63 protein-coding genes and 1 riboswitch (1 of these 64 cut by a window edge) are annotated in these 53,845 nt (G+C 65.3%); of the genes, 27 read left to right on the top strand and 36 right to left on the bottom strand.

Features of this window, described 5'->3' with window-relative positions:
- The 8 genes from G8O24_RS32170 to G8O24_RS32135 form a co-directional block, all read right to left on the bottom strand.
- Window positions 1-27, bottom strand: partial view of a hypothetical protein gene (locus tag G8O24_RS32170; RefSeq protein WP_188106398.1) — the beginning only. Its footprint begins 600 nt before the window's first position; the window shows 27 of its 627 coding nt (coding positions 1-27); its start codon is at window positions 25-27; its stop codon lies beyond the left edge, outside the window.
- 54 nt (window positions 28-81) lie between these two features.
- Window positions 82-915, bottom strand: coding sequence for a shikimate dehydrogenase (locus G8O24_RS32165; protein ID WP_188106396.1), 834 nt, complete (start codon window positions 913-915; stop codon window positions 82-84).
- A 60-nt stretch (window positions 916-975) separates the two neighbouring features.
- The gene (locus G8O24_RS32160) at window positions 976-1,620 is read right to left on the bottom strand and encodes a YoaK family protein (protein WP_188106393.1); all 645 of its coding nucleotides are present in this window, start codon (window positions 1,618-1,620) and stop codon (window positions 976-978) included.
- A gap of 69 nt (window positions 1,621-1,689) precedes the next feature.
- On the bottom strand, window positions 1,690-3,450 hold the full coding sequence (locus G8O24_RS32155) for a SulP family inorganic anion transporter (RefSeq protein ID WP_188106391.1): 1,761 nt from the start codon (window positions 3,448-3,450) through the stop codon (window positions 1,690-1,692).
- A gap of 106 nt (window positions 3,451-3,556) precedes the next feature.
- Window positions 3,557-3,829 (bottom strand): helix-turn-helix domain-containing protein, encoded by a 273-nt coding sequence (locus G8O24_RS32150; protein WP_188106389.1) that lies wholly within the window; start codon window positions 3,827-3,829, stop codon window positions 3,557-3,559.
- A 303-nt stretch (window positions 3,830-4,132) separates the two neighbouring features.
- The gene (locus tag G8O24_RS32145; protein WP_188106387.1) at window positions 4,133-6,181 is read right to left on the bottom strand and encodes an elongation factor G; all 2,049 of its coding nucleotides are present in this window, start codon (window positions 6,179-6,181) and stop codon (window positions 4,133-4,135) included.
- Window positions 6,182-6,395: 214 nt separating this feature from the next.
- A complete protein-coding gene (locus tag G8O24_RS32140; protein WP_188106384.1) occupies window positions 6,396-6,878 on the bottom strand; it encodes a DUF992 domain-containing protein in 483 nt (160 codons plus the stop codon).
- A 314-nt stretch (window positions 6,879-7,192) separates the two neighbouring features.
- Complete coding sequence (locus tag G8O24_RS32135) at window positions 7,193-8,395, bottom strand: pyridoxal phosphate-dependent aminotransferase (RefSeq protein WP_188106382.1); 1,203 nt, start codon at window positions 8,393-8,395, stop codon at window positions 7,193-7,195.
- Window positions 8,396-8,995: 600 nt separating this feature from the next.
- Here G8O24_RS32135 and G8O24_RS32130 point away from each other — a divergent pair.
- From G8O24_RS32130 to G8O24_RS32105, 6 genes are all read left to right on the top strand, one after another.
- Window positions 8,996-9,646 carry a glutathione S-transferase family protein gene (locus G8O24_RS32130; RefSeq protein WP_188106380.1) on the top strand — a complete coding sequence of 217 codons (651 nt, stop codon included), beginning with the start codon at window positions 8,996-8,998 and terminating at the stop codon, window positions 9,644-9,646.
- Between the two features lie 155 nt (window positions 9,647-9,801).
- Window positions 9,802-9,978: a hypothetical protein gene (locus tag G8O24_RS32125; protein ID WP_188106378.1), complete on the top strand. Its 177-nt coding sequence runs from the start codon at window positions 9,802-9,804 to the stop codon at window positions 9,976-9,978.
- Between the two features lie 74 nt (window positions 9,979-10,052).
- Window positions 10,053-10,211, top strand: a complete 159-nt coding sequence (locus tag G8O24_RS32120; protein ID WP_188106376.1) for a hypothetical protein — start codon at window positions 10,053-10,055, stop codon at window positions 10,209-10,211.
- Window positions 10,212-10,340: 129 nt separating this feature from the next.
- Window positions 10,341-11,153: a PAS-domain containing protein gene (locus G8O24_RS32115; RefSeq protein ID WP_188106374.1), complete on the top strand. Its 813-nt coding sequence runs from the start codon at window positions 10,341-10,343 to the stop codon at window positions 11,151-11,153.
- 70 nt (window positions 11,154-11,223) lie between these two features.
- Window positions 11,224-11,679, top strand: coding sequence for a GNAT family N-acetyltransferase (locus G8O24_RS32110; protein WP_188106372.1), 456 nt, complete (start codon window positions 11,224-11,226; stop codon window positions 11,677-11,679).
- Window positions 11,680-11,938: 259 nt separating this feature from the next.
- The gene (locus tag G8O24_RS32105) at window positions 11,939-12,880 is read left to right on the top strand and encodes an aldo/keto reductase (protein WP_188106369.1); all 942 of its coding nucleotides are present in this window, start codon (window positions 11,939-11,941) and stop codon (window positions 12,878-12,880) included.
- Between the two features lie 16 nt (window positions 12,881-12,896).
- On the opposite strand, the gene hmuQ is transcribed toward G8O24_RS32105, so the two are convergent.
- The 3 genes from hmuQ to G8O24_RS32090 form a co-directional block, all read right to left on the bottom strand.
- On the bottom strand, window positions 12,897-13,220 hold the full coding sequence (gene hmuQ, locus G8O24_RS32100; RefSeq protein ID WP_188106367.1) for a heme-degrading protein HmuQ: 324 nt from the start codon (window positions 13,218-13,220) through the stop codon (window positions 12,897-12,899).
- Window positions 13,221-13,369: 149 nt separating this feature from the next.
- Complete coding sequence (locus tag G8O24_RS32095) at window positions 13,370-14,587, bottom strand: DUF1501 domain-containing protein (protein WP_188106366.1); 1,218 nt, start codon at window positions 14,585-14,587, stop codon at window positions 13,370-13,372.
- Between the two features lie 4 nt (window positions 14,588-14,591).
- A complete protein-coding gene (locus G8O24_RS32090) occupies window positions 14,592-16,160 on the bottom strand; it encodes a DUF1800 domain-containing protein (RefSeq protein ID WP_188106364.1) in 1,569 nt (522 codons plus the stop codon).
- Window positions 16,161-16,274: 114 nt separating this feature from the next.
- On the opposite strand from G8O24_RS32090, the gene G8O24_RS44540 reads away from it, so the two are divergent.
- Window positions 16,275-16,472 carry a cysteine-rich CWC family protein gene (locus G8O24_RS44540; protein ID WP_244646104.1) on the top strand — a complete coding sequence of 66 codons (198 nt, stop codon included), beginning with the start codon at window positions 16,275-16,277 and terminating at the stop codon, window positions 16,470-16,472.
- 160 nt (window positions 16,473-16,632) lie between these two features.
- Here the strand turns inward: G8O24_RS44540 and G8O24_RS32085 are convergent, their stop codons facing one another.
- From G8O24_RS32085 to G8O24_RS32075, 3 genes are all read right to left on the bottom strand, one after another.
- A complete protein-coding gene (locus G8O24_RS32085; protein WP_188106362.1) occupies window positions 16,633-17,331 on the bottom strand; it encodes a glutathione S-transferase family protein in 699 nt (232 codons plus the stop codon).
- Between the two features lie 127 nt (window positions 17,332-17,458).
- Entirely contained in the window at window positions 17,459-17,689 is a 231-nt protein-coding gene (locus G8O24_RS32080; protein WP_188106361.1) for a hypothetical protein, read from the bottom strand.
- A complete protein-coding gene (locus G8O24_RS32075; RefSeq protein ID WP_188106359.1) occupies window positions 17,686-18,465 on the bottom strand; it encodes a TSUP family transporter in 780 nt (259 codons plus the stop codon). Before G8O24_RS32075 ends, G8O24_RS32080 begins: the two co-directional genes overlap by 4 nt.
- A 310-nt stretch (window positions 18,466-18,775) precedes the next feature.
- On the opposite strand from G8O24_RS32075, the gene G8O24_RS32070 reads away from it, so the two are divergent.
- From G8O24_RS32070 to uvrB, 4 genes are all read left to right on the top strand, one after another.
- Window positions 18,776-19,690: a LysR substrate-binding domain-containing protein gene (locus tag G8O24_RS32070; RefSeq protein WP_188106357.1), complete on the top strand. Its 915-nt coding sequence runs from the start codon at window positions 18,776-18,778 to the stop codon at window positions 19,688-19,690.
- A gap of 174 nt (window positions 19,691-19,864) precedes the next feature.
- Window positions 19,865-20,092: a hypothetical protein gene (locus tag G8O24_RS32065; protein WP_128968334.1), complete on the top strand. Its 228-nt coding sequence runs from the start codon at window positions 19,865-19,867 to the stop codon at window positions 20,090-20,092.
- A 45-nt stretch (window positions 20,093-20,137) separates the two neighbouring features.
- Window positions 20,138-20,368: a hypothetical protein gene (locus G8O24_RS32060; protein WP_188106355.1), complete on the top strand. Its 231-nt coding sequence runs from the start codon at window positions 20,138-20,140 to the stop codon at window positions 20,366-20,368.
- A 92-nt stretch (window positions 20,369-20,460) separates the two neighbouring features.
- Window positions 20,461-23,427: an excinuclease ABC subunit UvrB gene (gene uvrB, locus G8O24_RS32055; protein ID WP_188106353.1), complete on the top strand. Its 2,967-nt coding sequence runs from the start codon at window positions 20,461-20,463 to the stop codon at window positions 23,425-23,427.
- A gap of 117 nt (window positions 23,428-23,544) precedes the next feature.
- On the opposite strand, the gene G8O24_RS32050 is transcribed toward uvrB, so the two are convergent.
- Both G8O24_RS32050 and G8O24_RS32045 read right to left on the bottom strand, forming a co-directional pair.
- Window positions 23,545-23,724, bottom strand: a complete 180-nt coding sequence (locus G8O24_RS32050) for a hypothetical protein (RefSeq protein WP_188106351.1) — start codon at window positions 23,722-23,724, stop codon at window positions 23,545-23,547.
- A 96-nt stretch (window positions 23,725-23,820) separates the two neighbouring features.
- Entirely contained in the window at window positions 23,821-24,069 is a 249-nt protein-coding gene (locus tag G8O24_RS32045) for a hypothetical protein (protein ID WP_188106350.1), read from the bottom strand.
- Window positions 24,070-24,308: 239 nt separating this feature from the next.
- On the opposite strand from G8O24_RS32045, the gene G8O24_RS32040 reads away from it, so the two are divergent.
- The 5 genes from G8O24_RS32040 (at window position 24,309) to G8O24_RS32020 (ending at window position 27,652) form a co-directional block, all read left to right on the top strand.
- Window positions 24,309-24,761, top strand: a complete 453-nt coding sequence (locus tag G8O24_RS32040) for a nuclear transport factor 2 family protein (protein WP_188106348.1) — start codon at window positions 24,309-24,311, stop codon at window positions 24,759-24,761.
- A gap of 246 nt (window positions 24,762-25,007) precedes the next feature.
- Window positions 25,008-25,448, top strand: a complete 441-nt coding sequence (locus G8O24_RS32035; protein WP_188106346.1) for a nuclear transport factor 2 family protein — start codon at window positions 25,008-25,010, stop codon at window positions 25,446-25,448.
- Between the two features lie 227 nt (window positions 25,449-25,675).
- Window positions 25,676-26,599 (top strand): hypothetical protein, encoded by a 924-nt coding sequence (locus G8O24_RS32030; protein WP_188106344.1) that lies wholly within the window; start codon window positions 25,676-25,678, stop codon window positions 26,597-26,599.
- A 171-nt stretch (window positions 26,600-26,770) separates the two neighbouring features.
- On the top strand, window positions 26,771-27,193 hold the full coding sequence (locus G8O24_RS32025; protein ID WP_188106343.1) for a hypothetical protein: 423 nt from the start codon (window positions 26,771-26,773) through the stop codon (window positions 27,191-27,193).
- Window positions 27,194-27,514: 321 nt separating this feature from the next.
- Entirely contained in the window at window positions 27,515-27,652 is a 138-nt protein-coding gene (locus tag G8O24_RS32020) for a hypothetical protein (protein WP_188106341.1), read from the top strand.
- 60 nt (window positions 27,653-27,712) lie between these two features.
- Here the strand turns inward: G8O24_RS32020 and G8O24_RS32015 are convergent, their stop codons facing one another.
- The 3 genes from G8O24_RS32015 to G8O24_RS32005 all read right to left on the bottom strand — a co-directional run bounded on the left by G8O24_RS32015 (window position 27,713) and on the right by G8O24_RS32005 (window position 28,992).
- Complete coding sequence (locus tag G8O24_RS32015; protein WP_188106339.1) at window positions 27,713-27,859, bottom strand: hypothetical protein; 147 nt, start codon at window positions 27,857-27,859, stop codon at window positions 27,713-27,715.
- 201 nt (window positions 27,860-28,060) lie between these two features.
- Window positions 28,061-28,540: a MaoC family dehydratase gene (locus G8O24_RS32010; protein WP_188106337.1), complete on the bottom strand. Its 480-nt coding sequence runs from the start codon at window positions 28,538-28,540 to the stop codon at window positions 28,061-28,063.
- Complete coding sequence (locus tag G8O24_RS32005) at window positions 28,540-28,992, bottom strand: MaoC family dehydratase (RefSeq protein WP_188106335.1); 453 nt, start codon at window positions 28,990-28,992, stop codon at window positions 28,540-28,542. Before G8O24_RS32005 ends, G8O24_RS32010 begins: the two co-directional genes overlap by 1 nt.
- Window positions 28,993-29,151: 159 nt before the next feature.
- On the opposite strand from G8O24_RS32005, the gene G8O24_RS32000 reads away from it, so the two are divergent.
- On the top strand, window positions 29,152-29,448 hold the full coding sequence (locus G8O24_RS32000) for a DUF4282 domain-containing protein (RefSeq protein WP_188106333.1): 297 nt from the start codon (window positions 29,152-29,154) through the stop codon (window positions 29,446-29,448).
- A 123-nt stretch (window positions 29,449-29,571) separates the two neighbouring features.
- Here the strand turns inward: G8O24_RS32000 and ychF are convergent, their stop codons facing one another.
- The 4 genes from ychF to G8O24_RS31980 form a co-directional block, all read right to left on the bottom strand.
- The gene (gene ychF, locus G8O24_RS31995; RefSeq protein ID WP_188106331.1) at window positions 29,572-30,669 is read right to left on the bottom strand and encodes a redox-regulated ATPase YchF; all 1,098 of its coding nucleotides are present in this window, start codon (window positions 30,667-30,669) and stop codon (window positions 29,572-29,574) included.
- Window positions 30,670-30,674: 5 nt separating this feature from the next.
- A complete protein-coding gene (gene pth / locus G8O24_RS31990) occupies window positions 30,675-31,280 on the bottom strand; it encodes an aminoacyl-tRNA hydrolase (protein WP_188106329.1) in 606 nt (201 codons plus the stop codon).
- Window positions 31,281-31,341: 61 nt separating this feature from the next.
- On the bottom strand, window positions 31,342-32,067 hold the full coding sequence (locus G8O24_RS31985; protein WP_188106327.1) for a 50S ribosomal protein L25/general stress protein Ctc: 726 nt from the start codon (window positions 32,065-32,067) through the stop codon (window positions 31,342-31,344).
- 183 nt (window positions 32,068-32,250) lie between these two features.
- The gene (locus G8O24_RS31980; RefSeq protein WP_057741966.1) at window positions 32,251-32,502 is read right to left on the bottom strand and encodes an accessory factor UbiK family protein; all 252 of its coding nucleotides are present in this window, start codon (window positions 32,500-32,502) and stop codon (window positions 32,251-32,253) included.
- Between the two features lie 184 nt (window positions 32,503-32,686).
- On the opposite strand from G8O24_RS31980, the gene G8O24_RS31975 reads away from it, so the two are divergent.
- From G8O24_RS31975 to G8O24_RS31950, 6 genes are all read left to right on the top strand, one after another.
- Window positions 32,687-33,418, top strand: coding sequence for a dienelactone hydrolase family protein (locus G8O24_RS31975; protein ID WP_188106326.1), 732 nt, complete (start codon window positions 32,687-32,689; stop codon window positions 33,416-33,418).
- Window positions 33,419-33,432: 14 nt separating this feature from the next.
- Window positions 33,433-34,278, top strand: coding sequence for a prolipoprotein diacylglyceryl transferase (lgt, locus tag G8O24_RS31970; RefSeq protein ID WP_188106324.1), 846 nt, complete (start codon window positions 33,433-33,435; stop codon window positions 34,276-34,278).
- A 21-nt stretch (window positions 34,279-34,299) separates the two neighbouring features.
- Window positions 34,300-35,421 (top strand): class I SAM-dependent methyltransferase, encoded by a 1,122-nt coding sequence (locus G8O24_RS31965; RefSeq protein WP_188106322.1) that lies wholly within the window; start codon window positions 34,300-34,302, stop codon window positions 35,419-35,421.
- Window positions 35,418-36,185 carry a peptidoglycan editing factor PgeF gene (gene pgeF / locus G8O24_RS31960; protein WP_188106320.1) on the top strand — a complete coding sequence of 256 codons (768 nt, stop codon included), beginning with the start codon at window positions 35,418-35,420 and terminating at the stop codon, window positions 36,183-36,185. The genes G8O24_RS31965 and pgeF overlap by 4 nt, the downstream gene beginning before the upstream one ends.
- A 119-nt stretch (window positions 36,186-36,304) precedes the next feature.
- The gene (locus G8O24_RS31955; RefSeq protein WP_188106319.1) at window positions 36,305-36,922 is read left to right on the top strand and encodes a hypothetical protein; all 618 of its coding nucleotides are present in this window, start codon (window positions 36,305-36,307) and stop codon (window positions 36,920-36,922) included.
- 194 nt (window positions 36,923-37,116) lie between these two features.
- Window positions 37,117-38,070 carry a ribose-phosphate pyrophosphokinase gene (locus G8O24_RS31950; protein ID WP_188106317.1) on the top strand — a complete coding sequence of 318 codons (954 nt, stop codon included), beginning with the start codon at window positions 37,117-37,119 and terminating at the stop codon, window positions 38,068-38,070.
- A gap of 82 nt (window positions 38,071-38,152) precedes the next feature.
- Here G8O24_RS31950 and G8O24_RS31945 read toward each other — a convergent pair whose 3' ends face one another.
- Window positions 38,153-39,265, bottom strand: a complete 1,113-nt coding sequence (locus tag G8O24_RS31945) for a serine hydrolase domain-containing protein (protein WP_188106315.1) — start codon at window positions 39,263-39,265, stop codon at window positions 38,153-38,155.
- Window positions 39,266-39,361: 96 nt separating this feature from the next.
- Between G8O24_RS31945 and G8O24_RS31940 the strand changes: the two genes are divergently transcribed.
- The gene (locus G8O24_RS31940; protein WP_188106313.1) at window positions 39,362-39,691 is read left to right on the top strand and encodes a PadR family transcriptional regulator; all 330 of its coding nucleotides are present in this window, start codon (window positions 39,362-39,364) and stop codon (window positions 39,689-39,691) included.
- Window positions 39,688-40,260, top strand: a complete 573-nt coding sequence (locus G8O24_RS31935; protein WP_188106311.1) for a DUF1700 domain-containing protein — start codon at window positions 39,688-39,690, stop codon at window positions 40,258-40,260. Before G8O24_RS31940 ends, G8O24_RS31935 begins: the two co-directional genes overlap by 4 nt.
- A 3-nt stretch (window positions 40,261-40,263) precedes the next feature.
- Here G8O24_RS31935 and G8O24_RS31930 read toward each other — a convergent pair whose 3' ends face one another.
- The 9 genes from G8O24_RS31930 to G8O24_RS31890 form a co-directional block, all read right to left on the bottom strand.
- Window positions 40,264-40,722, bottom strand: coding sequence for an SRPBCC family protein (locus G8O24_RS31930; protein WP_188106310.1), 459 nt, complete (start codon window positions 40,720-40,722; stop codon window positions 40,264-40,266).
- Window positions 40,723-40,731: 9 nt separating this feature from the next.
- Window positions 40,732-41,571: an XdhC family protein gene (locus tag G8O24_RS31925; RefSeq protein ID WP_188106308.1), complete on the bottom strand. Its 840-nt coding sequence runs from the start codon at window positions 41,569-41,571 to the stop codon at window positions 40,732-40,734.
- Window positions 41,572-41,582: 11 nt separating this feature from the next.
- A complete protein-coding gene (locus tag G8O24_RS31920) occupies window positions 41,583-42,791 on the bottom strand; it encodes a vWA domain-containing protein (protein WP_188106307.1) in 1,209 nt (402 codons plus the stop codon).
- A complete protein-coding gene (locus tag G8O24_RS31915) occupies window positions 42,788-43,654 on the bottom strand; it encodes an AAA family ATPase (RefSeq protein ID WP_188106305.1) in 867 nt (288 codons plus the stop codon). Before G8O24_RS31915 ends, G8O24_RS31920 begins: the two co-directional genes overlap by 4 nt.
- 111 nt (window positions 43,655-43,765) lie before the next feature.
- Window positions 43,766-46,186, bottom strand: coding sequence for an aerobic carbon-monoxide dehydrogenase large subunit (locus G8O24_RS31910; RefSeq protein ID WP_188106303.1), 2,421 nt, complete (start codon window positions 46,184-46,186; stop codon window positions 43,766-43,768).
- Entirely contained in the window at window positions 46,183-46,683 is a 501-nt protein-coding gene (locus tag G8O24_RS31905) for a (2Fe-2S)-binding protein (RefSeq protein WP_188106301.1), read from the bottom strand. The genes G8O24_RS31910 and G8O24_RS31905 overlap by 4 nt, the downstream gene beginning before the upstream one ends.
- A gap of 12 nt (window positions 46,684-46,695) precedes the next feature.
- Entirely contained in the window at window positions 46,696-47,559 is an 864-nt protein-coding gene (locus G8O24_RS31900) for an FAD binding domain-containing protein (RefSeq protein WP_188106299.1), read from the bottom strand.
- Window positions 47,560-47,728: 169 nt separating this feature from the next.
- Window positions 47,729-48,916: an MHYT domain-containing protein gene (locus G8O24_RS31895; protein ID WP_188106408.1), complete on the bottom strand. Its 1,188-nt coding sequence runs from the start codon at window positions 48,914-48,916 to the stop codon at window positions 47,729-47,731.
- 100 nt (window positions 48,917-49,016) lie between these two features.
- Window positions 49,017-49,565: a 6,7-dimethyl-8-ribityllumazine synthase gene (locus tag G8O24_RS31890; protein ID WP_188106297.1), complete on the bottom strand. Its 549-nt coding sequence runs from the start codon at window positions 49,563-49,565 to the stop codon at window positions 49,017-49,019.
- A gap of 74 nt (window positions 49,566-49,639) precedes the next feature.
- Window positions 49,640-49,811, bottom strand: a riboswitch (FMN riboswitch).
- 420 nt (window positions 49,812-50,231) lie between these two features.
- On the opposite strand from G8O24_RS31890, the gene G8O24_RS31885 reads away from it, so the two are divergent.
- The gene (locus G8O24_RS31885) at window positions 50,232-50,732 is read left to right on the top strand and encodes a type III secretion system chaperone family protein (RefSeq protein ID WP_188106295.1); all 501 of its coding nucleotides are present in this window, start codon (window positions 50,232-50,234) and stop codon (window positions 50,730-50,732) included.
- 185 nt (window positions 50,733-50,917) lie between these two features.
- Window positions 50,918-51,742 (top strand): pyrroline-5-carboxylate reductase, encoded by an 825-nt coding sequence (proC, locus tag G8O24_RS31880; protein WP_188106293.1) that lies wholly within the window; start codon window positions 50,918-50,920, stop codon window positions 51,740-51,742.
- 16 nt (window positions 51,743-51,758) lie between these two features.
- Here proC and G8O24_RS31875 read toward each other — a convergent pair whose 3' ends face one another.
- The 3 genes from G8O24_RS31875 to G8O24_RS31865 all read right to left on the bottom strand — a co-directional run.
- Complete coding sequence (locus G8O24_RS31875) at window positions 51,759-52,151, bottom strand: thioesterase family protein (protein ID WP_188106291.1); 393 nt, start codon at window positions 52,149-52,151, stop codon at window positions 51,759-51,761.
- Between the two features lie 199 nt (window positions 52,152-52,350).
- On the bottom strand, window positions 52,351-52,554 hold the full coding sequence (locus tag G8O24_RS31870) for a tautomerase family protein (protein ID WP_008144861.1): 204 nt from the start codon (window positions 52,552-52,554) through the stop codon (window positions 52,351-52,353).
- Window positions 52,555-52,669: 115 nt separating this feature from the next.
- Window positions 52,670-53,845, bottom strand: a 1,176-nt coding sequence (locus G8O24_RS31865; RefSeq protein ID WP_188106289.1) for a histidine--tRNA ligase, incomplete at its 5' end; no start/stop codon positions are given.

Raw genomic sequence — 53,845 nt, 5'->3', positions numbered from 1 at the left:
CGTGAAACTGGCACGTTGAATCGTCATTGATGTCTCCGATTGTCCCACAGGGTAGAACGCCGGAGACGGCGCACTATTCTCTCAAGTCTTTGTGAGATCGGCCTCGACGACCGCGCGCAGCTCGGCGGTCACCTCGGGCCGCCGGCCGAACCATAGCTCGAAGCCGCGGACCGCCTGGTGCAACAGCATGCCGAGGCCATCGGCGGTCTTCAATCCGCGAGCCGTCGCGGCGGCGAGCAGCTTCGTCACCAGGGGAACATAGACGAGGTCGGCAACGACCGCGTCTTGCGGCAGGCGCGCCACATCGATCTCGAGCGCGCCCTGGCCGTGCATGCCGAGCGACGTCGTGTTCACGAGAAGTTTTGCCCGCGGCAGCACCGCGTTGATCCCGTCCCAGGCGAGCGGACGCACGTTCGGCCCGAACTCCGCCGCGAGCGCCTCGGCCCGCGCCACGGTCCGGTTGGCAAGATGGACAGTGGCGAAGCCGCGCTCGAGCAGGCCGAACACCACCGCGCGCGAGGAGCCGCCGGCTCCCAGGACCAGCGCCTCGTCGGCCTTGTCCCATCCGGGCGCGCTGGCGTCGAGATTGCCCAGAAAGCCCTCGACGTCGGTATTGGTCGAACGCAGCTCGCCGTCTTCAAACCACAGCGTGTTGGCCGCGCCTACGGCCTTGGCGCGCGCATCGGGCGTGGACAACTCCAGCACGCCGACCTTGTGCGGAATGGTGACATTGGCGCCGACAAAGCCGCGCAGCGACAGCCGCAGCACGAAGTCTCGCAAATCGTCGGGCGGAACGGCCTCGATGACATAGCCGCCCTCGATTCCGAGCGTGCGCAGCCAATAATGATGGATCAGCGGCGAGCGCGAATGCGCGGCCGGCCATCCGATCAAACAGGCAGCGGGCGGTCTGGGCACGTCGTCGTTCCCTTGAAAGCGTGTTCGGGAGGCGATCCATTTCGCGTCCCGCGGGCGCTGTCAAGCGCGTGGGCGCCGCAGCGCAACGGCGATGATCGCAGCCAGCGCCAAAGCTGTCCCGGCGGCGATCCAGATCGCGGCAAGATTGATCCTGACATAGGCGAGCGCGCCGGCGGCCGAGCCGGCAACCAGAGCCGCCCACAGCAGGAGGTTCGGCACCCAGCCCCAGCGCGGTCCGCCGGTGAGGCTCACGGCGAGAAGCTGGCCCATCTTGACGAGAGCGCCGGTCACATAGGTGAGGCCGAGCCCCGCGCCGCCATCGATCTGGAACACGGCGTTCTCCAGGCCCATCGCGAGCACGATCGCCGCGACCGCAAGATTCGGCAGGGAGTAGGCATGGCTGATCCCGGCAGCGCCCAGCAGCACGGCCTCGATCAGGAGCAGCCAGGGCCGCCGTTCGACATTGCCGCCGAGCACGACGAGGCTGCCGGCTGCGGCTCCGGCCACGAACAAGGCGATGAGGCCGAGCGCGCCACCGGCCTGCCACCATTGCGCGTTCGCGAGGCTGACGCCGAGGCGCGTGGAATTGCCGCTCATGAAGGAGACGAACAGGCCGCCGAGATGCAGGAAGCCGATGCCGTCGACATAGCCCGCCAGCATGCTGAGCGCGCAGGCCAGCGCAACGTCACGACGCGAATTCAGCATGCCGATGCACCACCGCAATGAGCTCGCGGCAGTGTCGGTCAAATCATGCGGCTTGAGAAGGGCACGGCGTTAGCTTGCCGCGACCTCATCGAGCGCCGGCCGGGCTCCGGTTTCGGCGCTCTTGATGTCGGCGACCGCGCGCTCGATGGTCTGGCGATAGCGTGCACGTCGGGGGCTCACGCCGTGGGTCAGCAGCGCGCGGCGCACCGCGGGCGAGGCGCCGGTGATGAACAGCCGGATGCCCTGGCGCTGTGCCTTGGCAGCGACGCGCCCCAGCACGTTCGCTGCGGTGGAGTCCAGGAAGGGCACGGCCGCGAAATCGACCACGAGCGCCTTGCGCTTGTCGTCGACGCCATCGAGCACGCCGCCGATCACCGAGGCCGCGCCGAAGAAGAACGCGCCGGTGATGCGGTAGACCAGCACGTCGCGATCGACTGCAAGGGTGGAATCGTAAGGCACGCGTTCGCCATCGCCGTCGTCGGGACGATCGGCGGCAACCAAAGGCGTGCGTTCCTCGATACCCGTCATTTCCGCCATGCGATGGATGAACAGCACCGCGCCGAGCGCAAAGCCGACCAGAATCCCCTCGGTCAGGTCGCGGAAGATAGTGAGCAGGAAGGTTGCGAGCAGCACGACGGCATCGCCCCAGGACGAGCGCAACAGCGTTGCGAATTCGCGCTTCTCCGCCATGGTCCAGGACACCACGACCAGCACGGAAGCGAGCGCGGCGAGCGGGATGTAGCTTGCAAGCGGGGCTGCGACCAGCATGAACAGCAGCAGGAAGACGGAGTGCAGCATGCCCGCCAGCGGTCCGCGCGCGCCGGCGCGGATGTTGGTGGCGGTGCGCGCGATCAGGCCGGTGACGCAGATGCCGCCGAACAGCGCCGAGCCGATATTGGCGGCGCCTTGCGCCACCAGCTCGCAATTGGAGCGGTGACGGCGCCCGGTCATGCCGTCGGCCACCACGGCCGACAGCAGCGATTCGATCGCTGCGAGCAGCGCAAAGGAGATCGCATCGGGCAGCACCGCCTTCGCCTTCTCGAACGAGAACGCCGGCAGCCCCGGCGACGGCAATTCGCGCGGGATGCCGCCGAAGCGGCTGCCGACGGTCTCGATCGGCAGCGACAGCACGGCCGTTGCGATCGCCGCGAGCACGACTGCAATCAGGATACCGGGCCAGGACGGCCGCCAGACCCGCAACGCCGCGATGATGGCGATGCTGACCAGCGCGACCGCGACAGCGGCGGGGTTAATGGTGTTGAGACCGCCGGCGAGCGCGACGAGCTTCGGCACGAACTCGCTCGGCTCCTTCCCCGAAAGTGTGATGCCCGAGAGATCACGCAGCTGGCTTGCAAAGATGATCACGGCGATGCCGGCGGTGAAGCCGACCGTGACGGGATAGGGAATGAACTTGATATAGGTGCCGACACGCAGCAGGCCCGCGGCGATCAGCATCACGCCCGCCATCAGGGTCGCGAGAATGACGCCGTCGACGCCGTGCCGCTCCGCCGTCACCGCGACCAGCACGATGAAGGCACCCGCGGGCCCGCCGATCTGGAAGCGGCTGCCGCCGAGCAGCGAGGCGATGAAGCCGCCGACGACCGCGGTGTAGAGACCGCGGTCCGGCGTCACGCCGGAGGCGATCGCGATCGCCATCGACAGCGGCAGCGCGACGATGGCCACCGTGAGGCCCGCGAAGACATCGGCGCGGAAATCCGCAAGGCCATAGCCTTCGCGCCAGACGGTGACGAGTTTTGGCAGATACAGTTCGGCGAAGGTCGGTCGACGCAGCTGGTGCAGCCCGCTTGCGCTTTCGCTGGTGATGCTCATTTCCAAAACGCTCCGCCGCCCACAATGCTCCACTGCATCGTGCGGCCGCGTGCTTCGGCGCGACGGTGCGTTGGTTCAGACTCTCTCCGGCATGATCATCGCAGGATCATGCCCCCACGCGGCGCGGCGCCCCCGGCTCCTTGAGACGAACCCCGCGTCCGCCGCTGTCGCTGCGGGCCTGCTCGCCGATCAGCTCGACGCCGGCCCGCTCGAACGCCTCGACCACCTTGATCAAGGTCTCGACCACGCCCCGCACATTGCCGGTCGAGGCCTCCATCCGCTGGATGGTCGGCAACGACACACCGGCAAGTTCGGCCAGGGTTTTCTGGTCGATGCCAAGCAACGCGCGGGCTGCCCGCATCTGGAAGGACGTGATCACCTTGGCCTCACGGTTTAACTGGTATAAGTGATATCTGAGATATATACAATGATGTAAAATACATCATCTGGAGAGGAAGGCAAGAGGTCCCCCGCAGTCTCCTCCGTCATTGCGAGGAGCCCTTGCGACGAAGCAATCCAGACCGCCTCCGTGGAGACAGTCTGGAATGCTTCGCGGAGCCTGTCGTCGGGCTGCGCTTCGCGCGGACCCGTTGGCTCGCAATGACGTGGAGAGAAATGCGGGCTCTTCTCCTCTCCCAGCGCAAGCGGGAGAGGAGTGAGAGTGTCGTGTGTCCCTAGCCGCTCACGCCGCGTGCTGATGCGCGGCGATGATCTGGTCGGCGGCGCGGCCGGTGACTTCGGCCATGTGGTCGAACTGACGGGTGAAACTGCCGGCGCCGGCCGTGGCCGAACGCAGCTCGACGATCAGCTCGCCGATCTCGGCTTCCGGCATCATGGCGCGGACGCAGTCCCAGCCGCTCCAGCCGTCGCGGGTGTCGAAGCCGAGGATCTGGCCGCGCCGCGCCGACAGGATCGCATTGATCTTGGCGGTGGCATCGGTCGGACAGACGATCTCGACCACGTGGATGGGCTCCAGCAGCACCGACTGGCACTGCGGCAGGCCTTCGTTGAGTCCGATCCGCGCCGCCGTGCGGAAGGCGAGGTCGGACGAGTCGACGCTATGATAGGAGCCATCGGTCAGCGTCACCTCCACGTCGGTGACAGGGAAGCCGAGCGGGCCGCGGGCGAGCCCGTCGACGACGCCCTCCTCCACCGCGCCGATATAGTTGCGCGGCACCGCGCCGCCGACCACCTTCTCGGCAAACCTGAAGCCCTCGCCGCGCGGCAGCGGCTTGATGTCGAGCACGACATCGCCGAACTGGCCGTGACCGCCTGACTGTTTCTTGTGGCGGCCGCGCTGGGTGATCGGCTTGCGGATGGTCTCCTGGTAGCCGATCGCGGGCGGATGCGAGGTGATCTTGACGCCGAAACGGTCGCTGAGCCGCTCGCTGGCGACACGCAGATGCATCTCGCCCTGTCCCCACAGCACGGTGTCGTGGGTCTGGGCGTTCTGCACGATGACGAGCGAGGGATCCTCTTCGTGCAGCCGCATCAAGGCCTGGCCGAGCTTGACGTCGTCCTTGCGGTCGGTGGCCGCAACCGAGATGGCGAGCACCGGCGGCGTCGGCTCCGAGGCGGCAAGTGCAGCCGGCGCGGTCTTGCCGCTCGAGACGGTGTCGCCGGTCTTGACCGCATCGAGCTTGGCGAGCGCCACGGTGTCGCCGGCCTCGGCCGAGGCACGCTTGCTATCGTAAGCGCCGCTGACGGCGAGGATGCCGGAGATGCGGCTCGCACCGCCGGAGGAGGATTGCAGGGTGGCACCGTCGTCGAGATGGCCGGCCAGCAGCCGCGTCAGCGACAGCTTGCCGCCATGCTGCGAATGCAGCGTCTTGAAGACGAAGCCGAGCGCATCCTTGGTGGCGGGCGCGCCGAGACGTTTCGCGGTGTCGGCGATTCCAGGCGCCTCGTGACGCAGCGCCTTCATCAGCCGCAGCACGCCGTTCTCGCGCGCGGCCGCACCCAGCAGCACGGGGCAGATCAGCCCCTCGCGCAATTCGCGGGCGAGGTCGTCGAACACGGCATCGCGCGGCGGCTGGATGTCCTCCAGCAACTGCTCCATCAGCGCGTCGTCGTGATCGGCGAGCTTCTCCAGCATCGAGAAGCGCGCCTCCTTCTCGCGATCGAGATCGCCGCCTTCGAGTGCAACCACCTCGGACGCCTTGTGCTCGCGATAGATGAACGCACGTTCCAGCGCGAGATCGACAAAGCCCTCGATCAGCTCGCCCTTCCAGATCGGGATCTGGCGCAGCACCAGCGGCACACGCGAGGCGGGCTGCAGCATCGCGAGCGTCTCGCGGATGCGCTTGTTGGCGCGGTCGATCTTGTTGAGGAACAGGAAACGCGGGATCTTCAGCTCCTCCAGCTCGCGCAGGATGATCTGAAGCTGGGGCAGCTTCTTCTCGTCGGCCTCGCAGACCACGATGGCGGCGTCGACCGCGGGAAGCGCGGCGCGCATGTCGTGCGCGAACTCGACCGAACCGGGACAGTCCAGGAAGGTGTAGCTGTCGCCCATGAAACTCGTCGTAGCGGCAGTGAGCCCGACCGTCATCTTGTGATGGCGGGCCTCGGGCGTGGCGTCGCCGACGGAGGTTCCGGCGTCGACGCTGCCGGCGCGCGGGATAGCGCCCGTGCGCGCCAGGATCGCTTCGAGAAGTGTGGTTTTACCTGATTGGAAAGGGCCCACCAGCGCGATGCACCGTGGACCTCGGGGACTTCTGACGTCTTGTCCCATTTCGCCGCCTCCTGTTTTGGAGCTCGGCCCATGATTGGGTCGGCAAACGCAGATGCTCTGCCCGTCCCCGAGATTTGGCAAGCATCAAACGTCGCTGCGGTGCGTCGTCAGTTAGACCAAGTCTTATAATGCCTGATGCGATGAGTTCAGGCATCCGCATGGTGTTCCACCTCTCCCCGACGGAGAGAGGTGAAGCAACACCGTCGTTGGCGCTTTAACGACCGGGGCGAAGTTCCAGGCTCTCGAGTCCGGCGGCGACGTTGAGGCCGACCTGGCCTTGCACGCTGAGCGGCTGCAGCGCGATCGAGTTGTTGGAGCCGCCGACCAGCGCGTTGCCGCCGAGGCCGACGCCGACCGAGGCGCTGCCCTGCGCACCGGCGTAATTGCCGGAGAGATCGCCGGGGCCGAGCCGGTCGACCGGCGCGAACACACCCCAAGCGAGCGTGGTTTCCTGGGTGATGCCGAGATCGAGGCCCACTTTGCGAATGGTCGCGACGTAGCGGTCTTCGGGCAAGCCGTCGGCCCGCAGCACGCAGCCGAGATTGGTCACCGAGCCCACGATGAAGCCGACGCTGGCACCGCCGCGGCATTCGAGCACGCCGACCCGGACCATCCGCTGCTGCTGAGCGTCGCTGCTTGCGGCGGAGGCAACGAGGCTGGCGGCGGCAAGCCCGGCGAAAATGAACGAACGGCGCATGAAATATCTCCGGCTATGTGTGATGCGAGCAGAGAGAGCACCCCACCCGTGTGGCGCGATGGTCTATGCCACAAGAGCCGCAATGGTGCCAGATCCTCCGTCATTGCGAGCCACCGGGTCCGCGCGAAGCGCGGCCCGATGACAGGCCCAGCGAAGCAATCCAGAGTCTTTCCGCGGAGGGATTCTGGATTGCTTCGCTGCGCTCGCAATGACTGGGATAGAGCGGTGCGCCTCTTACTCTGAATAAATCTTCTCCACCGAACAAAAAAGGCCCGCCGAAGCGGGCCTTTCCAGTTTGCACGGTCGCGATCAGCTTACCGCAGATTGCCGCAGAAGCGCTGGATGCGCTTGCAGGCGTCTTCCAGGTCCGAGGTCTTGGTCGCGTAGGAGATGCGGAATGCGGGGCCGAGGCCGAAGGCCGAACCCTGCACCACCGCGACGCCTTCGGTCTCCAGGAGCTCGGTGACGAACTGCTCGTCGTTTCCAATCACATTGCCCGACGGCGCTTTCTTGCCGATGGTGCCGGCGCAGGACGGATAGACGTAGAACGCGCCCTCGGGGCGCGGGCACTCGATGCCATTCGCCTGGTTGAGCATGGAGACGACGAGGTCGCGGCGCTCCTTGAACACCTTGTTGTTGGCGGGGATGAACTCCTGCGGACCGTTCAGCGCTTCCACCGACGCCCATTGCGCGATCGAGCACGGGTTCGAGGTCGACTGCGACTGGATGGTCGCCATCGCCTTGATGAGCTGAGCCGGGCCGCCGGCATAGCCGATGCGCCAGCCGGTCATGCAATAGGCTTTCGACACGCCATTCACGGTGAGCGTGCGGTCGTAGAGGCTCGGCTCGACCTGCGCGACGGTGGTGAACTGGAAGTCGTCATAGACGAGATGCTCGTACATGTCGTCGGTCATCACCCAGACATGCGGATGCTTGACCAGGACGTCGGTGAGCGCCTTGAGCTCGGCGCGCGTATAGGCCGCACCCGTCGGGTTCGACGGCGAGCACAGGATCACCCATTTGGTCTTCGGCGTGATCGCGCGCTCGAGCGCCTCGGCGCCGAGCTTGAAACCTGATGCCGCGGTGCAGACCACCGGCACCGGCTCGCCGCCGGCGAGCGCCACCATTTCGGGATAGCTGACCCAGTAGGGCGCGGGGATGATCACCTCGTCGCCCGGATTGATGGTGGCCATCAGCGCGTTGTAGAGCACCTGCTTGCCGCCGGTGCCGACGATGATCTGGTTCGGCTTGTAGGCGACGCCGTTCTCGCGCTGAAACTTGGCGATGATGGCGTCCTTCAGCTCGGGGATGCCGTCGACCGCGGTGTACTTGGTCTTGCCGGCCTCGATGGCGCGGATCGCGGCCAGCTTGATGTTGGCGGGCGTGTCGAAGTCGGGCTCGCCGGCGCCGAGGCCGATGACGTTGCGGCCCGCCGCTTTCAGCGCGCGTGCTTTATCCGTGACCGCGATGGTCGCGGACGGCTTCACACGGTCGAGCGCAGCGGCAAGGAAGGACATCGTCATCTCCTGACAAGCGTCGTGAACCCTTTGGCCTCACGACTCTGATTGTGGGAATGCAGACACCCTAAAACGTGTGCCGCTGCACCGCAAGAAACTTCGGTCCGATCTCGCAAAATATACGGATTTGCTGCGGCGGGAGGCACGATTTCCGGCAATTTTCCGCAACTTTGGCGGGCGCCCCCCTCACATTCGGCAAGGCTTGTCCTCGGAGCAATTCGGCAAGCCGCTGAAGCGCCACAAGGCCGACAACGGCTGACGCAAGACCTTTCGAGCGACAAGACATTTAGAGCGACAAGACATTTAGAGCGAAAATACCTGCGACCAAGCGTCAGCCGTGGCGAGATCGCCGCCGTCGCCGCTGCGCACACGATTGCGCGACGTGATGCGTCGCACATGCTGACGCAAGCGTGATCCAATTTACAGCTTGGCTCGAACATGATCTTCCCCGACGTTGCAGTGCGGTAGGGGTTTCGAGTTTTTCTAGGGCCCAGCCCTTGCGGAGGATTCGCGTCGGCATCATTGTTTAGCCGCGGTCCGGGGCAATATGCACCGCGCCTCTTTCGTCCTTTGCCCGTCCTTCGGAATCGAACTCCCAGAATGTACAAGCTCTATTCGATGCAACGCTCGGGCAACAGCTACAAGGTCCGCCTTGCGCTGGCGCTGCTGAACTTACCTTACGAAGCGATCGAGGTGGACATTCTGCGCGGCGAGAGCAAGACGCCGGACTTCCTGGCGAAGAACCCGTCGGGCCAGGTGCCGCTGCTCGAGGTCGGCGACGACAGGTATCTCGCCGAATCCAACGCCATCCTCTGGTACGTCGCCGTCGGCACGCCGCTCGCACCTGAGAACCGGATCGATCGCGCCGAGGCGCTGCAATGGATGTTCTTCGAGCAGCACGCGCTCGAGCCCAACATCGGCGCCGCCTATTTCTGGCTGTCGCTGGTCAGGGGCGGCCGCGACCTGCAGACCCACGCGCTGGAGGACTGGATGGAGCGCGGCTACGGCGCGCTCCAGGTGATGGAGAACCATCTCAAGACCAACTCCTATTTCGCGGCCCGCCAGCTCACGGTCGCCGACATCGCGCTGTACGGCTACACCCACCTCGCCGACCGCTGCGACTTCGACCTTGCGCCCTTCCCGGCGATCCGGGACTGGCTGAAGCGCGTCGAAGCCGCGCCGGGCTTCGTGTCGATGGACTGGCGGCCGGCCGACATCGACAACCCCGCCAGCATCGCCGCGGGCGCCTGAAACCGGTGCAACGTTAACGAATAGCGGGCATCGCGTTAACCTTTGCCCCAATCCTGCCGTTTTCGGCGCGTTCGCCGCCGCAATATTGCCGGTTGAAATGGTGAAATTGTTCGACATCGCGGGTGATTCGCTCGCACGTTGAAGGATTTAGACCCATGATGCGGGCGTCCGGCACGGTCGGCTTTCAGGGCCAAACCGATACCGTCTCGTCTTCCCGGTTGACCAATGCGGTCGCGGCCTCGCTCGCCGTCGCCGCCCTCTCGCTGTGCCTGATCGTCACCGTCACGGTGCTGTCGACCAAGGCGACCATGGCGATGGGTCTGCCGGTCTGATTCCCGTTTCATCCAGGAGAGCCTTCAAGGTGCCGCGCGGCCCCCGCGCCTGATGGCATCGTGACGGGACACCGATGAAATCGCCTGTGGTCATCGTTGCAATCACCCTGACTGCGGCCATCCTGGTCGCGGCATCGCTGTTGATTTTCGTCGGCACCCGCAAGGGCCCGGGAACGTCGACGCAGAATGCGCCCGCGCCGCAGCAGCGCATGACGCACACGCATTTGGTCTAAAATCATCCGAAAGCTTTGAGCGCCCAGGCATGCCCGGGTTAAGCGCGCCGCACGAAACCGCATTACGCTTGCGCAACCATGGGTCAGTCTGACCGCCTTATCTCGTTCAGGAAGGAACGAGCGAAACCCATGCGGTTCGGCTGGCGCACCATGTCCGGTCCCATGCTGACGGCAGCGGTCGCACTGCCGGCGATTCTGCTCGACCGTCACGCCTCCGCGCTCTCGCTTGCGCCGCTATACGTCGGCATCGTGGCCTTGGCCGGATCGCTCTCGGGCTTTCCATCCGCGCTTGGCAGCGCCGCAATCGCCGTGATCGGGACGGCCCTGCTCGCGCTCAGCCATCGCACCGGGCCTGGTTTTGCCGCGGACGATCTCGCGCAGCTCGGCCTGCTTGCGCTGACGACGGCCGGCACCGCAGGCATCACCGGCCTTGTGCGCGAACGTCTGCTCGATGCCTTCGCCGCCGAGCAGCGCAACCACGCAACAGCCGCGCGCTTGTCGGCGGCGCTCGACCAGGTCGATATCGGCATCGTCCTGCTCGATGCCGAGACCCGCGCCGAATTCATCAACCGCGCCTTCCGCGACTATTTCGCGCTGCCCGACGAAAAAGCCGACGACAAGCCGCCCTTCATCGCGCTGATGTATCACGGCCGCGACACCGGCGCGTTCGAGCTGCCGGAGGACGAGCTCGGCATCTTCATCGCGCAGCGCATGGAGATGGTGCGGGTCGGCGACGCCTCGCCGATCAACATCGCCTTACGCAATGGCGAGGTCCTGCGTTTCGTCTGCACCGCGCTGCCCGACGGCGGCCGCATGCTGAGCTATACGCCGGTGACCGACCTCGTGCGCCACAGCGACGCGCCTGATCGCGCCGACTATTATCGCTCGCTGCGAGATCCGACGGGACGGAAGCTGATGCGCTATCTGCGCGTTGCCGAGTGATGCGCGGCAATTGATCGGAGCCCTCATCGTCACGTATGAAGGGCGCCTCATCGACCCACGGATGTCCCACATGTCGCTCACCATTCGCTCCGTCAACCGGCAGGACCACGATCAATGGCTGCCGCTGTGGGACGGCTACAACGCTTTCTACGGCCGCTCCGGTCCGACTGCGCTCGCCCCGGAGATCACCGAGATGACTTGGCAGCGCTTCTTCGATGCCTATGAGCCGGTGCATGCGCTGGTCGCGGAGAGCGACGGCAAGCTGCTCGGCCTGACGCATTACCTGTTCCATCGCAGCACCACGGCGATCGCGCCGTCCTGCTATTTGCAGGATCTGTTCACGAACGAGGCCGCGCGCGGCAAGGGCGTCGGCTCGGCGCTGATCCACGGGGTCTATGAGCGCGCCAGGCTTGCGGGCTCGCCGCGGGTCTACTGGCAGACGCACGAGACCAACACCACGGCGCAAAGCCTGTACGACAAGGTCGCGGAACGCTCCGGGTTCATCGTCTACCGCAAGGTCTTCTGATTTCCCCGGACCGGGCGACCCTGTGGATAACTCCAGATGTCACCGGCGCGTTACATCCCGGGATTAGGTTGCAGTTGCGTCTGATCAGGCCCCCCGTCACCGATCAAGCGCCCCAGGCGGTCCCCGTCAGTCGCCGCGTCTACGGGGGCCGCATTTTTTTGTCTCCTCCTGTCAGCATGGCAGCAACGCAAGCGACCGCTTGCCGGTGCGGTGCACCGCGGTCACAATGAGCGTCTGCTTTGTTTTGACAGGATCTCCCATGGAAATTCGTAATCTCGGCGGCTCCGGCCTGCGCGTGTCCGCAGTCGGGCTCGGCTGCAACAATTTCGGCCAGCGTATCGACCTCGAAGCCTCGCGCAAGGTGATCCACCGCGCGCTCGATCTCGGCATCACGCTGTTCGACACCGCCGACATTTACTCGAACCGGGGCGGCTCCGAAAACGTGCTCGGCGCGGTCCTCGGCGACCGCCGCAAGGACATCGTGCTGGCGACGAAATACTCCAAGCCGATGACCGAGGACGGAACCAAGCAGGGCGCCTCGCGCCGCTACATCATGGACGCGGTGGAAGCGAGCCTGAAGCGGCTGAAGACCGACTACATTGATCTCTACCAGCAGCACGACTATGACCCGCTGACGCCGATCGAGGAGAGCCTGCGCGCGCTGGACGATCTCGTCCGGCAGGGCAAGGTCCGCTACATCGGCAATTCGAATTTTCCGGCCTGGCGGATCGCCGAGGCCGAATATGTCGCGCGCGCGATGAATGTCTCCAGGTTCGTCTCCTGCCAGGACGAATACTCGCTCGTCGTGCGCGACATCGAAAAGGATCTGCTGCCGGCCGCAACGGAATACAATCTCGGCCTGTTGCCGTTCTTTCCGCTCGCCAGCGGACTGCTGACCGGCAAATACCGGAAGGGCGAGGCCGCGCCCGGCGATACCCGCTTCGGCCAGACGCCGCGGCTGCGCGACCGCTACGTTACGCCGCGCAACGAGGACATCGTCGAGAAGCTCCAGGCCTTCGCGACGGCGCATGGCCATTCGATGCTGGAGCTCGCCTTCTCCTGGCTCGCTGCGCGCCCGCAGGTGTCGAGCGTGATCGCGGGCGCCACCCGCGCCGAGCAGGTCGAGCAGAACGTCAAGGCGATCGCCTGGCAGCTCAGCGCCGAGGAGATGGCGGAGATCGACAAGATCACGCTGGGATGATTGCCGCGGCGCGGCGCTACTGGGCGCCGCGTCCGACCGTCTGCTTGACTTCAAAACCTTCGAACTGGGGATGGCCGAGATAGAGGGGCTTGTTGTCACCAGCGCGGGCATGCGCCGCGCGGAACGCTTCCGACTTGGTCCAGGCCTCGAACGCCGCATGGTTCGCCCATACGGTGTGCGAGGCATACAGCGTATGGTCCTCCAGTTCCGGCCCTTTCAGCAGATGGAATTCGACGAAGCCCGGCACCTTGTCCAGATGCGTGTCGCGCGAAAGCCATAGTTGCTCGAAGGCGACTTCCGATCCCTTGGCGACGCGGAAGCGGTTCATGGCGATGTACATGGCGGATCTCCTCCTGTTCGGCTCATCATGTCGTCATTCCGGGACGCGCCGCAAGGCGCGGGCCCGGAATCCATTTGGCGGCAGAACGTGTCGAGGGATGGATTGCCGGGTTCGCGCTTACGCGCGCCCCGGAATGACGGCCGTGGTGGTCAGGCCACCAGCCCCTTCATCGGCCCTGCGCCGGCGCTATCCGGGAACACCGTCTGGGCCAGCACTTGATCCGACAGGTCGAACTGTCCCTGCAGCACACCCTTGATGACGGAGCGGAGATCGGTGGTGGGCTTGAGGTCGCGGCCCTCATAGAGATTGGCAGGCTTGAGGCCGGGCCAGTCGGAGATGACGCGGCCGCCCTTCACCGCGCCGCCGGCGAGCAGTGCGATGGTGCCGGTGCCGTGGTCGGTGCCATCGGTGCCGTTGATGCGCGCGGTGCGGCCGAACTCGGTGGCGACGACGACGATCGTGTCGCGCCAGCGATCGCCAAGGCCGCTTTCGAATTCGGCGAGCGCGCCGTCCAGACCGCCGAGCAGAAAGGCGAGGCGCCCGACCGGGCCGCCTTCATTGGCGTGCGTATCCCAGCCGTCGAAGGCGAGCGCGGCGATGCGCGGGCCGTCATCGGCGGCCATCAGTTTGGCAGCGCCGCGCGCGACCTGGCGCATCTGCGCAACCTGATTGCCGGGCTTCGGCTTCATGTCGTCGCCGGTTGCAGCCTTCTCCAGCTGAAGCCCCTGCGACAGCGCCGAGGCCAGCACGGGATCGCGGTGACGGTAGAGATCGACCAGTCGCATCGCGGTGTCGTCGTCGGCCTGCGGCAGCGCGACCGGCGCCCAGCCGACGGTCGGCGCATTGCCGCGCAGCACCAGCGGCGTGGTGGGACCGACGGCAAGCCCGCTCGACACGCGCTCGCCGCGCGGCAGCGCCTCGAGCGCGCGATTGAGCCAACCGGACTGCACCCGGCCCGGACCGGCATAGCCGCTTTCGAGCACGTCCTGGCCGTCGAAATGCGAGCGATCGCGATAGGGCGTCGAAACGGCATGGATCACCGCGGCGCGCTGGTCGCGGTACATGCGGGCAAATTCCGGCATCTCCGGATGCAGCGCGAAGAAACCGTCGAGCTTGATGGCAGGATGTGCGCCGTCCGCGGCAAGCGCGATCGAGCCGTGCAGGCCGGCATAATCGGGGTCGCCGACCGGCGCGACGGTGGCGAGCCCGTCGAGCGCGCCGCGCAGGATCACCACGACCATACGCGGGTCGCGCCCGTCCGCCGCGCGGGCGAATTTCGGCAAATAGGCCCAGGCCGCGAAGGAGGCGCCGCCGAGCAGAAGGCCGCGGCGCGAGGTGAGGAGCCGGTTTTCGACGCAGTCGATCATATCTTCATCTCCTCTGCAGTTCCGGCGACATCAGCAGCAGCGCCAGGGCCTGCTGGCGCGATTCCGCGCGCTCGATGGTCCGCCGCGTTTCGGCCGATGCCGCATCGCCGGCGGCGAATTCCAGAAGGTCGAGCGGATCGATGTTGGGTCCGAGCCGCGCGCCCATCTGCGAGGCGATGTCGAGCCGGAGCTTCATGCCCTCGGGCGCGGCCCACGCCGCGGCGGTGTCAGGAAAGCCGTTGGGGCCGGCCGGCGTCCACAAGGGTTGGCCAAGCAGGTTCAGACTGTTGAGATAGAAGCCGGGATCCTCCGGCACGCGCGCGAGCAGCCGCCCGCTCGCGACCAGGAAATCGTAGGGCGAGCGCATCTTGGTCAGCGGCGCCATCCAGGCTTCGTCGGAATCGACCAGAGCCGTAGCCACCGCCTTGAGGTCGCCGTCGGTCCTGACAAAGACGTCGCGCAAACGCGCCACCAGCGCCGGCGGCGGATCGTCGGCGACGAAGTGGCGGGCGAATTTGGTGGCGATGAAGTTCGCCGTCGAGGGATGACGCGCGATGTCGGCGAGCGCTGCCTCGCCCTGGGCGAGGCCATTCGCCTCATAGGTCTTGCCGAGCAGCACCTGCGGCCCAGGCTGATGCGCATTGGCATTGAAGGCAAAGGAGCCGGGCGCACCGATCTGCCCTTTCCGGCCGGCAAAGGTCCAGCCGGTGATGATGCGCGCGAGCGAGGTGACGTCCTCTTGCGTATAGCCGCCGCCGACGCCGAGCGTATGCAGTTCCATGATTTCCCGCGCGAGGTTTTCGTTCAGTCCGCGCTTGCGGTTCTGGCCGGCGCGCGAATCCGGTCCGAGCGATTGCTGGTTGTCGAGGAAGAACAGCATCGCCGGATGCTGCTCCACCGCCTTCAGCATGTCGGCAAAGCGCCCCAGCACATGCGGACGGATCGCCTCGCGCTCGAACGCGCCGGCCCACATCCGCGCCAGCTCGCCCTTGCTGGCGGAGATGCAGAAATGGTTGGACCAGAACACGACCAGGCGCTCGGTGAAGCCGCAATCGACCAACATCGCGCGCTGCAGCCGCGCCAGCGCTTCAGTGCGAAAGATCTTCTGGATCACGTTGAGCGGCTGCGCCGGCTTCGCAGCAGCCGGCGCAGCGGCGCCCGGCGGCGCGCTGTCAGGCTTCATCGCGTCGGCGGGTTTGGTGTCGGCAGGTTTGGTCTCGGCCATCTGACCGGCAATCTCGGTCATGACCGTATCGAGCGAGAGATTACGCCGTAACTGGTTGTCCGGCTTCTGCTCGGCGGGCGGCACCGGCGCTTCGGTCGGCGTCGCAGCCTTCGCTGCCTCGCGCGCCTGCTTGACCTGGTCCTGATAGGCAAATGCCGCCTGCCCGAGCTGCGGCGTCGATTGCAGCCCTGGCGCCTCCAGCAGCACGCCGAAGGGACGCGCCAGTTCCGCCTTCACGAATCCGCGCGGATCCGAGGCGGCATTGACGAGATCGCCGGATGCGCCGCCGCGGGCCCCGAAGCCGAAGCGGTTCAGCGCGACGAGGGCGGCTTGCGAATCGCGGGCCATCGGTTTGTCCTCCGCGCGCTGCCGACCGCTTTTCGAGTCCGTGCGCGGCGCCTAATATACCGCAGCGACAGATGAACCCGACATGAAAATGACGGCAAAGCTCCGACGTAGATCATGACAAATCCGCAAGAAATGGCGCTCCCGCAACCGGCCCCGCGGCGCCTTGCCTGTTCCCGATGCGGCGCCGAGTTCGGTTGCGATCTCTCGGGCGATTGCTGGTGCGCGGAGGAGACGGCCAAGCTGCCGATGCCGGTGAAAGGCGAGGATTGTTTGTGCCGGGAATGTCTGCGCAAGGCGGCGGCTCTGCGTTAGACGCGAGCGCGCACAACATAATCAATGTCGTCCCGGCGAAGGCCGGGACCCATACCCCCAGGGAGAAATTATGCGAAGACTGGTCGTTGGTACTCCGACCAGACACACACGATAGATCACGCGGTATGGATCCCGGCCTTCGCCGGGATGACGGTGTGCCCTACACCGGATACCCCGGCGATTTCCGCGCCATGCCGTCGAACGCATCGAGCAGCTTTTCGCGCCAGGCATAAACGGGGTCATCGGCCTCGAGCAGCCTGAACGGGCTCACCACGCGCGCCCATTGGAAACCGCCGAACACGATGTAGTCGGCATAGTTCGGCGCGGCTCCGCCAATGAACGGCTGCGTCTTGAACGTCTGCCGCATGATCTCCAGCGATTTGCGGAATCCAACGACGGCGGTGTCGCGGCTCGCCATGACCTGTTCCAGGCTCTTGCCGCCAAAACGCGTCTCGCGCGACTTTCGGAAATAGGCGGCATCGATTTCCGCCAGATTGTTCGGGATGTCGGCAATGATGAGCGGAAAGATGCCCCCGACGATGGCGATGTCGCCCCACGCGTTGATCATGCGCGCCATGGCGCGCCCACCCTCGCCGCCGAACAGCGACGGACGATCCGGAAAATTGTCTTCGAGATATCTAGCGATCGTCCAGGAATCGACCACGGGCGTGCCGTGATGCAGCAGCACCGGGACCTTCTCCGAGCCGTGCGGTGCGATCGCGCTCTTCTCGGTGAACCGCCACGGCAGCGATTCCGCCGTCAACCCCTTATGCGCCAACGCCATCCGCGTACGCCAGCAATAGGGGCTGAAGGGACGCGAGGCATCGGTGCCGACGAGTTCGTAGAGCTTGAGCGACATGTTGGTATTCCCATTGCGAGCGCGACGACTTGTCCGCCGAAGCCTTGGCGAAGGCGGAAGCAATCCAGACTGCTTCCGAGGAGGCATTCTGGATTGCTTCGCTTGCGCTCGCAATGACGATGTGGCGCTACCGCCCGTTGGTTCGCAGCAGCCTCTCGCCGTCCTCGGTCACGGCAATGACGAGGCCGAGGCCGGGCAGCGTCTCGCGCGCGACGAAGCCGCGGTCTGCGGCGTCCTCCCAGATGGTGAGGCGCGGGCACGAGGTCTTCCAGGTCGAGATCACCTCGGCATAGGCGCGCGGCTCGCGCGCGATCCATTCGACAAAATCAAGCACCAGCGGGTCGGCCGTCTCGCTCATTGCAAACCTCCCTTGGTCAAGGCAGCCAGCACCGGCGTGCGCACGAAGAGCCAGCCACCATAGGCGATGTAGTAGCAGGCGATGGTGGTGATCAGCTTGTTCGACCAGGCGATGAATTGCTGGTCGGTCATGGCTTCGAGAATGCGTCGCGCCAGCGTGGTTCCGAGCATGGACGCTGCGATCGCGACGCCGGCAAGGACCGGATCGAGCGAGGCGGCCTGGTCGATGATGCCGCCGAAATAGATCAGCTTGGTGAAATGGCTGACGAGCTGGCACATCGCCTTCGTCGCCACCTTCTCGCGCCGGCCGAAATTGCCGCCGAGGAAGAAGGTGTCGAGCAGCGGACCGGAAACGCCGGTCATCAGCATCAGGCCCATGCAGATCGTGCCATAGACCGTGCCCTGCCAGAGTTGGTCGGGGTCGGGCTTGATGTTGGCCGGCAGCAGCCGCGCCATGAAGGGCGTCGCGCCCAGCATCAGCAGCGCCATCGGCTTATCGGGCACGTAGCGGGTGAGCGACCACGCCGCGAGCGCGATGGCGGCGCCGACCATGTAGTTCGCGACCGGCCGCCAGCGAATATGCGCGCGCCACAGCAGAGCGCGCCAGCCGTTCGAAGCCATCTGCGTGATCGCGTGCAGCACCATCGCAGTCGGCAGCGGCATCAGGGCCAGCAGCACGCCGATCAGGATCAGCCCGCCCGCCATGCCGAACAGCCCCGACAGGAACGCCGTGGCGACCATCAGCAATCCAAGGGCAGCGATCATGATGGGCGTCACGTGAGAATTCTCCTGTGGATCAGCAAAGTTAGGGACGCAGACTGTTCGTTCTCCCTCGCCCCGCGTGCGGGGAGAGGGTTGGGGCGAGGGGGAATCTCCGCGAGGGAGGTGACAGTCGGATTCGCGGAGAGTCCCCCTCAACCGCCACGCTGCGGGTGTCGGCCTCTCCCCGCAGGCGGGGAGAGGCGAAGCACACCGCCTCGGCTTCGGCAAATCAGCATGAACTCCAAGGATATTTGTGCCTCGCTTGCTCCACCTGCGCAAACTGAGTTATCTTGGCCTGGCATCAGGTTTCCTGAGGGTACGAACTTTGCGGCGGCTGCTCTTTCTCAACGGCATCAAGGCGTTCGAGGCGGCGGCGCGGACCGGCAGCTTTGCCGCAGCCGGCGTCGAACTGAGCGTGTCGGCCGCCGCCGTCAGCCGCATGGTGCATCTCCTGGAAGAACGGCTCGGCGTCGCGCTGTTCGAGCGCAAGGCGAACAGGCTGGTGCTGACGCAGGCCGGCCGCGCCTATCAGAGCGGGCTGACGCCGATCTTCGACGCGCTCGCCAGCCTCACCGCGCAGGTCACGGCGCCGGCGAGCGTGCGCGTGCTGACCATCGGCGTCGGCCATACGTTCGCGATGCGCTGGCTGATCCCGCGGCTGTCGGAGTTTCGCAGCGAAGAGCCCGACATCGAGGTGCGCTTCACCACCGGCGGCGCCGAGGTGCCGTTCGGCGAGGACTGGAGCTGCGGCATCAAGCTCGGCACCGGCGACTGGCCGGGGCTGGTTGCCGAACCGCTGTTCGCGGGCGATTTGACGCCGGTCTGCGTGCCCCGCCTCGCCAGCGGCCTGAAGCGGCCGGCCGATCTCAAAGGGCCCGGCCTGATCCGCGTCACGCATTCGCCGGACGATTGGCCGATCTGGCTGAAGGCCGCAGGCCTCACCCGCATCAACGCACGGGGTCCGGAGTTTCAGTTCTACGGCCAGGCGCTGCAGGCCGCCGCCGACGGGCTCGGCATCGCCATGGGCATCCGCCCCTATATCGACGACGACCTCGCCGCCGGACGGCTGGTGGCGCCGTTCGACCTCTCGGTGCCCAAGGGCATGCGCTGGTATCTGCTCTACCGCGGTTTCCAGACTGAACAGCGCGACTTTGCCGCGTTTCGCCGCTGGATCATGCGCGCCGCCGCGGAACCCGCCGCCCGTCCGAAACGGGTCGGACGGACCGCCGGGCGGAACTAGATTCTGGTTTTGACGCGTTTTCTCGACGCGAACCGGTATCCACTTCGCCTGAATACGCTCTGGCGCATCAGCCGTCTGGCCGAAAAAGCCGGACGTTTGTGAACCGGTTCACACGCCGAAATCTTCAAACGTGGTCCTCTAACCCTCCGACATCGAACATTTTGGGGACTACCAATGACGACCCTTTACGACGGCTTTGACATCGAATCCTTCGAAGCTGGCAAGGGACTGTGGCACGCCCGTATCCGGCGCGCCGATTTGAGCCCGGTTGCCATCGACGGCGTGCTGTTTCCGACCATGGAAGTCGGCTTCGCCTGGCCCGATCCGGACGCCGCGATAGCCGACGCCAAGCATCACATCGACCGCTTCCGCCGGCACGCCGACGACAGCGATGACGAATAGGCGAGATTGAGCGACAACGCGGCATAACAGGGGGGACACCTGACCATGTCAGTGATCGAATGCGAAGACGGCGGGCGGCCGCGAATTTACGCGCGCCCGGTGCTCTCAATCTGCCCGGAATGCGACGGCGATCTCACGGTGCTTCGCGTGATCGGCGGTCGCGCCGGCTGCGAGTACTGGACCATGCGCTGCAGCGATTGCGGCAGCATCCATCTCGACATTCTCGAGCCCCGCCTGATGGTCGTGGACGGCGACGGACCGCTGCCGGCGGCGTGACGCGCAGGCTGCTGCCAACCTGCTGTCAGCAGCCTGTTCCCGGGACGGCATTCGCCCTTTTCTGAGGGGCGGACTCGTCCCATATTCGCCTCATGGCGAAGAAACCTGCCCCCCCAAAATCCCCCAAAACCAAGGCGCCGAATTCGAAGGCACATCGGCCTGACGTTCAGCCGATCGGGCCTGCGCTGGCCGAACTGCTCAATCCTGCGATCAACCGGGGCGATGCCGGGCTTGGCTCGGGCACCGGATTGCAGCCGCCGCCCGACAATTCGCGCGACCGCCGCGCCGGAGGCGAGGCCGCCGCGCATCGGGCACGCGCCTCGACCCCCAAGGACATTCAAAAGCAGTTTCCGCAGGACTCGACGCGGCCGATGCCGCTGCGGCCCAATCCGCAGCCGGTCGGGGCGCGCAGTTCGACCGAGGGTTTCGAGGAGGCTCCGCAGGCCAATTACGGAACTGCGGCCACGATTCCGACCCTCGATCCGGAACTGGCGCGCCAGCTCGGCCTTCCCACCGAGGAGGACGATGCCGAGGCACTGGCGCGGCCGCCGCGCAGCAAGATGGAGGCGCTCGGCGTCAAGGCCACGGCCGATGCGCTGGAATCGCTGATCCGCGAGGGTCGGCCCGAGTTCCGCAAGGACGACGGCTCCATGAAGGTGTGGACGCCGCACCGGCCGCCGCGCCCGGAGAAGTCCGAAGGCGGCGTGCGCTTCGAGATCAAGTCGGAATACCAGCCGCGCGGCGACCAGCCGACTGCGATCAAGGAGCTGGTCGAGGGCATCGAGCGCAACGACCGTTCGCAGGTGCTGCTCGGCGTCACCGGCTCGGGCAAGACCTACACCATGGCCAAGGTGATCGAGGCGACGCAGCGCCCGGCCCTGATCCTGGCGCCGAACAAGACGCTCGCCGCCCAGCTCTATGGCGAGTTCAAGAATTTCTTCCCCGACAACGCGGTCGAGTACTTCGTCAGCTATTACGATTACTACCAGCCGGAAGCCTATGTCCCGCGCACCGACACCTACATCGAGAAGGATTCCTCGATCAACGAGCAGATCGACCGCATGCGCCACTCAGCGACGCGCGCGCTGCTCGAACGCGACGACGTCATCATCGTCGCCTCGGTGTCCTGCATCTACGGTATCGGTTCGGTCGAGACCTACACCGCGATGACCTTCGCGCTGAAGAAGGGCGAGCGCATCGATCAGCGCCAGCTCATCGCCGACCTCGTCGCGCTCCAGTACAAGCGCACCCAGGCCGATTTCACCCGCGGCACGTTTCGCGTTCGCGGCGACGTCATCGACATCTTCCCGGCGCACTATGAAGACCGCGCCTGGCGGGTGAATCTGTTCGGCGACAGCATCGAGACCATCGAGGAGTTCGATCCGCTCACCGGCCACAAGCAGGACGAGCTCGAATTCATCAAGATGTACGCCAACTCGCACTATGTGACGCCGCGCCCGACGCTGGTGCAGGCGATCAAGTCGATCAAATCGGAACTGAAGCTGCGGCTCGACCAGCTCAACAATCAGGGACGTCTGCTCGAAGCGCAACGGCTGGAGCAACGCACCACCTTCGACCTTGAGATGATGGAAGCGACGGGCAGCTGCGCCGGCATCGAGAACTATTCGCGCTATCTTACCGGGCGCCGCCCCGGCGAGCCGCCGCCGACGCTGTTCGAATACGTCCCCGACAACGCGCTGATCTTCGCCGACGAAAGCCACGTCACCATCCCGCAGATCGGCGCCATGTTCCGCGGTGACTTCCGCCGCAAGGCAACGCTGGCCGAATACGGTTTTCGTCTGCCCTCCTGCATGGACAACCGCCCCTTGCGTTTCGAGGAGTGGGACATGATGCGGCCGCAGACCATCGCGGTGTCGGCGACCCCGAGCAGCTGGGAGCTGAACGAGAGCGGCGGCGTGTTCGTCGAGCAGGTGATCAGGCCGACCGGGCTTATTGATCCCCCTGTCGATATTCGCCCGGCCCGCACCCAGGTCGACGATCTCGTCGGCGAGGTCCGCGCCACCGCGCAGGCCGGCTATCGCTCGCTGATCACGGTGCTGACGAAGCGCATGGCGGAGGATCTCACCGAATATCTGCACGAGCAGGGCATTCGCGTCCGCTACATGCATTCCGACATCGACACCATCGAGCGTATCGAGATCATCAGGGATCTCCGCCTCGGCGCCTTCGACGCGCTGGTCGGCATCAATTTGTTGCGCGAGGGCCTCGACATTCCCGAATGCGCGCTGGTCGCCATTCTCGACGCCGACAAGGAAGGCTTTTTGCGCAGTGAAACGTCCTTGATTCAGACCATCGGCCGCGCCGCGCGCAACGTCGACGGCAAGGTGATCCTCTACGCCGACCAGATGACCGGCTCGATGGAGCGCGCCATCGCCGAAACCAACCGCCGCCGCGAGAAGCAGGTCGAGTACAACACCGCGAACGGCATCACGCCTGAAAGCGTGAAGAAGCACATCGGCGACATCCTCAACTCGGTCTACGAGCGCGACCACGTGCTGGTCGAGGTCGGCGGTCACGACATGACCGACGACGTCATCTCGATCGGCCACAATTTCGAAGCCGTGCTCGCCGATCTCGAGACAAGGATGCGCGAGGCCGCCGCCGATCTGAACTTCGAGGAAGCCGCGCGCCTGCGCGACGAAGTCAAGCGCCTGCGCGCCACCGAGCTCGCCGTGGTCGACGATCCCACCGCCAAGCAGCGCGCTGTCACGACCCGGGCCGGCGCCTATGCCGGCACCCGGAAGTACGGCGACGCCGCGAACCTGCCCGTCAGCGCCATGAAGAACAAGAGCGCCGCAACCGCGCTCAAGGCCGGCGGGGCTAAGGGCTCACGGATCCATAAGCCGCATCTCGATGAGATGCACGGCCCGGAATCGCTGCCCTATCGCGAGAGCCCGAGCCTGCCGTCGAAGCCGTTCGGCGGAAACAGCCGGATCATCCAGCCGACGGACTCACGGCAGTCGGGTCCGGAGTTCGGCCCCGCGCCGAAGTCGACGGGTGGCGCGCCGGGGCGACGGGGTGGGTGGAAGAAGAGGTAGGGCGGCGAAGTTCCGTCGGCGCTTGTCGTAGCCATGGATTCCGGGCTCGCCGCTGCGCGGCGCCCCGGAATGACGAGCGTTTCTTACCCCGGAATTGTCGTCAGCAGCAGCACAGCATCAGAGCTGGCGGAAGAACACGAGGTAGATGGCGAGGCCGATCGTCGAGAACGACAACAAGACGCCAAGCCAATTGTATTTGACGCCCTGCGTGCGCGAAGCGCGTCTCACGAAAGCGAGGAGGAAAAACAGGAACAGGATTGCGAGGACGACACCCCAGGCGAGCTTCCCGACGTCCATTGTCCCCTCGCCCGGCTCAACTCCAGCGCTAGCGGCTGGAATTTACCATCGGGGCATGCCGGATAGAAGAGAGACCGGGCGAGGTTTTCAGCGCCGCTACAGCTTGCCCTGGCCGTTCACCTGGCTCTGTTGCTGCTGCTGCTTCTCTTGCTGCTCCTGTTGTTCCTTGGCGTGGTGGCGGCCGTAGAGGCAGCCGGCGGCGGCGCCGAGCACACCGTGATGGCCGGCATAATGGCCGGCGACGCCGCCGACGATGGCGCCCTTGATGCAGCCCTTGGCATTGGCGGCGGAGCTTGCGCCCAGGATCAGAAGCGCGGCCGTGACGGCGATCAGCGGGCATTTCATGGGTGATATCTCCAAATGCTGGTATCCGCCGTCTCAACGAGCACAGGCGGGTCCGGGTTCCCGCGCCCGCCGCCGTCACGGCGTGCAGCCGAGCCGGCGCTCAACCAGCCCGCATGGCGTGAACCCCCGAACATTGAGGCGCGACCAATCGCCGGGTATTGCGTTGTCTTTGCTGATGGATGGACCCGCGAGCGGCGCCACTGCGTTTGCGATCCACAGCCAAGGCGGGCGGTAGCAGCATGACCGTTGAATCGTTGAACAGGCAACGCGTGCTGCATCTGCTCGACGCCTTCGCACGCGGCGACATCGAGGCGGCGCTGTCGTGTTGCACCGACGACGTCGACTTCCTCACCCACGCGCCAATCGACGTGCTGCCGCATTTGGGCCCGCGTCACGGCAAGGCCGAACTGCGCGAGCTCTGGCAGACGGTGTGGTCGCGCTATCAGGAGATCCGCTACAAGGCGCCGCACATCGTCGCCGGCGGCGACGACGTCGCGATTTATCTGCACGGCTATTTCACCAAGCGCAGCAACGGCCGCATCGTGCAATTCGACATGACGGTGTTCTACACGTTCCGGAACGGGCAGATCGCGCAGATCCGCGAGATCATCGATTCCTACGATCTGGTGCAGCAGGTGCTGGAGCAGGAGATCGGACCCCTGATCGTGGGCGCGGCGACGAAAGAGGACTAGGCGTCGTCCTGGCGAAAGCCAGCCTGGCTCGCCGACTCGGAGGCCAGACCGAGCGGATCCCGGTAAGATTACGGGGTTCTATTGCAAATCTCACATTTCGCGCTCACTTGTGCATTGCGAAAACGTGAATTGCGTTTTTGCCGGAATCCCGTATTTGTTTGCACACAAATGAATTGAGCAACCCCGCGGCACCGTTGCAGGGGGTTGTCGTCGTTTTTCCGCAAGCCAGTTTCAGGACGATCCCAGATGACAGAGCACAGCCTCTGGCGTTTCTCGCGGGCGTTGCACCGCGCGATCAACGACCGGCATTTCGAGGATATCGAGGCCTTGATCGACGAGGACGTCGAGTGGGCCATCTATGGTCCGATCGACATGTTCCCCTTCCTCGGCGCGCGCCAGGGCAAGGCGGCCGTGCTCCAGGTCATCCGCCAGCTCGCCGACAATTTCCGCGTCCGCCGCTTCGAGCGCGAGAGCATCATGTTGGGCGTCGATTCCGCCTCCTCGATGCTGCGCTACTCGCTCACCGCGCTGGATTCGGACAAGCCGATCAGCTTGCGCGTGGCCCAGTTCGCCCAGTTCAGGGCGGACCGGCTTACCAGCATGCGCGTGCTGGTCGACACTTTCGACCTGGTCGAACAGGCACTCGGCCGCGCCATTCATCTGCCAAAGATGACCAGCGTCGGCTGAGGGGGACGCCAACGGGCTCCGAGAGTTCGGGACCGGTCGACTGATGCTCCCGCGACGCGTTCTGGCCTCCAGCCCCGCCGGACGCGCATCGTGGAGAGGCTCGTCATCGGGCGCGTGCGATCTCGCGCGCGGCCCGTTGGTTCGTCATTTGCGATGGTGCGAGCGCCACAATTTTGCGACGATAGCGCCGCTATCATCCGCATGAACTGGGCTTGCGGGCAAGGACTATGGAATTCAAGACAGGTTTCGGCTGGATCAGGCTGCCGCTGGCGGCCGCGTTCATTGTCGGCGCTGTGCCGAGCGCCCAGGCGCAGATCATCCCGCCCTTCTCCCCTCCTCCCGCCGCGACCGCCCCTGACGAGGAGGCCGACGAGGTCGCCGAGACGACCCCTGACGTCAACGATCCCGACGTGCTCAAGGGCATCGACGTCGACAAGCTCGACTGGAGCCAGCTCGCCATCGACGCCGGCACGCTCAACGACATCATCGCGGCCAAGAAACGCGCCAAGGCCGCGGCCAAGGACGGCATGGACTGGGCGACCAACGCCAATGCCAACGGCTCCTCGGCGGTGACCGTGAAGCAGTCGGTGTCCTCGTTCTGGGACACCCGCGTCGGTGCCGACATGACGGTGGCGAAAGAGCCGACCACGATGTCGGAGCTATTGGCCCAGAAAGCCGCCAATGGCGGCAACCTGCCGCAGTCCTCCGGCAGCGCCTGGGCCGCCGCGACCGCGCCGGGCGCGGGTCCGGTCTGGGACAAGACCGCGGTGGAAGCCCGCGTCGATCCCGGCGCCGAGCAGAGCAAGCTCGGGGCCTCGCTGACCAAATCGATGCCGCTGTCGAGCGACACACAGCTGACGCTGCAGAACGGCTACAGCGTCAACCAGCAGGGCACCACGGCGCTCCCCGGCGTCGGCGGCCACGTCACCCGCAACTACGAGACCGACCAGTCCGCGAAGGTGACGATCACCGACACCGGCACCAGCATTACCGCGGGCCGGACGATGTCGACCACGGACGACAAATGGCTGGGCAAGGTCGGCGCCGAACAGAAGCTGTTCGACAACGTCACCGTATCCGGCTCGGTCGGCGAAACCTCGCAAGGCGCGATCAACAAGAGCGTGACGGCGGGTTTCAAGAAGAGCTGGTGAGGCTTCTTTAGACTTCCCTAACCATACGCCACGTCAAAACCCCCGAATGGTCCGCCCTTGCCGCATATCGGCCGCGTTGCCGTCAAAATCCGGCGCACAGATGCACCGGCCTGACACACATCGTCGTGCGGGGGACACTCGCGCTGCGCTCAACGCGAACAGGGGAATACGATGAACGCCATCCGCCCGGAAAAGATCGAAGCCACCGAGACCGAAACGGTCGACAGCAACCTCGCCGCCGTGACCGAGGTCGAAGCCGGCATCCGCGATTTCGTCCGTAATGACATCGCCTATCTGCGCCGCCCGGCTGCGACCACCACAGACGCGCCGCCGCTCGATCCGAGCGCGGAGGCCACCGTCACCAACGTCAACTCGCTGATCCAGCGCGTCGCCGGCACCTCGCTCGCCGAGATCGAGAATCTGATCTCCGAGCTCGAGAGCCTGCGCGACCTGCTCCATGCCGAAGGCCAGCGCGTCCAGCGCGAGATCTCCGGCTATGCCCAGCTCAGCCAGGCCGCGATGAAGTCGACCCGCATGATCGCCGACAACGTCGCCCAGTGGAAGCGCGCCGCCGACGGCCTGCGCAACAGCTGATCGCCAGCACCTGACATCATGAGCTGCCGCGTCCTGAAAAGGGCGCGGCGGTTTTGATTCCGGGATCGTCTCCCTCTCCCCGTTGTTACGGGGACGCGACGAGCTTGGCTCGCGCTGGGAGGGTTGGGGTGAGGGGCCTCTCTCCACGTGCGAGAGTGTCGAGGGACCTGTACCCCCTCACCCGGAATTTGCTCACGCAAATTCCGACCTCTCCCCGCAAGCGGGGCGAGGTAAAGAGTCACCCTTGAACCCCCCGCCCCATCCCCGCGACCAAAGCCAAGCGCCCGTGCCGCTGACGGCCGGGCCTTGGGGACATCTCAGATGGAAAGCATTCGGCCCGACACCACGGACCCGATACCGCTGCGGCCCGCGCCGAACCCGTTCGGGACCATCATGCTGCGCTTTGTCGGGCTGCTGGCGGTTGCGATCGCGATTCTCGCGTTCGTCTATAGCCGCTGACGACGGAGGCCGCGGCCCCGCGCGGAGGCCATTTCGTGGCCCCGCGGAGTTAACGAGCGCTTAACGGCTCGCGTCGATCGTCGAGGCTTCCAGGGTGTAGGCGCCATCGGCGTAGCCCTTCACCACCATGCCGGCCACCAGCATCACAGCCAGCGTCGCGGTAGCGAAGATAAATCCGACCAGTTTGAGTGCGCCGCGGTCTGCCATGGTTCTCGTCCCCTGTCCTCTGCCCAGTTCGTTCAAATAGACAGCGACAGGTTCATAATTGGTTAGCAACTCGATGGTTCCGGCAAACTGGTTCGCATCGGCCGGCCATCTCGGAAGGCTTATGGCAGCAGCCCCGAATCGCGTCCATAGCGCGCGGGCAACACTCGCGCGCTCATTTCGGCCGTTCATTCTGGAACTGGTCTAAGCGCTCTTGCGCATCGGCACGAAGGCGCTGGCGGTGATGGAATAGACCTCCTCGCCGCGCTGGTTGGTGCCGGTGGTGCGGGCGGTCAGAATGCCCCAGCCAGGGCGCGAAGCTGAGCTGCGCTTGTCGATGACGACGTTGGTATAGTTGATGGTGTCGCCTGATAGCACCGGCTTGATCCAGCGCAGGTCGCGAAAGCCCGGTGACGGCCCCCACACCGCGGCCTCCTCGCCGCGTTCAGCGGCTTCACGCGCCAGGCGTTGACCGTCAGCGACAAGCAGGCTCATACAGGCCGAGCCGACATGCCAGCCCGAGGCCGCCAAGCCGCCGAACAGCGAGTTCTTGCCCTCCTCTTCGTCGAGGTGAAAGCGCTGCGGATCGAACTTCGCCGCAAAGGTCTTGATGGACTCCGCGGTAAACGTATAGGCGCCGATATCGCGGCGCTGGCCGATCTCGATGTCCTCGAAGAACCGCATCAGACCGCTCCTTCGCGTCGCGCGATCAGGATCGGCGAGGTCATCTCGGCGAGCGCTTCGCCCTTGGCGTTGCGCACCGTGCATTTGAACTTGACGATGCCGAGATTGGGCCTGCTCTTCGACGTGCGCGCCTCCACGACGTCGACATCGAGCATGAGGTCGTCGCCGGGCCTGAGCGGAGAGAGCCAGCGTACCTCATCGACGCCGGGAGATCCCAGTGAGGCGGCGCGGGTGATGAAGCCGTCCGCCATCATCCGCATCATCAGCGAGCAGAGATGCCAGCCCGAGCCCGACAGGCCGCGCAGCATGCTCTTGGCTGCGGCCTCCTCGTCGAGATGCATCGGCTGCGGATCGAACTCGGCGGCAAAGGCCAGGATCTCGTCGCGGGTGACGTGGCGCGGGCCGAACGTTCCAAAGCGGCCGGGCGGGAAATCTTCGAAGGTCAGGGTCATCTTGGAAAAGCTTTGCGGGAAGGACAGATTGTGGCCGCACTTTGCGGCAATCTCAACCCGCCGGCTCGCATGGCTCGTGCTACATTCGGCGAGTCGGGCTAAACCTGCCTCATTGTCGGGATGACACGGCCGGCGGCACGATCTGCCCGGGGGAGAGAGATGTTTTCATTCAGCGATCTGTTTCAATGGGACCGCTTCATCACGCCGACGATCATCAAGACCTTCTACTGGCTGGTGATCGGCGTGATCTGCCTGTTCGGCCTCTCCGGAATCTTTGCAGGCCTCACCGCGATGGCGATCAGCCCGTTCGCCGGCTTCCTGGTGGTGCTGGAGTCGATCGCCGGCGTCATCGTCGGTGTCGTGTTCTCGCGCATCGCCGCGGAATTGATCCTGATCGTGTTCCGCATCAACGAGCACCTCGGCGCGATCAGGGATCAGGGCGGCGGGTTGCGGTAACCCGGATGCCGGCACCGTAGGGTGGGCAAAGGCGCGAAAGCGCCGTGCCCACCATCTCTCTCGATCACAAGGAATGCGTGGGCACGCTTCGCTTTGCCCACCCTACGGCACCGCCGTTGCAGCTTACGTATTGAACCTGAAATGCATCACGTCGCCGTCGGCGACGACGTATTCCTTGCCCTCGAGACGCAGCTTGCCGGCATCCCGCGCACCGGCCTCGCCGCCCAGCGCGACGTAGTCCTCATAGGCGATGGTCTCGGCACGAATGAAGCCCTTCTCGAAATCGGTGTGGATCACACCGGCCGCGCCCGGCGCCTTGGTGCCGCGATGGATGGTCCAGGCCCGCGCTTCCTTCGGGCCCACCGTGAAATAGGTGATGAGCTGGAGCAGCGCATAGCCGGCGCGGATCAGGCGATCGAGGCCGGCCTCCTCCAGGCCGAGCGTCTCCAGGAAGTCGGCGCGCTCCTCCCGCGAGATGGTGGCGATCTCGGATTCGATCTTGGCGGAGATGACGACGGCAACCGCGCCTTCCTTCGCCGCCTGCTCCTCGACCGCCTTGGAGAAGGCGTTGCCGGTCGCCGCCGAGCCTTCCTCGACGTTGCAGACATACAGCACCGGCTTTGACGAGAGCAGGCCGAGCATCGAGAAGGCGCGCTCCTCTTCCGGCTTGCGCTCGACGAGGCGCGCGGGCTTGCCGTCACGCAGCAGCACCAGCGTGCGGTTGACGAGGTCGAGCTGCTCCTTGGCGTCCTTGTCGTTGCCCTTGGCCTTCTTGGTCAAATTATCGACGCGCTTCTCGAGACTGTCGAGGTCGGCGAGCATCAGCTCGGTCTCGATGGTCTCGATGTCGGCGAGCGGGGCGATCTTGCCCTCGACATGGGTGATGTCGGAATCTTCAAAACAGCGCACCACATGCGCGATGGCGTCGACCTCGCGGATGTTGGCGAGGAACTGGTTGCCGAGGCCTTCGCCCTTGGAGGCGCCGCGCACGAGGCCGGCGATGTCGACGAAGGTGAGCCGGGTCGGGATGATCTGACCCGACTTGGCGATCGCCGCGAGCTTGTCGAGCCTGGGATCGGGCACGGCGACTTCGCCGACATTCGGCTCGATGGTGCAGAACGGATAGTTCGCCGCCTGCGCCGCGGCCGTCTCGGTCAGCGCATTGAACAAGGTCGACTTGCCGACATTGGGCAATCCGACGATCCCGCATTTGAATCCCACGAGCGTTATTCCTTGCCGTTCTCGTCCTTGGTCAAAAATCCCTTCGCCTGCATCGCCAGGTGCACCCTGTTGGCGAAGGTCGCGTCCGTGCCCTTGACGATCAGGGCGGCGTGCTCGGCCACCGCGTCGCAGAGCGTCGTCACCCACTCGTTGTCGGCCTTGGCGAAATCCGACAGCACGTGGCCGTGCACCAGTTCCTTGACGCCGGGATGACCGATGCCGAGCCTGACACGGCGATATTCGTTGCCGATATGCGCCGAGATCGAACGCAGACCGTTGTGACCGGCGATGCCGCCGCCGATCTTCACCCGCACCTTGCCCGGTGGCAGCTCGAGCTCGTCGTGAAACACCGTGGTGTCGCCAGGCGCGATCTTGAAGAAGCTCGCGGCCTCCTGAACACTGCGGCCGGACTCGTTCATGTAGGTCGTGGGCTTGAGCAGGATCACGCGCTCGGTGCCGAGCGTGCCTTCCGACGCCTCGCCCTGAAACCTGCGGCGCCATGGTGAAAAACCATGACGCCGCGCGATCTCGTCGACGGCCATGAAGCCGATATTGTGCCGGTTACGTGCGTATTTCGCGCCGGGATTGCCGAGCCCAACAAAGAGTCGCATGACGCGGCGCGCCCCTCAGCCGGCACGCGATCGATGACCGCGCGCCAGCTCTTTTGAAGGATTACTTCTTCTTGTCGCCGCCGGCCGGAGCCTTGGCGGCAGCGGCCGGAGCAGCAGCACCCGCGGCCGGAGCCGCAGCGCCCGCCGCCGGAGCAGCACCAGCCGCCGGAGCCGCGCCACCAGCAGCAGCCGCAGCCGCGGCCTTCTGCTCTTCGGCGTAGCCGGACGGCGGCACGATGGTGACGAGGGTTGCATCCTCTCGGGTCAGGGCCTTCACGCCGGCCGGCAGCTTGACGTCGGCAAGATGCAGCGAGTGACCGATTTCCAGCGAGCCGACGTCGGCTTCGATGTACTGCGGAATGTTCTCGACACCGCATTCGAGCTCGATGGCGTGGGCGACGATGTTGACCGTGCCGCCGCGCTTCACGCCGGGCGAACCTTCGGCCTTCACGACATGCAGCGGGACGCTGATGCGGATCGTGGCGCCTTCGCCGAGACGCATGAAGTCGACATGGATCGGGAAGTCCTTGACCGGGTCGAGGTGATAGTCGCGCGGAATCACGCGGTGCTTCTTGCCCTCGAGGTCAATGTCGACCAGCGTGGTCAGGAACCGGCCGGCGAGGATGCGCTGGCGCAGTTCACGATCTGCAATCGAGATCGTCAGCGGGGGCTGGTTATCACCATAGATCACTCCGGGCACGCGCCCGGCGCGACGCTCTGCCCGGGCGGCCCCCTTGCCGCTCTTCGGACGTGCGGTCGCCTTCAATTCCTTGACGGTCGTCGCCATAGTTTAAGTCCTTGTTTTTGCAAAAGTTAATGGGCCGCAGCGCGGCCCATGGCATGGTTCGCAGCAAGCCTCCAGGGGTGCGGGGGCCACGAACTGGCGGGCTTTTACCCGGAAGATGCGGAAATGACAAGGAGAATGGGCCGGTAGCCTGGGGTTCCTATCCCCGGGAGGGTAAAGGCGCCTCTACCCGCCGAGCTTGGCTTCCAGCGCCGCGATGCGCGCTTTCAGGGCTTCGTTCTCCTCGCGCGCCAGGCGGGCCATGTCCTTGACCGCCTCGAACTCCTCGCGCTTGACCAGATCCATGTCGCGCAGGAACTTCTCGGCCTGGTTGCGCATCACGGTATCGAACTCGCGCTTGACGCCCTGGGCCGCTCCGGCGGCGTCGTTCATCATGCGGCCGATCTCGTCGAAAAACCGGTTGGTGGTCTGGGTCATGTCGGTCTCCTGATCGGTCTTTTGATGCCCCGATAAACTTTGCGCGAACGCGCGAAAAGACAATGGCAATCCGCGGTGACAGGTTCAAGGGCCGCAGCAGCGGTATCCTTGTCATGCCCCGGTTTCCTTGCAATCGTATTCAACGTCCCTGCATGTCAGGGAATCACAAGGCGGAACGCACGGCATGATCGAGCAGCAGATCGCAATTCCCACCAAGGACGGCCACACCGCGACCTTCATCGTCCATCCCGAGCGCGGCGGCCCCTTCCCGGTCATCCTGTTCTACATGGACGCGCCGGCAATCCGCGAGGAGCTGCGCGACATGGCGCGCCGGCTCGCGACCTCGGGCTATTACGTGATGCTGCCGAACCTCTATTACCGTTCCGGCGTGATGGAGCTCGGCGCGCTGCCGGCTGACCCGAACGCGCCGGAGCGCAAGCGCATGTTCGCGCTGATGGGCTCGCTCACCATTCCCATGATCATGGACGACACGCGCGCGCTGCTCACCCATGCGGAGGGCCAGGCCGCCGCGAACACTGAGATCGTCGGCACCGTCGGCTATTGCATGAGCGGCCGCTATGCGGTGAACGCCGCGACGCATTTCCCGGAACGCGTCAAGGCCGCCGCCTCGGTCTACGGCACGCAGCTTGCGACCGACCAGGACGACAGCCCGCATCTGGCGGCAGGCAAGACCAAAGCCGAACTCTATTTCGCCTGCGCCGAGACCGACATCTATGCGCCGACCGAAATCATCGAGAAGGTCAAGCAGGGCATGAGCGGCGCGAAAGCCGAGGTCGAGATCTATCCCGGCACCCATCACGGCTTCGCCTTTCCCAAGCGTCCGGTCTATGACCGCGACGCGGCCGAGCGGCATTGGGAGCGTCTGCTGGCGCTCTATCGCCGCAACCTCGTCTAGAGATAGAAGGCCTGATGCCCTTTCTCCTCATCGACTTTCCGTCCTTCGACCCGATCGCTGTCGCCATCGGACCGTTTGCAATCCGCTGGTACGCGCTCGCTTATATCGGCGGCATCGTCATCGGCTGGCTCTATGCGCGCTCGCTGCTGAAGAACGAGCGTCTGTGGGGCGGCCCCGCACCGATGTCACTGGTGCAGATCGATGACTTCATCCTCTGGGTCACGCTCGGTATCATCCTCGGCGGCCGCACCGGCTACGTGCTGTTTTACAATCTGCCCTTCTTCATCGATCATCCCGCGGCGATCTTCCGGCTGTGGGAAGGCGGCATGTCGTTCCATGGCGGCTTCCTCGGCTGCGTGGTCGCGGTGATGTGGTTCGCCCATCGGGCCGGCATCTCGATCCTGTCACTCGGCGACATCACCACTGCCGTCGCCCCTATCGGGCTGCTGCTCGGGCGTATCGCCAATTTCATCAATGGCGAATTATGGGGCCGCGCCACCGATGCGAGCGTTCCCTGGGCCATGATCTTCCCGAACGATCCGACGCACCTGCCGCGCCATCCGAGCCAGCTCTACGAGGCCGGCATGGAAGGCATCCTGCTGTTCGCGGTGCTGGCCATCATGATCCGCTTCGGCGCCCTGAAGCGCCCGGGCATGATCCTCGGTGCCTTCATCCTGATCTACGGCCTGACCCGGATCGCCGGCGAACACTTCCGCGAGCCGGACGCCCAGCTCGGCTTCCTCTGGGGCGGATTAACCATGGGCATGCTGCTGTCGATCCCGATGCTACTCGTCGGCAGTATACTTGTTGTAAGGGCTGTCAGGCGCGGTGCGCCGCAGCCCGTCGAGGCCATTCATTAATTCCTTTCGAGAAGACGAGCCGTGACCGAACAGCCGCTACTCAACGAGATCAAGGCGCTGATCAAATCCTCGGGCCCCATGCCGGTGTGGCGGTACATGGAACTGTGCCTGATGCATCCGCACTACGGCTACTACGTCTCGCGCGATCCGCTCGGGCGTGAGGGCGACTTCACCACCGCGCCCGAGGTCAGCCAGATGTTCGGCGAACTCTTGGGCTTGTGGACCGCGTCGGTCTGGAAACAGATGGGCTCGCCGCAGCTGCTGCGGCTGATCGAGCTCGGCCCCGGCCGCGGCACCATGATGGCGGACGCGCTGCGCGCGCTTCGCGTACTGCCGCCGCTCTATCAGGCCCTTCACATCCACATGGTCGAGGTCAATCCCGTCCTGCGCGAACGGCAGAGTGCGACGCTATCGGGCGTGCGCAACAGCATCACCTGGCACGACAGCATCGACGACGTGCCTGATGGTCCCGGCATCATCCTCGCCAACGAATATTTCGATGTGCTGCCGATCCATCAGATGGTGAAGCGCGAGGACGGCTGGCACGAGCGCGTGATCGAGATCGACCCCAACGGCAACCTGCAGTTCGGCGCCGCCTCCGAGCCGACGCCGCGCTTCGACGTGCTGCTGCCGCCTCTGGTACGCGCGGCCCCCGTCGGCGCGGTGTTCGAGTGGCGCCCCGATACGGAAATCATGAAGCTCGCCACGCGCGTGCGCGACCAGGACGGCGCGGCGCTGATCATCGACTACGGGCATTTGCGCAGTGATGCCGGCGACACCTTCCAGGCCATCGCACGCCACAGCTTCACCGATCCCCTGAAGGCGCCGGGCCAGGCCGACGTGACCGCCCATGTCGACTTCCAGGCGCTCGCGCGCGCCGCCGAGGACGTCGGCGCCCGCGTGCATGGACCGGTGACACAGGGCGACTTCCTCAAGCGGGTCGGCATCGACACCCGCGCGGCAGCGTTGATGTCGAAGGCGACGCCCGAGGTGGCCACCGACATTTCCATCGCGCTGAAGCGGCTGACCGACACCGGGCGCAGCGGCATGGGCGCGATGTTCAAGGTGCTCGGCATCTCCGAGCCGCGGCTGACGGGCCTTGCCGGCCTCAGCGATCTCGAGCACGCCGGAGGCGATAAATGACCCTCACTTCGTCGCTGCTGTCGGCGGTGCCCGGCCTGCGCCATGCCTTCTTCACCCGCGAGGGCGGCGTCTCCAGCGGCATCTATTCGGCGCTGAATGGCGGGCTCGGCTCCAACGACGACCAAGCCCTCGTCGCGGAGAACCGGCGCCGCATGGCCGAGCATGTCGGCGTCGCCGCCGATCGTTTCGTCAGCCTGCACCAGATCCATTCGCCCGACGTGCTCGTCGCAGATAGCCCATGGCCAACCGGGCCGCGGCCAAAGGGCGATGCGATGGTGACGAAGACGCCGGGCATCGCGCTCGGGGTCTCCGCCGCCGATTGCGGACCGGTGCTGTTCGTCGATCCCCATTCGCGTGTCATCGGCGGCGCGCATGCCGGCTGGAAGGGCGCGCTGACGGGGGTGCTGGAAGCGACGATCTCCGCCATGGAAAAGCTCGGCGCGAGGCGCAGCGGCATCATCGCCGCGATCGGTCCCTTGATCCGCCAGGACAGCTACGAGGTCGGGAACGAGTTCGTCGCACGCTTCATCGAAGCCGACGCGGACAACGCCGTGTTCTTCATTCCCTCAGTGCGGGAGGGCCATGCGATGTTCGACCTCGCCGGCTTCATCCGCAAGCGGCTGGAGGCTGCGGGCATTCTGATGATCGACGATCTCGGTCTCGACACTTACGTCGACGAGCGCTTCTTCAGCTATCGGCGTTCGGTGCATCGCAAGGAGCCGGATTACGGCCGTCACGTTCACGCGATCGCGCTGGAGACGTGAACACACAGGCAACGTCGTTTCATTCCGGGGCGATGCACGAACTTCGTGCCCGTAATGCACCGGACCTGTGTCGCCTCCGCCCTAGACCTTAATCGATTTTAACGATATCGCTGCCCTCAATGAGGGAAGCGTCATCTCTTCTGCGCCGCGCGGGTTCGCGCGTGCTTGCGGTCGTGCTGCTGGCGGCAGCGACGGCGCTGGCCGGCTGTGCCGGCGGCAACGTGCCCGCCAATTCCTATGCGATGGCGGCAGCAAGCGCCGGCTCCGGCGCGACGGTGGCCTTCGAGTCGATCGACGGACCGCCGCCACAGGTGTTCGACCGCATGGTCGGGGTGCTCGACAGCGAATCCAAGCTGCGCAGCCTCTCGATTGTCTCCCGCGAGGGGGCGGCTGCCTACCGTGTGCGCAGCTACCTCTCCGCCCAGGTGGTGCGCGGCAAGACCGTGATCGCATGGGTGTGGGACGTCTACGACGCCAACCAGCAGCGGGCGCTCCGCCTCTCCGGTGAGGAGCCGACCGCCACCAGGGGCGGAAAGGATCCGTGGGCCGCCGCCGACGATCTGGTGCTGCGAAAGATCGCCCAGGCCGGATTCAGCGGACTTTCCAACATGATCAACGGAACGCCGGATACGCCGGGCACTGTACCTGGCTTGCGCGGGCCGGCCGTGGCAAGCGTGACGCCGGAGGCGCCTGCGGCCGAGATGCCGGCCACGGCGCTCGGCTATGCCCCACAATAACCACCGCTAAACCACGGGCCTGGTTTGCGGCCAAACCGTTGGCCCGACTCAGGATTTTCAGAGGGAAAACGTAGCATCCCGGGTTGCCATTGCGGCCTCCGGCCTGATATTTGCTCGCTCGTCGTAACCGTGCTGTCAGTGGGTATTCTCTGATGTTGAACGTCGTATCCAGCAAAGCGCGGGAGGAAGCGTCCATGTCGGCCAAGAACGGCTCCATCAAGCTCGTCGCCGGCAACTCCAATCCGGCTCTCGCCCAGGCCATCGCGCAGGGCCTCGACATGCCGCTGACCAAGGCGGTGGTCCGACGCTTCGCCGACATGGAGATCTTCGTCGAGGTCCAGGAAAACATCCGCGGCTCCGATGCCTTCATCATCCAGTCGACCTCGTTTCCGGCGAACGACAATCTGATGGAGCTCCTGATCATTACCGACGCGCTGCGCCGCTCCTCGGCGCGCCGCATCACCGCCGTGATCCCCTATTTCGGCTATGCGAGGCAGGACCGCCGCTCCGGCTCGCGCACGCCGATCTCGGCCAAGCTGGTCGCCAATCTGATCACCCATGCCGGTGTCGATCGCGTCATGACGCTCGACCTGCATGCCGGCCAGATCCAGGGCTTCTTCGACATCCCGACCGACAATCTGTTCGCGGCCCCCTTGATGGTGCGCGACATCCGCGAACGTTTCGACCTCGGCAAGGTGATGGTGGTCTCGCCTGATGTCGGCGGCGTGGCCCGCGCCCGTGGCCTTGCCAAGCGCATCAACACCCCGCTCGCGATCGTCGACAAGCGCCGCGAGCGTCCGGGTGAATCCGAGGTCATGAACGTGATCGGCGACGTCTCCGGCTACAGCTGTATCCTGGTCGACGACATCGTCGATTCCGGCGGCACGCTGGTGAACGCGGCCGATGCGCTGATCGCCAAGGGCGCCAAGGAGGTCTACGCCTACATCACCCACGGCGTGCTCTCCGGCGGTGCGGCGGCCCGTATCTCCGGCTCGAAGCTGAAAGAGCTCGTCATCACCGACTCGATCCTGCCTACGGAAGCGGTGACCAAGGCGCCGAACATCCGCACGCTGCCGATCGCCAGCCTGATCTCGGACGCGATCGCGCGCACCGCGGCGGAAGAATCGGTCTCGAGCCTGTTCGACTAAACTAAGGTCTGCAATGCCGAAGGGTGGGCAAAGGCGCTGCGCGCCGTGCCCGCCATCTCTTTGCCGTTACGACGTAAGTCGGTCACGCTGCAAAGCTCGGCAGCACAACGTCTCTCATCAGCGCGAGCATCACTTCGGTCTGCTCCCGGCCCGATCGCTGGTAATTGCCGCAGTGGATCGCTACGACGAGATCGCGCGCCGGGATCACGAACAGATACTGACCGCCCCAGCCGACACCGCCAAACCAATGCAGCGGCTGCGCAGTGGCGAAATCGCCCATGTACCAGTGATAGCCATAGTGACGACCGAAGCTGATCGGGACAACAGGCGTGGTCACGCGCTTCACCCAGTCGGCCGGGACGATGGACTTTCCGTTCCAGCTGCCATTCGCCAGCATGAGTTGTCCGATCTTGACGAGGTCGCGCGGCAAAAGACGCGCCCCTGAGGCCGCGCGCGGCTCGCCGTCCTGGCCAATGCTCCAGTCCGACGGGCCAAAGCCGAGGGGATCGAACAGCACGCGGCGGCAATAGGCCGGCAAGGCTTCGCCGGTGCCCCTGGCGATGAGCCGGCCGAGCAGCGCGGTGGCGCCGCCGCAATAGGTCCACTTCACGCCCGGCTCACCGGCGATCGGACGCTCGAGAATGAAGCGATAGCGATCGTGCGCGGCTTCCATCGCCGTCTCGCTGTTGCGCGGATCGCCGTAAACGATCGCGAGTTCTTCCCAGTCGAGCCCAAGCGTCATCGAGAGCGCGTGGTGGATCGTGATCTTGTCCCGGCCCGGCTGCACGGCGAGATCGGCATATTCGGGAAACCGCGCATAGAGCTTTGCGTCCGTCGGCGGCACCTTGCCCTCCGCGAGCGCGATACCGTAGGCAAGACCGACGATGCTCTTGGACACCGAGCGCAGATCGTGCGGCACGTCGGGGCCGAACACGACGCGGCCGAGCGGCCGGTCCCAGCCTTCATCCTCCCCCTCGCCATAGTGCTCGAACACGAGCTTGCCGCCCTGGCTCACCAGAAGCGCGTGCAGCCCGGGCAGCTTGCCGGCTCGCTCCAGTGCGGCGAGGCTCTGGGCAGGATCGATCGCCCCGGCCAAGGCGGGCGGGGCCCAAGCGAAGGCTCGAGGGAAGGCCGACGGCAGCGCGATGCCCGCGCCGAGACCAGCCAGTAGATGACGACGGCTGAGAGCAGCCATAGCCAATTCCTCCGGAACGGTGTATTCACAGGTACCTTGCAATAAATGGTACCTTGCTATATAAGCTCCTTCGAAAGCGGTGTAGTCAAGGAGGAAATGGCCGACTCGACGAATCAGGTTCAACTCAAGAAGGGCGCGCTGGAGCTCTGCGTGCTCGCCCTGCTCGCGCGCGGCGAGAGCTATGCCTATGAGATCGCGAGCACGCTGTCGGCCGGCGTCGGCATGGGTGAAGGAACGATCTATCCGTTGATGCGGCGGATGCAGGATGACGGGCTGGTCGACACCCGCCTCGAGGAATCCAGTAGCGGCCCGCCGCGCAAATATTATCGCCTGACGGCCGCCGGCCGCGCCGCCTTCACCGCGCAGAAGCGCGAATGGCGAAGCTTTACCGACGCAGTCGACCGCCTCCTCGGAGACGCCAAATGACCCGCGACGACTTCCTTCACATCCTCGCCGACGGGCTCGCGGGACTGCCCTCGGCGGAGATCGACGACATCCTCTCCGACTATTCCGCTCATTTCGAGGAGGCGCGCGCCTCTGGGCGGAGCGAGCAAGAGGTCGCCGCCGCGCTGGGCGATCCCAGACGGCTGGCCCGCGAGCTGCGCGCCGAGACGGGGTTGCGCCGTTGGGAGAACCATCACTCCTTCCGCAACTCCACGGCCGCGCTGTTCGCGCTCAGTGGCCTCGCCGTGGTTGACATCGTCTTGATGCTGCCACTGCTGCTTGCCGTTCTGCTGATCCTGCTCGTGATCGCCTTCGTGATGTGCGTGCTGGGGATCGTCGGAATCGGATTGCTGATCAGCGTCTACAAGCATTTTGGCGACAGACATCTCGTCAATCTGATCTTGCGTGGGCTGGCAGGCGTCGCACTCGTGACCACAGGCGCGGGCTTCGGCGCGCTGTTGGCGCTTGGGCTCAATGCCGCGGTCGGATGGCTCGGCAACTATGCGCGGCTGCATTACCGATTGCTCAAGCCGGAGCAGAGCGACGTCTGAGCTTCAACCTGCCTCCGCCTTCGCGCTCACCACATCCGCGAACGACTTGAAGAACTCTCCTGCGAGCTTCGTTGCGGTCGAGTTGATCAGCCGCGCGCCAAGCTGGGCGAGCTTGCCGCCGATCTGGGCGTCGACATCGTAGTGCAGCACCGTGACGTCGGCGCCCTGGGACTCCAGCCGCACGAGCGCCCCGCCCTTGGCGAAGCCTGCGACACCACCAGAACCTTCGCCGGAGATGCGATAGGCGTTCGGCGGATCGAGATCGGAAAGGGTCACTTTGCCGCTGAACGTCGCCTTCACCGGGCCGACCTTGAAAACCACCGTGGCTGTCATCTCGTTCGGCGCGGTCACATCGAGCGACTGGCAGCCCGGGATGCACTGCTTCAGCACGGCGGGATCGTTCAGCGCCGCCCACACCTGCTCGCGCGATGCGGGGATACGCTGGCTGTCGTTCATCTGCATGATCGGCTCTCACTCTCTGCTGGCTGACTGATGGGCGGCACGCTGGCCGCGCCGCCGTTCCACGGTGATCTCGGCGAGGATCGACATCGCGATCTCCTCCGGCGTGATAGCACCGAGATCGAGGCCGGCCGGTGCCTTGAAGTCGTCGATCGCAGCGGCGCTCGCGCCCTCTGCAAGGAGTTTTGCGCGGAGCGAGGCCATCTTGCGGCGGCTGCCGACGAAGGCGTGATAACAGGCCCTGGTTGCGATCGCGGCGCGCAAGGCCGCCTCGTCGCCCTTGCCTTGCGTCGAGACCACGACGAAGCGGTTGGCGTCGTTGAGATCGCCGAGCCGATAGCCGTCGATGATCGCATCGGCATCCGGCTGCGCGGAGAGATCAGCGGCGGGCGCGGCGATCGTCACGTGGTAGCTCAGCACACGCGCCTGCGCCGCGAGCGACAGCGCCACCGGGCTTGCGCCGAGGATCACGAGCGAAGGATGCGGCAGCACAGGTTCGACGAAAATATCCATCGTGCCCTTGCTTGGGCACATATTGCTGGCGAAGCGGATGCCGTCCCGGCTCTCGCCCGCGACGACACCGAGCTCGGCCAGCAAATTCTCCGGCCGCACCGAGACCATGCGCGGCTCGCCGTCGGCCAGTGCCTCGCGCGCCGCTTTCAGCACGGCCCCCCTGGCGCAGCCGCCGCCGATCCAACCCGCGACGATGGTGCCGTCGGCCGCGATGATCGCCTTCGCGCCAGCCTTCGCCGCGGTCACCGACACCGTGCGCACCACCGTCGCGAGCACGAAGGCACGCTCGGTGGCCTTCATCTGCGCCACTAGTTCCAGCACTTCGACAGGAGCGGTCATTGCAACATCCCTCAGAGCTTTGCCAGATAGGGTTCGAGCGCACGCAGGCTTTGCAGCGAATTCGCCGGCGCATAGAGATCGACATGCGGCAGCGCGGCCTTGATGCCCCGCGCTTCCGGCGCATAGCCTTCCCAGGCCATCATCGGATTGAGCCAGACGATGCGGCGGCAGCGGCGGCGCATCGCAGCCATCTCGCGACCGAGCAAAGCGGCATCGCCGGTCTCGTAGCCATCGGAGACGATCATCACGCAGCTGCGCGAATGGATCACGCGCGAGGCATGCCAGCGATTGAAGGTCTGCAAGGACTCGCCGATCCTCGTGCCGCCGCCCGCGCCTTGCGCCATGATCGAGAGCCGGTCGAGCGCACGGCCGGCATCCTTCTCTTTCAACGCATCCGACACGTAGGCGAGACGCGTGTGGAACAAAAACGCTTCGGCCTCGCGAAACTGATCGAGCACGCCATGGATGAAGCGCAGAAAGACGGAGGTGTACATGCTCATCGAGCCCGATGCATCGAGCAGCACGATCAGCCGCAACGGCTTGTGCTTGCGCCGCCGCTTGACGAGGCTGATCGGCACGCCGCCATGGCTGATATTGCGGTGGATGGTGCGGCGGAGATCGAGCCGATAGCCGCGCCGGCGCGCCAGATCGCGCCTGGTCAGGCGCGTGCGCATGGCCTTGGCGAGCTGCGCGGCGGCCTCGTGCGCCTGCGCGACCTGGTCGGGATCGCCAAGCTTTCTGAAATCGACCTCGGCGAGATTTTCTGCGCGTGAAGAACCCTCCATACGGCCTTCGCCGGAGCCCCCCTCAGGCGCGTCGTCCGAAGAGCAAAGCTGATCGGTCAGGAGCTGGCCGCCGCCCTGCTCAGCAGACCTGTCCTGAAAGCTCTTCAGCGATGGATTGCCGGCACCCGGCGTCGACCCAACCGTGCGAGAGCGCGAGCGTACGCGCTTGCCGAGCCAGAACGCGTCGAACAGCCCATCGAACTTGTCCCAATCGGACTTTCGCGCCGAGAACAAATGCTTGAATGCCGCGCGTAGCAGGCCCGGCCGCGCCGCGTAGCCCGACGACAGCAGGGTTGCCGCGTCCTGCCCTTCGGCGAGCCCGACGCGGAAGCCGGCATCGCGCAGCGTGCGCAGGAACGCGGTAAGCCGAGCGGAAACGAGGCGCGAGACCGCGTTGAGATCATCATAATCGGGGCTGGAGCCGCAGCAACTCATGCGACCCTCCCGAGCAGGCGTTGCGTCACTTCCGGCGTGACGCGGGCGCGGTCCTCATGAGTCTTCAACAGGCAGACCAGCGTCTCATGCACGGTCTCCGGCGCGCCGTGAAGATCGCGGACATCGAGACCGACGAGGGCCGCCGCCCAGTCCAGCGTCTCCGCGACTCCAGGCACCTTACGCAGCTCCTCCTTGCGCACGCCTTCGACCATGCGCGCGATCTGAAGCGACAGCGACGGGCTCGCGCCGGAGACGCGCGTCAGGATGATGCGGGTCTCGCGGTCGACATCGGGATAGTCGACATAGTGATAGAGGCAGCGCCGGCGCAGCGCGTCGGAGAGCTCGCGGGTGCCGTTCGAGGTCAGCACGACATGCGGGATCGTGACGGCGGGGATGGTGCCGAGTTCGGGGATCGAGACCTGGAAGTCGGACAAAAGCTCGAGCAGGAACGCTTCGAACTCATCGTCCGCGCGGTCGATTTCGTCGATCAGCAGCACCGGCGCCTGCCGTCTTCGGATCGCGGCAAGCAAGGGCCGCTCCAGCAGGTATTTTTCCGAGAACACCTGATCCTCGATGCTGTCGCTGCCGCGATGCGCCTGGATCGCCAGCAGCTGGCGCTGGTAGTTCCACTCGTAGAGCGCGGAGGATTGGTCGAGCCCCTCGTAACACTGCAGGCGGATCAGCTCGGTCGCATGCACTTTTGCCAGCGCCTTCGCCACCTCGGTCTTGCCGACGCCCGCCTCGCCCTCCAGCAGCAGCGGACGCCGCAGCATCTGCATCAGCGAGATCGCGGTTGCAAGATCCGCATCGGCGATGTAGCCGGATGCGGCCAGCGCCTGCGCGATCTCGTCACGATTTTTCATCTCCGGCCTCCTCCGTCATTGCGAGCGAAGCGAAGCAATCCAGGAATGCGTCCGCGGAAACAGCCTGGATTGCTTCGTCGCTTCGTTCCTCGCAATGACGATGCGGTCAAATCACGCCACCGCTCCGAGCTGCTTCGCCGCCTTCCAATTGCGCCAGAAATCATGCGGCATCTGGATATGCGTGGACCCTAAGAACGAGAACGCGTCGTTGACGGCATTGGAGAAGGCCGGCACGCCGCCGACATTCGGGCTCTCGCCGACGCCCTTGGCGCCGATGGGATGATGCGGCGACGGGGTGACGGTGAAGTCGGTCTCCCAATGCGGCGTCTCCACCGCTGTGGGCATGAAGAAGTCCATGAACGAGCCCGTGACGACATTGCCGACCTCGTCGTAACGGATCTCCTGACCCATCGCGATGGCGAAGGCCTCGGTGAGGCCGCCATGCACCTGCCCCTCGATGATCATCGGATTGATGCGGGTGCCGCAATCATCGAGCGCATAGAAGCGCCTGACGTTGTAGACGCCGGTATCGACGTCGATGTCCATTACGCAGAGATACGCACCAAAAGGATACGTCATGTTGGGCGGATCGTAGTAACTCACCGCCTCCAGCCCGGGCTCCATGCCGGGCGGCACCGAATTGTAGGCTGCCCAGCAAATATCCTTCATCGACATGAATTTCTCCGGCAGGCCCTTCACCCGGAAGCCGTCGATGTCGAATTCGAGATCGTCCTCGTGGACCTCGAGCCTGTAGGCCGCGATCATCTGCGCCTTGGCCTTGATCTTTCGCGCCGCCATCGCGATGGCCGCGCCCGCCACCGGCGTCGAGCGCGAGCCATAGGTGCCGAGCCCGTAAGGCGCGGTGTCGGTGTTGCCCTCCTCCACCATGATGTTGTCGGCGGGAATGCCGATCTCGGTCGCGATGATCTGGGCCCAAGTGGTCTCGTGGCCCTGGCCCTGGCTCTTGGTCCCCATGCGGGCGATGCCTGCACCGGTCGGGTGCAGGCGGATCTCGCAGGAGTCGAACATGGCGATGCCGAGGATGTCGCAATTCTTCGACGGTCCGGCGCCGACGATCTCGGTGAAGAAGGATACCCCGAGCCCCATGATCTCGCGGGTCTCACCGCGCGCGAACGCCGCGCGTTTGTCGGCCTGTTCCTTGCGGAGCGCGGCGTAGCCAGTGGTCTCCATCATCTTGCGCATGGCGGTGTGATAGTCGCCGGAATCGTATTCCCAGCCCAGCGCCGAATGATACGGAAACTGCTCCGGCTTGATGAAGTTCTTCAGCCTGAGCTCAGCCGGATCCATGTTGAGCTTCTGCGCCAGAATGTCCATGGCACGCTCGATGCAGTAGGCCGCCTCCGTGACGCGGAACGAGCAACGATAGGCCACCCCTCCAGGTGCCTTGTTGGTGTAGACGCCGTCCACAGCCAGATGCGCGGTCGGGAAGTCGTAGGAGCCGGTGACGATGTTGAAGAAGCCGGCCGGCCATTTCGACGGATCGGCGCAGGCATCGAACGCGCCATGGTCGGCGAGCACGTGCACGCGCAGTCCCGTGACCTTGCCCTCCTTCGTCGCGGCGATCTCGGTGGTCATGTGGTAGTCGCGCGCGAATGAGGTCGCGGTCAGGTTCTCGATGCGGTCCTCGACCCATTTCACCGGCTTGCCGGTGACGATGGAGGCCACGGCCGCGCAGATATAGCCGGGATAGGCACCGACCTTATTGCCGAAGCCGCCGCCGATATCAGGCGCGATGACGTGGATCTTCTGCTCCGGCAATTTTGCGATCAGCGACACCACGGTGCGGATCACATGCGGAGCCTGAAACGTGCCGTAGATCGTCAGCTCGCCCTTGATCTTGTCGAAGGAGCAGACGCATTGGCAGGTCTCGAGCGGTGAGGGATGAGTGCGATGATAGGAGATCATCTCCTTGATCGTCACCTCGGCCTTCTTGAAGGCGGCATCCGTCAGCTCCTTGTCGCCCACCGTCCACTCGAAGATATGGTTGTGGTGCTTGCGCGGGCCGTGCGCGCCCGACGTCTTGCCGGCGAGGTCCTCGCGCAGCACCGGCGCATCCTTGTCCATCGACTTGAAGGGATCGACCAGCGGGGCTAGAGGCTCGTATTCGACGATCACCTTGTTGATGCCGTCGTCGGCCGCATAGCGGTCGGTGGCGACGACGAAGGCGACCTCCTGATTCTGGAACAACACCTTGCCGTCGGCGAGCACCATCTGCACGTCGCCGGCAAGCGTCGGCATCCAGGCCAGGTTGACGGTCTTGAGCGTCTCGGCGGTGATCACCGCGAGCACGCCCGGCACTTTCAGCGCCTCGCTGTCGTCGATCCTTTTCACGCGGGCATGCGGATGCGGCGAGCGGACGAAATCGCCATGCAGCATGCCCGGCAGCTTGACGTCGTCGACGTAATTGCCCTTGCCTTGGGTGAAGCGGATATCCTCGACGCGCTTGCGCTTGCAGCCCATGCCTTCGAGTGCGGCACTGCGTTGTTCCCGCGTGGGAGTCATGTCGTTCATTCTGCGGCCTCCCGGAATTCTACGCCGTTGATCTTGGCGCTCGCGTATTGAATGGCTTTGACGATGTTCTGGTAGCCGGTGCAGCGGCAGATATTGCCTGATATGCCCATCCGGATCTCCTGCTCGCTCGGCGAAGCGTTTTCTTTCAGCAGCCGATGCGCGCGCATGATCATGCCGGGCGTGCAGAAGCCGCATTGCAGGCCGTGCATCATGCGGAAGCCCTCCTGCAGCGCCGACAGCGTGCCGTCGGCATTGGCCATGCCTTCGACCGTGATGATGTCGCTGCCCTGCGCCTGCACGGCGAACATGGTGCAGGATTTGACGGACATGCCGTCGATATCGACGGTACAGGCGCCGCAATGGGTGGTCTCGCAGCCGATATGGGTGCCGGTCATCCCAAGGTTCTCGCGGATGAAGTGCACCAGCAGCGTGCGCGGCTCGACGAGGCCTTCGACCTCTGCGCCGTTCACCTTCATGGTGATGTGTGTTTTGGCCATCGATCCCTCCCCTTATTTCGCGTTGGCAGCGGCGCGTTGCAGCGCGCGTGTCACCATGATGCCACCGACATGTTTTCGGTATTCGACCGGGCCGCGGGCGTCTGCCGCCGGCGCCATGATCGCTGCAGCTGCTGCGGCAGCCGTCTTCAGCGTAGCCGCATCAAGGCTGGTGCCGATCACGGCGGCGGCCGCGTCAGCGGCGAGCAGCGGCGTCTCGTGGACATTGGTGAGGCCGATCGCGCAGGTCGCGACCTTGCCACCCGCCATGGTGAGGACGACGGCGGCGGCTGCCGTGGCGTAGTCGCCGACCTTGCGCTTGAGCTTTTCATAGGCGTAGCCGTGACCGGCTGCGGGCACGGGGATCGAGACGGAGGTGAGGATCTCACCGGGCTCGAGCGCGGTGAAATAGGCGCCCTGATAGAAATCGGCTGCGGCGACATCGCGCGCACCGCCGGTCCCTTCGAGGCGGTAGCTCGCCCCCAGCGTCATCATCAGCGCAGGCATGTCGTTGCCGGGATCGCCGTTGGCGACATTGCCGCCGATCGTGCCGCGATAGCGCACCTGCGGGTCGGCAATCAGAAGCGCCGCCTCATGCAGGATCGGCATCGACTTGGCGACGTCCTCGGACGCCAGCAGATCATGCTGGGTGGTCATCGCCCCGATAACCAGATTATTGCCGGAACGGCTGATGCCCTTGAGGGCGGGGATGCCGTGCAGATCGATCAGATGGGCGGGGGTGGCGAGCCGCAGCTTCATCATCGGCACCAGGCTGTGCCCGCCGGCCAGTGGCCGCGCCTCCTCGCCGAGGTCGGACAAGAGTTTGACGGCATCGGCGACACTCGCCGGCCGGTGATAGCTGAATGAGCCCGGGATCATCATCTCCTCCCCTAATCGTCTCTGCGCGCGTGGCGGCGCGGACGTTGGAGAGGACGGTCACTCCGGACCGGGCTGCCCCGCAATCATTGGGGCACCAGAGCGCGCTTTTTGCACGAATTGCGGGTGCGGGCGCACGAATTGCGTCAGCTTAGGCGACGTATGACGGCGCTTACGCCTGCCGCCGGTTCGCCAGCCCCAGCCTCGCCTTCACCTCAGCGATCTTGGCCCGGCTCACGGGCACCCTATGCGGCGACGGGCCATCGAGCTCGAGCACGGCGCCGTCACCCTCTTTGCGGACCAGCGCGACATGGGGGATGGCAACGATATGACTGCGGTGCACCCGCAGGAACAACGAGGGATCGAGCTGCGCCTCGGCTTCCGAGATCGACCAAGGGCACATCCGCTCCCGGGTACCGTCGTGAACGCGCGTGTAATGCGCGTCGGCCCGGACGCTGCGGACATTGGCGGTGTCGATAAAATGCGTGCCGTCGGCGCTCTCGACCGGCAGCCGGGGTACCGGCGCGCGCGGCGGCTGGCCGAGGCCGCCGAGCGGCGCCACCGGGCGCGGAGCTGCGGCCGACGCCACCATCGGCTCGGCGCTGGTCGGTGGTGAAACCGGCTCCGCAGCCATGGGCATCTGCCGTCGTGCATCCGGAACGAGCGATAACAGGAAGCCTGCAGCGATGACGAAGCACAGCACCGCAACGATGATCGACAGGATTTGCTGCGACGCAGCAAGGCCGCCGCCGGCATGGTGGTGCGCAGCGCCAGTCAGCGGCTCGAAATGCATGCCCATCATCGCGGTGTAATGCATGCCCGAGACCGCGACGCCGAAGACGATCGAGCTGACGATCAGGCGCACACCCTCCTGCTGCGCCAGAAAGGCGCGCAGGCCGCCATAGGCGGTGACAATGGCAACCAGGATCGAGAGCAGCACCATCGAGGGGTCGTGGACAATGGCAAAGGACCCGGCCAACCCATGAATGCCGACGTAATGCATGCTGGCGATGCCGACGCCGAGCAGCACGGCCGACGACGCCACCCGCTTCAAGCTGGGCTCGCCGATTGAAACAAAGAAGAGCGAGATGCCGACCACCAGTGCGCAGATCAGGAACGAGATGATGGTGGGCAGAACCAGATAGACCGTGTCGGGCGGGAGCGGCGCGGCCAGCATGCCGACGAAATGCATGGTCCAGATGCCGACCGCCAGAAACGCGGCCGCCCCCGCCAGCAGAACGCGGTTGCTGACGCCAGGCGTGTTGCGGATGCGAGCAGCAAGCGCAAAGCCGGTATAGCCACCCAGACTCGCGATCGCCACCGACAGCGCGACGAGAAAGGGATCGTGTCCTTCGAACATGATCTTGCCGGCCGTCCGTCTCCACGGCACGGCCTCCTCCCGCCGCCGACTTTATAGGGACGGCGGCGGGATTGACAATCAGCGGCGTGTGAAGGGACCGCTACACAATTCCCGCTGCGACCTGGCCGCGCAGGCGCTCCAGGCCGTGCAACGTCTCGGCACAGGCGGCCGCGACTTCGATGCCCTTGATGGTGAAGTGCCTGCGGAAGAAATCGTAGTGCACTTCGGTCTCGTGGAATTGCTGTGGCGTCAGCACCGCCGAGAACACCGGCACCTCGGTGCGGAGCTGCACGTCCATCAGCGCCTTGATCACGGTGTCGGCGACGAATTCGTGGCGATAGATGCCGCCGTCAACGACCAGGCCGGCAGCGACGATGGCGGTGTAGCGCCGCGTCTTGGCGAGGACCTGCGCGTGCAACGGGATCTCGAACGAGCCCGGCACCTCGAACACATCGACATGGGTGAGGTGACGCGCCTCGGCCTCCTTCATGAAGGCGATGCGGGCCTCCGCGACCACGTCGCGGTGCCAACAGGCCTGCACGAAGGCCACCCGCTGCGGTTTTGCAAAGCGCGGATGCTCGGTCGTCGTTGGAACCGGCGGCTGGGTCTGGGAAGTGTCTGTCTGGGGATCTTGCAACATCTGATTCATGGCTTTCCTCTTCAGGACCAGAATCAGGGCACACGGAACGACAAACAGCCGCACCTTGCGATGCGTCTGCCACCGACCGTTCTCTTTCATCCGGACTTTAACCGTCGGCTTCGGAGTTGCACCGAATCTGCTGACCCTTCCCGCGGGAAAACCCTTTTTCAGGATCTCCTTGGGAAGGCGCTCGCGGGCTTGGGCCTTTCGGCCCTTACCGCCGGTGGGGACTTTCACCCCGCCCTGAGAACATCGGCCGCCCGGGATTGAGCGACCTGGTTCGGACTATGCCGCCGGTGCGGGGCAGCAGGCAAGCGCGTTCCACCCCAAAAAACGGCATGGTCCCATGCCGCCACAGACGTTCTCTCCCCAATTGGGCGCTCAAGGGACTGAATTAACGATTGAGCCGAGGGCCGCTCGATCCGATTCCGATTTGTTCTCAAATTAATAATTTTGTCCGAGATGAGCTGTGGACGAACGAGTCCTGACTTGTGGACGGACTCGGGACCCAGTTGCGCAGATTCCGCAAATCACATCAGTTGATCCGCGACAGGCCGCGCCGGTCGGAAGGAGATCGCAACAGCGAATCCCGAGATCGACGACGTTTAGGGAGCGCGCGCCGGACCCAACCGCGTGCGTATCAAAGACAACAAGAAGGCAAGAGGTCGAGACGGCATGTCCCTGCTCGAAGGCAACATCGATTCCCGAAATCACCCGCTCGCGGTGGTCGAGGATATCGCTGCCAGCAACAACTGGCCGTTCGAACGCTCCGGCGAAGACGAACTGACCATTGTCTCGAAAGGGCAATGGACCGACTACCAGATTTCCTTCACCTGGATGGGTGAGATCGAGGCGCTGCATCTGGCCTGCGCGTTCGACATGAAGATTCCGCTCGCGCGCCGGGGCGAGGTGCAGAAGCTCGTCGCCGCCGTCAACGAGCAATTGTGGATCGGTCATTTCGACCTGTGGATCAACACTGGCATGATCATGCACCGCCAGGCCCTGGTGCTGCCCGGCGGCCTCACCGCCTCGACCGCACAATGCGAAGCCATGCTCGCCGGCGCCATCCACGCCTGCGAGCGTTACTTCCCGGCATTCCAGTTCGTGGTGTGGGCGGGCAAGACGACGGCGCAGGCCATGGACGCTGCGATGTTCGATACGGTGGGCGAGGCGTAGGGCTCTCGTGACATAGGCGAGAGCCGCAGCTCCCTCGGCTCGTCATCCCGGCGAAAGCCGGGATCCATACCGCGTGATATCTCTTGTGGCACGCGGCTTGTTGCGATCACCTTCATCCACTAGAACCGCCTGTGGTTATGGGTCCCGGCCTTCGCCGGGACGACACCCATTTTGTAGTGACCACAATGGCAAACAGCACTCTCCAGAACATCACCGGCACCATTCTGCTTGCCGGCGCCGGCAAGATGGGCGGCGCCATGCTGACCGGATGGCTCGCCGGCGGGCTCGACCCGCGCCGCGTCGCGGTGGTCGATCCGCAGGTCTCGCCCGAAATCAGCGCGCTGGCCGCCAAAGGTGTTGCGCTCAATCCCGATGTGAAGGCGGCGGGTCCGGTCGAGACGATGGTCGTCGCGGTGAAGCCGCAGATGTTCCGCGAGGCCGGCGCCAGGCTGAAGTCGCTCGTCTCGGACAACACCTCGGTAGTCTCGATCATGGCGGGAACCACGATCGCCTCGCTCGAAGAAATCTGCGGCGGCGCCGTGGTGCGCGCGATGCCGAACACGCCGGCTGCGATCGGCCGCGGCATCACGGTCGCGGTTGCGGCGAAGAATGTCAGCACCTCGCAGCGCGCGGTGGCCGATGCATTGCTGCGCGCGACCGGCTCGGTCGAATGGGTCGAGGACGAGAGCCTGATGGATGCCGTGACCGCCGTGTCCGGCTCCGGGCCCGCTTATGTATTCCTGCTCGCCGAAGAACTCGCGCGCGCCGGCGTCGAGGCGGGATTGCCCGAGGCGCTGGCAACCAAGCTCGCGCGCGAGACCGTCGCCGGCTCCGGCGAATTGCTGCACCAGTCCGACCTTCCATCCGCGACGTTGCGCCAGAACGTCACCTCGCCCGGCGGCACCACCGCCGCGGCGCTCGGCGTGCTGATGGGCGAGCCGGGCCTGCGCGACCTCATGATCCGCGCGATCGCCGCGGCGACGAAGCGGTCGCAGGAATTGGCGAAGTAACGCGCAGCGACCGCTGCTATGCTCCCAGCCGCTTGTTGAACATCTCGACATTGACGAGCCCGCGCGCGTGGCGGCCCTCGCCGAGCTTGCGCGTGCCCTCGAATGCCTCGACTTCGAAGCGGATCACGCGGCGCTCGACCGCGACGACCTTTGCCGTGGTCCGAACCGTCGCGCCGACAAGAGCGGCCGCGAGATGGCGGATGTCGACCTCGGTCCCGACAGTGACCCAGCCCGGCTGCAGCGCCGCGCGAATCGCATCCCCCGACGTCATCTCCATTTCCAGGATCATCATCGGCGTCGCATAGACCATCGGCATGCCGGGCACGAAATGCCCGACCGTGCGTTCCACCGGGACCACCAGGGTGCGCCCGGCGCTCATACCGATCTTGATGAAATCACGTGCGTCCATCGACGTCTCACACACGGTGTCGTCCCGGACAAGCGCGCCCAAAGCGCGCGCCGATCGGGGATCCATAGCCACAGGACATCGTGGCTACGGAGACTCGGAGTTATCCCGTCATCACATAACCACTCCCTGTGGTTATGGATCCCGGATCTGCGCTGACGCTTGTCCGGGATGACAGTTGTGGTTGGCGCTAGAACAGTGCCTATTTCTTCGCCGCCGCGGCGCGCTCCACGAAGGTCTTGCCGCCCTTCATCTTGTGACGGAGCGGGGCTTCGTTGATCTGGATGACGACGGCATCGGCGTCGACGCCGAGATTCTTCACCAGCGCCTGCGTGATGTCGCGCATCATGCCGGCCTTCTGCTCGTCGGTGCGGCCTTCGGCCATGCTGACGGTGATCTCAGGCATTGTTGTCTCCCTGCTGTCGCGATGACCGGGCACACCCCGGCCGTTCATGAAGGTGCGCATCAAACAGGACAGAGATGCCCGGGACAAGCCCGGGCATAAAGACCGGCCGGAATAGCTATCCCCACTTTACGTCATGGCGCGCCAGAACCTCGCGCACCTTCGTGACGAGATCGGCTTCGCTGCAGGAGAACTGGGCGGGACGCGTCTCGCGCCATTCCTGGTTGGAGGCGATCGCGGCCGCGGCCTTGGCGCCCTCGATCAGATCCTTGATCTGCAGTTCGCCGCGCGCCTTTTCATCCGAGCCCTGGATAATCACGCAAGGCGAGTTGCGGCGGTCGGCATATTTGAGCTGGTTGCCCATGTTCTTGGGATTGCCGAGATAGAGCTCGGCGCGGATCCCGGCGGTGCGCAGCGACGCAACCATCTTCTGGTAGTCGGCGACGCGGTCGCGGTCGAACACGGTGACGACGACGGGGCCGACCTCAGGCCGAGTATCGAGCTTGCCGAGCAGCGTCAGTGCGGCCTGCAGGCGCGACACACCGATCGAGAAACCGGTCGCCGGCACCGGCTCGCCGCGAAAGCGCGAGACGAGGCCGTCGTAGCGCCCGCCGCCGCCGACCGAGCCGAAACGCACGGGGCGCCCCTTCTCGTCCTTGGTGTCGAGCAGCAGTTCGACCTCGTAGACGGGGCCGGTATAGTATTCGAGGCCGCGCACGACGGATGGATCGATCTTGATGCGGTCGGCGCCATAGCCCGAAGCCGTGACCAATTTGGCGATTTCTTCCAGCTCGCTCACGCCGGCCTGACCGACCTGGCTCTTGGCGAGGTAGATCTCCGCGGCGGCAATGGCTTCTTTCCAGTCCTCGCGCGGCTTCGTGATGGCGAGAACGACGTCAGCCTCCGCGGCGCTCAGATTGGCGCCCTTGGTGAAGTCGCCCTTGCCTTCTTCGCCGCCGTCCCAGCGGCCGGGACCGAGCAGCTTGCGCACTTCATCTGCGGAAAACTTGTCGAGCTTGTCGATCGCGCGCAGCACGGTCAGACGGCGAGCCGCATTCTCCTCGCCCGCGAGGCCGATGGCTTCGAGCACGCCGTCGAGCACCTTGCGGTTGTTCACCTTGACCACGTACTGGCCGCGCGCGACACCCAGCCCTTCCATCGTATCCGCGGCCATCATGCAGATCTCGGCATCCGCCGCCGGCGTTGCCGAACCGACCGTGTCGGCATCGAACTGCATGAACTGACGGAAGCGGCCGGGGCCCGGCTTCTCGTTGCGGAAGACATAGCCGACGCG

This window comes from Bradyrhizobium campsiandrae (assembly GCF_014529705.1).
GTDB classification, from domain to species: domain Bacteria; phylum Pseudomonadota; class Alphaproteobacteria; order Rhizobiales; family Xanthobacteraceae; genus Bradyrhizobium; species Bradyrhizobium campsiandrae.
This window is presented reverse-complemented; position numbering and strand designations above follow the sequence as displayed.

Bases quoted from the DNA above. Each gene is read 5' to 3' on its own strand.
- G8O24_RS32160 (WP_188106393.1), bottom strand. From the start codon at position 1,620: ATGCTGAATTCGCGTCGTGACGTTGCGCTGGCCTGCGCGCTCAGCATG.
- G8O24_RS32155 (WP_188106391.1), bottom strand. From the start codon at position 3,450: ATGAGCATCACCAGCGAAAGCGCAAGCGGGCTGCACCAGCTGCGTCGA.
- G8O24_RS32145 (WP_188106387.1), bottom strand. From the start codon at position 6,181: ATGGGACAAGACGTCAGAAGTCCCCGAGGTCCACGGTGCATCGCGCTG.
- G8O24_RS32140 (WP_188106384.1), bottom strand. From the start codon at position 6,878: ATGCGCCGTTCGTTCATTTTCGCCGGGCTTGCCGCCGCCAGCCTCGTT.
- G8O24_RS32135 (WP_188106382.1), bottom strand. From the start codon at position 8,395: ATGTCCTTCCTTGCCGCTGCGCTCGACCGTGTGAAGCCGTCCGCGACC.
- G8O24_RS32130 (WP_188106380.1), top strand. From the start codon at position 8,996: ATGTACAAGCTCTATTCGATGCAACGCTCGGGCAACAGCTACAAGGTC.
- G8O24_RS32125 (WP_188106378.1), top strand. From the start codon at position 9,802: ATGATGCGGGCGTCCGGCACGGTCGGCTTTCAGGGCCAAACCGATACC.
- G8O24_RS32120 (WP_188106376.1), top strand. From the start codon at position 10,053: ATGAAATCGCCTGTGGTCATCGTTGCAATCACCCTGACTGCGGCCATC.
- G8O24_RS32115 (WP_188106374.1), top strand. From the start codon at position 10,341: ATGCGGTTCGGCTGGCGCACCATGTCCGGTCCCATGCTGACGGCAGCG.
- G8O24_RS32110 (WP_188106372.1), top strand. From the start codon at position 11,224: ATGTCGCTCACCATTCGCTCCGTCAACCGGCAGGACCACGATCAATGG.
- G8O24_RS32105 (WP_188106369.1), top strand. From the start codon at position 11,939: ATGGAAATTCGTAATCTCGGCGGCTCCGGCCTGCGCGTGTCCGCAGTC.
- hmuQ (WP_188106367.1), bottom strand. From the start codon at position 13,220: ATGTACATCGCCATGAACCGCTTCCGCGTCGCCAAGGGATCGGAAGTC.
- G8O24_RS32095 (WP_188106366.1), bottom strand. From the start codon at position 14,587: ATGATCGACTGCGTCGAAAACCGGCTCCTCACCTCGCGCCGCGGCCTT.
- G8O24_RS32090 (WP_188106364.1), bottom strand. From the start codon at position 16,160: ATGGCCCGCGATTCGCAAGCCGCCCTCGTCGCGCTGAACCGCTTCGGC.
- G8O24_RS44540 (WP_244646104.1), top strand. From the start codon at position 16,275: ATGACAAATCCGCAAGAAATGGCGCTCCCGCAACCGGCCCCGCGGCGC.
- G8O24_RS32085 (WP_188106362.1), bottom strand. From the start codon at position 17,331: ATGTCGCTCAAGCTCTACGAACTCGTCGGCACCGATGCCTCGCGTCCC.
- G8O24_RS32080 (WP_188106361.1), bottom strand. From the start codon at position 17,689: ATGAGCGAGACGGCCGACCCGCTGGTGCTTGATTTTGTCGAATGGATC.
- G8O24_RS32065 (WP_128968334.1), top strand. From the start codon at position 19,865: ATGACGACCCTTTACGACGGCTTTGACATCGAATCCTTCGAAGCTGGC.
- G8O24_RS32060 (WP_188106355.1), top strand. From the start codon at position 20,138: ATGTCAGTGATCGAATGCGAAGACGGCGGGCGGCCGCGAATTTACGCG.
- uvrB (WP_188106353.1), top strand. From the start codon at position 20,461: ATGGCGAAGAAACCTGCCCCCCCAAAATCCCCCAAAACCAAGGCGCCG.
- G8O24_RS32050 (WP_188106351.1), bottom strand. From the start codon at position 23,724: ATGGACGTCGGGAAGCTCGCCTGGGGTGTCGTCCTCGCAATCCTGTTC.
- G8O24_RS32045 (WP_188106350.1), bottom strand. From the start codon at position 24,069: ATGAAATGCCCGCTGATCGCCGTCACGGCCGCGCTTCTGATCCTGGGC.
- G8O24_RS32040 (WP_188106348.1), top strand. From the start codon at position 24,309: ATGACCGTTGAATCGTTGAACAGGCAACGCGTGCTGCATCTGCTCGAC.
- G8O24_RS32035 (WP_188106346.1), top strand. From the start codon at position 25,008: ATGACAGAGCACAGCCTCTGGCGTTTCTCGCGGGCGTTGCACCGCGCG.
- G8O24_RS32030 (WP_188106344.1), top strand. From the start codon at position 25,676: ATGGAATTCAAGACAGGTTTCGGCTGGATCAGGCTGCCGCTGGCGGCC.
- G8O24_RS32025 (WP_188106343.1), top strand. From the start codon at position 26,771: ATGAACGCCATCCGCCCGGAAAAGATCGAAGCCACCGAGACCGAAACG.
- G8O24_RS32020 (WP_188106341.1), top strand. From the start codon at position 27,515: ATGGAAAGCATTCGGCCCGACACCACGGACCCGATACCGCTGCGGCCC.
- G8O24_RS32015 (WP_188106339.1), bottom strand. From the start codon at position 27,859: ATGGCAGACCGCGGCGCACTCAAACTGGTCGGATTTATCTTCGCTACC.
- G8O24_RS32010 (WP_188106337.1), bottom strand. From the start codon at position 28,540: ATGCGGTTCTTCGAGGACATCGAGATCGGCCAGCGCCGCGATATCGGC.
- G8O24_RS32005 (WP_188106335.1), bottom strand. From the start codon at position 28,992: ATGACCCTGACCTTCGAAGATTTCCCGCCCGGCCGCTTTGGAACGTTC.
- G8O24_RS32000 (WP_188106333.1), top strand. From the start codon at position 29,152: ATGTTTTCATTCAGCGATCTGTTTCAATGGGACCGCTTCATCACGCCG.
- pth (WP_188106329.1), bottom strand. From the start codon at position 31,280: ATGCGACTCTTTGTTGGGCTCGGCAATCCCGGCGCGAAATACGCACGT.
- G8O24_RS31985 (WP_188106327.1), bottom strand. From the start codon at position 32,067: ATGGCGACGACCGTCAAGGAATTGAAGGCGACCGCACGTCCGAAGAGC.
- G8O24_RS31980 (WP_057741966.1), bottom strand. From the start codon at position 32,502: ATGACCCAGACCACCAACCGGTTTTTCGACGAGATCGGCCGCATGATG.
- G8O24_RS31975 (WP_188106326.1), top strand. From the start codon at position 32,687: ATGATCGAGCAGCAGATCGCAATTCCCACCAAGGACGGCCACACCGCG.
- lgt (WP_188106324.1), top strand. From the start codon at position 33,433: ATGCCCTTTCTCCTCATCGACTTTCCGTCCTTCGACCCGATCGCTGTC.
- pgeF (WP_188106320.1), top strand. From the start codon at position 35,418: ATGACCCTCACTTCGTCGCTGCTGTCGGCGGTGCCCGGCCTGCGCCAT.
- G8O24_RS31955 (WP_188106319.1), top strand. From the start codon at position 36,305: ATGAGGGAAGCGTCATCTCTTCTGCGCCGCGCGGGTTCGCGCGTGCTT.
- G8O24_RS31950 (WP_188106317.1), top strand. From the start codon at position 37,117: ATGTCGGCCAAGAACGGCTCCATCAAGCTCGTCGCCGGCAACTCCAAT.
- G8O24_RS31945 (WP_188106315.1), bottom strand. From the start codon at position 39,265: ATGGCTGCTCTCAGCCGTCGTCATCTACTGGCTGGTCTCGGCGCGGGC.
- G8O24_RS31940 (WP_188106313.1), top strand. From the start codon at position 39,362: ATGGCCGACTCGACGAATCAGGTTCAACTCAAGAAGGGCGCGCTGGAG.
- G8O24_RS31935 (WP_188106311.1), top strand. From the start codon at position 39,688: ATGACCCGCGACGACTTCCTTCACATCCTCGCCGACGGGCTCGCGGGA.
- G8O24_RS31930 (WP_188106310.1), bottom strand. From the start codon at position 40,722: ATGCAGATGAACGACAGCCAGCGTATCCCCGCATCGCGCGAGCAGGTG.
- G8O24_RS31925 (WP_188106308.1), bottom strand. From the start codon at position 41,571: ATGACCGCTCCTGTCGAAGTGCTGGAACTAGTGGCGCAGATGAAGGCC.
- G8O24_RS31920 (WP_188106307.1), bottom strand. From the start codon at position 42,791: ATGAGTTGCTGCGGCTCCAGCCCCGATTATGATGATCTCAACGCGGTC.
- G8O24_RS31915 (WP_188106305.1), bottom strand. From the start codon at position 43,654: ATGAAAAATCGTGACGAGATCGCGCAGGCGCTGGCCGCATCCGGCTAC.
- G8O24_RS31910 (WP_188106303.1), bottom strand. From the start codon at position 46,186: ATGAACGACATGACTCCCACGCGGGAACAACGCAGTGCCGCACTCGAA.
- G8O24_RS31905 (WP_188106301.1), bottom strand. From the start codon at position 46,683: ATGGCCAAAACACACATCACCATGAAGGTGAACGGCGCAGAGGTCGAA.
- G8O24_RS31900 (WP_188106299.1), bottom strand. From the start codon at position 47,559: ATGATCCCGGGCTCATTCAGCTATCACCGGCCGGCGAGTGTCGCCGAT.
- G8O24_RS31895 (WP_188106408.1), bottom strand. From the start codon at position 48,916: ATGTTCGAAGGACACGATCCCTTTCTCGTCGCGCTGTCGGTGGCGATC.
- G8O24_RS31890 (WP_188106297.1), bottom strand. From the start codon at position 49,565: ATGAATCAGATGTTGCAAGATCCCCAGACAGACACTTCCCAGACCCAG.
- G8O24_RS31885 (WP_188106295.1), top strand. From the start codon at position 50,232: ATGTCCCTGCTCGAAGGCAACATCGATTCCCGAAATCACCCGCTCGCG.
- proC (WP_188106293.1), top strand. From the start codon at position 50,918: ATGGCAAACAGCACTCTCCAGAACATCACCGGCACCATTCTGCTTGCC.
- G8O24_RS31875 (WP_188106291.1), bottom strand. From the start codon at position 52,151: ATGGACGCACGTGATTTCATCAAGATCGGTATGAGCGCCGGGCGCACC.
- G8O24_RS31870 (WP_008144861.1), bottom strand. From the start codon at position 52,554: ATGCCTGAGATCACCGTCAGCATGGCCGAAGGCCGCACCGACGAGCAG.